A 56,987-nucleotide genomic window follows, 5' to 3' on the forward strand; every position below is an offset into this window, starting at 1 on the left:
ACACCCACGAGGCGCTGTTCGCGCGCGAGCGCGACCGCTTCCTCGCTTCGCTCGCCGACATGCCCGGGGGCGTGCCCGCCTCGAACCGCGTGCAGGACCGGTCGGCCGAGGCCGCCTCCGCCCCCACGCACGGCTTCCGCAACACCCCCGACTCCGACCCGGCGATCGAGGCCAACCGTGACTGGTCGCGGGCGATCGTCGCTCGCATGGAGGAGTCGACCCTCGGCGCGCAGACCATCGCCGACCACACGATCACCGACGAGGCCGCGCTGAACGCGCTGATCGAGGACGCCGCGACAGCCGCCGCGGGCTGGCGCGAGCTCGGAGCCGCCACGCGCGCCGAGATCCTGCACCGCGCGGGCGACGCCCTCGAGAAGCACCGCGCCGACCTGCTCGAGGTCATGGGCGCCGAGTGCGGCAAGGTCATCGAGCAGAGCGACCCCGAGGTGTCGGAGGCGATCGACTTCGCCCACTACTACGCCGAGCAGGCGCGCACGCTCGAGACCGTCGACGGCGCGACCTTCACCCCGGTCGGCGTCACCGTCGTCACCCCGCCGTGGAACTTCCCCGTCGCGATCCCCGCGGGCTCGACCCTCGCCGCCCTCGCCGCAGGCTCGGCCGTGGTCATCAAGCCCGCGGGCCTGGCCGAGCGCTCGGGCGCCGTCATGGTGGAGGCGCTGTGGGAGGCCGGCGTCCCGCGCGAGGTGCTGAAGCTCGTGCAGGTGTCGGAGAACGACCTCGGTCGCCAGCTGCTCACCCACCCCGCCGTCGAGCGCGTCGTGCTCACCGGGGCGTACGAGACGGCCGAGCTGTTCCGCTCCTTCCGCCCCGACCTGCCGCTGCTGGCCGAGACGAGCGGCAAGAACGCCGTGATCGTCACCCCGAGCGCCGACCTCGACCTCGCGGCGAAGGACGTCGCGATGTCGGCCTTCGGCCACGCCGGACAGAAGTGCTCCGCGGCATCCCTCGTCGTGCTCGTCGGATCTGTGGCGCGCTCGCGCCGCTTCCGCGACCAGCTCGTCGACGCCGTCACCTCCCTCGAGGTCGGCCTGCCGTGGGACGAGGCCTCCCGCATCGGACCCCTCATCGAGCCCGCGAACGGCAAGCTGCTGAAGGCCCTCACGAGCCTCGAGCCCGGCCAACGCTGGGTAGTCGAGCCGCGCAAGCTCGACGACGAGGGGTCGCTGTGGCGCCCCGGCATTCGTGAGGGGGTGCAGCCCGGCAGCGAGTTCCACCGCACCGAGTACTTCGGGCCCGTGCTCGGCATCATGACCGCCGAGACGCTCGACGAGGCGATCGAGATCGTCAACGCGATCGAATACGGCCTCACCTCGGGTCTGCACGCGCTGGACGAGGCCGAGATCCAGCAGTGGCTCTCGCGCATCGAGGCGGGCAACGTCTACGTCAACCGCGGCACCACCGGCGCGATCGTGCAGCGTCAGCCGTTCGGCGGATGGAAGAAGTCGGCCGTCGGCGCGGGCACCAAGGCCGGCGGACCGCACTACCTCTACGGGTTCGGAACGTGGGCGGATGCCGAGACCTCGGCGCCCCGCACGCCCGACGCCCTCGCCGCCCCGGCGCTGGCCGCCGTGCCCGCGGCCGACCGCGAGTGGGTGGCATCCGCCCTCTCGAGCGACGCCGCCGCCTGGGCCGAAGAGTTCTCGCTGGCCCGCGACGTGACCGGCCTGGAGTCGGAGCAGAACGTGCTGCGCTACGCCGCGGTGCCCGTGACCGTGCGCCTCGAAGACGCCTCGGAGGCCGCGCTGGTGCGCGTGGTCGCGGCGGGCGTCCGCGCCCGCTCGACGGTGACGGTCAGCTCGGCGCGCGAGCTCTCACCCGCCGTGCGCGCGTGGCTCGAGGGCGTGGGCGTTCGGGCCTCGGTCGAGGACGCCGCCGACTGGGGCCGCCGCGCCGCACGTCTGGCCCGCACCGGCGGCCGTATCCGTCTGCTCGGCGGATCGCCCGTGGTGGTGGCCGAGGCGACGAACGGCTCGCCGTCGGTGGCCGTGTACGCCGGCGAGGTCACCCGCGCCGGGCACGTCGAACTGCTGCCGTTCCTGCGCGAGCAGGCCGTGTCGATCACGGCGCACCGCTTCGGCACGCCGCGCCGTTACGAGGTGCCGCCGCTGGTCGGCTGACGACCTCGGCGGACGGGGCTGCACCTTCGGGGGCGGCCCCGTCCGTCGTTTCCGTGGCGGACCGGTGCCGGACTGCCGTCGTGCGGATGCCGCGGGCGACACGCCGGCCCAGGGCGCGGGGCCGCGGCGCGTCGGGGCTGGCGTCCGCACGACGGTCGTCCCCGACGGGTGGGGCCTTTTCGACTGGAGTCGTCGGGGACGTGTCGTCGTCCCCTGCACGGGACCGCCGTCGTGCGGATGCCGCGGGCGACACGCCGCCCCAGGGCGCGGGGCCGCGGCGTGTCGGGCCCCGCATCCGCAGGACGGCGGAGCCCGAGGGGCTCAGGCCGTGCCCGAGGCCGCGACGCGGCGCGCGGCCCGGCGGACCGACTCCGGCACCGGCGTGCCCGCCACCGTCTGCGGTGAGGTGACGGGGTCGCCGGCGACGACCCGCAGCGGCAGCATCCCGGCCCACACGGAGCGATCCTCGCCGTCGTCGTCGACCTCGACGAGCGAGCCCGCGTTGTCTTTCACGCTCGCCTCGGCCAGCGGGATGCGCAGCACCAGGGTCGCGGCGATCTCGCGCGCGGTCATGGGTCGCACGTCTTCGCTGCGCCCCGGCATGAGGTGTTCCGACAGGGTGAGCAGGGCCGCCTCCTTCTCTTCGGGAGGGACGACGGATGCCACGGCGTGCACCACCGCACAGCGATAGCGCATCGAGCTGTCGAACAGGGAGCGGGCGTACTTCAGGCCCATCAGGTGCGTGATCGTCAGGCTCACCGGGGCTCCCGCGGCGATGCGGCGGAAGAAGTCGCTGCCGGTCGAGCCGTGCACGAGGAGGTCGTCGCCGTCGCGACCGATGCCCACCGGAAGGGCGACCGGGCGGTCGTCGCGGACGATCGCGAGGGTGGCGTACAGGGCCGTGTCGACCACGTCGTACAGGGCCGCGCGGTCGGTGCGCTGGTGGTGGGCCCCACGGCGGACGCGCGTCAGGGTGGTGAGCGGGAGATCGGTCATGTCCCCATTGCAGAGCATCCGATGGCCCAGTGCGTAGTCCGGTTCTGCGCCGATTGAATGGACCAGTGACAGAATCGTCGCGTGATCGACGTCGGCAGCCTGGACCGTGGCGCCCCCGCGCCCCTGCACGAGCAGCTCGCCCACAGCCTGCGCGCGTCGATCCTCGCCGGTCGGGTGACCAGCGGCGAGGCGGTCCCCTCGACGCGGGCCCTCGCCGCCGACCTGGGGCTCGCTCGCGGCACGGTGGTCTCGGCCTACGAGATCCTCACGGGGGAGGGGTACCTGACGGCCCGGCCCGGCGGCGGCACCGTCGTCGCCGAGATCGTGCGTCCCTCGGAGCCGCGGTCTCTTCCGGCCGTCGCCGCCGCACCCGAGCCCGCCCCGGCCGTGATCGACCTGCGTCCGGGGCGGCCCGGGACGGCGGGAATCGTCGACGCCGCATGGCGCTCGGCGTGGCGGCGCGCGAGTGCGCTCGAGGTCGCCGCCGACGTGGCCGACGTGCTCGGCGAGCCCGCCCTGCGCCGTCAGATCGCCGCGCACCTCGGCCGCACGCGCGGGCTCGACGTCGCCCCCGACGATGTCATCGTGACGGCGGGGACGAGCGATGCGATGCTGCTCACCGTGCTCGCCCTCGAACCCCGCGGGGCGCGGCTGCGGATCGGCATCGAGAACCCCGGGTACCCCCGCGTGCGGCATCTACTCGGCCGCGTGGGCGTCGAGGCGGTGCCGATCGCGGTGCGACTCGGCGCGGGTCTCGACCTCGACGACATCGAGGCGCGCGACGACCTCGACGCGATGATCGTCACCCCGCACCACCACTACCCTCTCGGCAGTCGGCTGGATGCCGCGGCCCGGGCCCGTCTGCTCGCGTGGGCGGCCCGCACGGGAGCCGTCGTCGTCGAAGACGACTACGACAGCGAGTTCCCCCACGGCCGCGTGCCGCTGCCGCCCTTGCACCTGCTCGATCCCGCGAACGTGGTGCTGATCGGTTCGCTGTCGAAGGTGCTCACCCCGGCCCTGCGCTGCGGGTGGATCGTGGCGACCGGGGCGTGGCGCGAACACCTCGCGGCCGCGCGCGCCGACCTCGATCCGTCCGTCTCGCAGGTGCAGCAGCAGGCGCTGGCCCTGTACCTCGGCGACGGAGCCCTCGCTCGCCACACCGCCCGGCGCCGCCGCGACTACCGCCACCGGCGCCGGCTGATGCTCGAGGCGTTCGCCGGTGTCGAAGGCGTGACGCTCACGGCCACCGACGGGGGATTGCACGCCGTCGTCCTGCTGCCCGGCTCCGCGCGCGAGGCGGAAACCCGCGTGGTCGCAGCGCTCGCGGCCCGCGGCATCGTGGTGGCGCCCCTCGCGGGATACGCGGTGCCGGGAACCGAGACCGAGCTGCCGCCGGGCCTGGTGTTCGGGTACGCCGAGCCCTCGACTCCCGCTCTGATGAGGGCGGTCGAGACGATCATCGCGACCGCCCGTGCGGCGACGAGCTAGCCGCCGAGCATCTCCAGCGCCGCCATCGCCGCGTTCTGCCCGCCGATGCCGCTCACCGCGCCGCCGCGCTGGGCGCTCGACCCGCACATCAGCACCCGCGGGTGAGGGGTCGCGACACCCCACCGCTCGGCCGGCGTCGAGGCGGGCGCCTCGAGCCACGGCCACGACAGCGCCCCGTGGAAGATGTCGCCGCCGGCCATGTTCAGCGCGCGCTCGAGGTCGGTCGTCGTGCGCGCCTCGATGCACAGGCGCCCGTCGGGGGCACGGTGGATGCAGTCGCGCAGCGGCTCGGCCAGCACGGAGTCGAGCGAGGCCTGCGCCGCGGCCAGCAGGCGCGCTCCCGCGGCGACGGGGTCGGTGTCGTCGAGCAGGCGGTGCGGCACCTGCAGGCCGAACATCGTGAGCGTCTGCGCCCCCGACGCCTGCAGCTCCTCGCCGAGGATCGACGGGTCGGTCAGCGAGTGGCAGTAGATCTCGACGGGCAGCGGGTCGGGGACGAGACCTCCGGATGCCGCGGCGTAGGCGGCATCGAGCTGTGTCATGGTCTCGTTGACGTGGAACGTGCCCGAGAACGCCTCCTCCGGCGTCACCGATACGTCGCGCAGGCGCGGCAGGCGCGAGAGGAGCATATTCACCTTGACCTGCGCTCCCTCGGGCTCGTTGCCGCCGATCGTGGCGGAGCCACCGGCCGCGAGCAGGCCGTCGAGCACCGCGCGTCCGACCCCGCTGAGCACGAGGTCGCCGCGGAAGACCTCGGAGCGGTCGGTCATGGTGTGCACCTCGCCGTCGGGGCTGATCGAGACCACCTCGACGCCGGTGAAGATCTCGACACCGAATGAGCGGGCGGCGCGTTCGAGCTCGGCGGTCACGGCGCCCATGCCGCCGACGGGAACGTCCCAGTCGCCCGTCCCTCCGCCGATCACGTGGTAGAGGAAGCACCGGTTCTGCGCGAGCGAGGGGTCGTCCGATGTCGAGAAGGTGCCGATGAGGCCGTCGGTGAGGGCGATGCCGCGTACGAGGTCGCTCTGCAGCGACCGGCGCAGGAGGTCGCCGAGGGGGCGGCTCGTGAGGGCCTCCCACAGCTCGTCGTCGCCGAGACGCTCGCGCACCTCGTCGGCGGTGGGCAGGGGCTCGGTCATGGTCGGGAAGACCGCGCGGCCGAGGGGCGCCAGGCGCTCGCCGAAGGCCGAGAAGCGTTCGGCCTCGGCGGCACCGTCGTCGCCCAGCGCGCGCGTGAACGACGCGGCCGTGGCCTCGGCGTCGTGGGTGTCGACGAGGATCCCGCGCGAGGGGTCCGCCGGGTCGGGCGTGTACGACGAGTACCGCCGGCGCTTCAAGGTGATCTGCAGGCCGAGGTCGTCGATGATCTGCTGCGGCAGCAGGCTCACGAGGTACGAGTAGCGCGACAGGCGGGCGTCGACTCCGCGCCAGGGTCTCTCCGACACGGCGGCTCCGCCCACGGCATCCGCCCTCTCGATCACCGCCACGCGGCGCCCGGCGCGCGCGAGATAGGCCGCGGAGACCAGGGCGTTGTGCCCGCCCCCCACGATGACGACGTCGTACTGGCGAGAATCCGAGGCGGTCATGAGCCCACGCTAACGACGGCGAAGAAATCGGCCGAGGGGGTGGCGCAGTAGCGTGGATGCCATGACCTCTCCCGCGGATCTGCTCGAGCTCGCCACGCGTATCGCCCGGGAGGCCGGCGAACTGGCCCACCGTCGCCGCCGGGAGGGGGTGACGGTCGCCGCCACCAAATCGGCCGCCGCCGACATCGTCACCGCCGCCGACCGCGAGGTCGAGGCGTTCATCCGTGCGGAGCTCGCGCGCGAGCGGCCCGACGACGGGTTCTTCGGCGAGGAGTCGGGCGCCGAGAAGGGCACGAGCGGCATCACGTGGGTCGTCGACCCGATCGACGGCACCGTCAACTACGCCTACGGCATCCCCGCATGGGCGGTCAGCATCGCCGCGGTCGAGGGCACGGCCGAGACCGCGTCGTGGACGGCGCTCGCCGGGGCCGTCTTCAACCCGGTCACGGGGGAGCTCTTCACCGCGTCGCGCGGCGGGGGAGCGTGGCTCGGCGACCAGCGCCTGTCGGTCAGCGAGGTCGGACCCGCCGGTGGTCTCGTCGCGACCGGCTTCGGCTACGACCCCGAGACGCACGGACCCGCCCTGGCCCAGTTGTCGCGCGTCATGCCGATCGCGCGCGACGTGCGCCGCATCGGTGCGGCCTCGCTCGATCTGGCCTCGGTGGCCGCAGGGCGGGTCGACGCGTACTACGAGCGCGGCACCCACCCGTGGGACCACGCGGCGGGCGCCCTGCTGGTCGAAGAGGCCGGCGGCACGGTCGGCGGCGCGCCGGGCGGGCGTCCCGGCAACGGCATGGTCATCGCGGCAGGGCCCGGATTCTTCGGTCGCCTCGAGCCGCTGCTCGATTACGCGAGGTGAGTCGGGCACCTTTCATGGCATTCACAGACCCGTCGGGGTAGGGTGTTTACCAGTTCGTTATCTTCCGCAACCCGAACCTGCGGAGATGGTCAAGCCCCGAAGCCCGAAGCCGTCGCGCCTGCGACACGACACGAGAGCCCCTTCCGCGTTGCCGTCTGAAGCCTCCGAGACTGAGCCCGCCGTCACCCGACGGTCTCGTCGCCCCCTCCCCGCCAGCGCCCCCGATGCAGAACCCCGGCTCACTCGAGCCGAGATGCGTCGCCGGGCAGCGAGCGTCGCCACCCTCGACGCCCCGGCCTCCGCCGACCAGAAGGCGGCCGATCCGGCCCCCGTCGACGCCGAGTCCGCGAGCCAGCCCGCGATGGTCGAGGCCGTCGCCGCCGCCGTCGTCGAGACGGTGATCGCCGCCACGATCGAGCCGACCCTCCCCGCGTCCGACGCCCTCGTCGAGAAAGCGGATCCCGCCGATGCGCTCGAGGTCACCGTCGTCGAGGAGCACCGCTCCGATGACGTCGCCGTGATCCTGCAGAGCGCCGACAGCGACGCCGCGACCACGCCGGTCAGCCTCCCGACCTCGCCGATCACGCTCCCCGTCTCGCGCCGCTCGCGCCGTCGCCCCGTCGCCGACGCCGTGATCATCGACTCCGCCGTCGACGCTTCGGTCGCCGACTCCGAGCCCGTCGAGACTCCGGATGCCGCTGAGCCCGAGGTCGCGGCCTCCGTCTCGGCCCCCGCCGACGACGTCGCCGACGAATTCGCTTCGGCGGCCCGCCTGTTCGCCTTCACCGGCGAGACCCCCACCCAGCAGGCCGCGCCGGTCGCCCCGGCCGCCGAGCCGGTGTCGGAGGGCCTCCCCGCCGCTGCGGCTCCCCGCTCGCGCCGCACCGCCCGTCGCATCGCCGCGACCTCGTTCTCGGTCGGCGTCATGGGCGTCGTGGGTCTGCTCACCGTCGGCATGACCATGCCGGTCAGCGCTCTCGCGTCGGCGGCCGGCACCGACAATGTCGCCGCCCCCGAGGTCGCGACCACGCGTCTCGCCGTCGCCGGCGACGTCGCGGCATCCGGTGCGAACGACATCCAGGCCTACGTCGCGCCCGCCCAGGCGCAGTCGGCCGCGGTCGACCGTGCCGATGACGGATACTCCGCCACCACGTACACCAAGATGGCGCTCGACTCGGGCATCACGCGGCCCTCCGACTTCTACACCAACGACCCGACGGCGCCCATCCAGTGGCCCTTCGCCGTGGGTGTGTCGATCTCGTACGGCTTCGGCATGCGCGACGGCGGCTTCCACGAGGGCGCCGACTTCGTCCCCGGTGAAGGCTCGCCCGTGCAGGCCATCGCCGACGGCACCGTGCGCATCGCCACCGAGCAGGGCGGCGCCTTCGGCGTCACCGTGCTGATCGACCACGAGATCGACGGACAGCTCGTCTCGAGCCGCTACGGCCACATGCAGTACGGCTCGCTCCAGGTCACGCAGGGCGAGAAGGTGCACGTGGGCCAGTTCCTCGGCCGCACCGGCAACACCGGACGCTCGTTCGGTGCGCACACCCACGTCGAGATCCTGCAGAACGGCACCACGCCGATCGACCCGATCGCGTGGCTGCGTCAGCACGCCGGAGGGTGACCCTCGATTCGTGTGAGAGTGTCGCGATCTGATATTCTCTTCTAGTTGCCCGGAGCGATCCGGGTACGCCCCGATAGCTCAGTGGCAGAGCACTTCCATGGTAAGGAAGGGGTCGTCAGTTCAATCCTGACTCGGGGCTCAAGGCATCCACTTCTGAATACCGGATGCCGTGCGGCGGGGTAGCTCAGTTGGTGAGAGCGCACGACTCATAATCGTGAGGTCGCGGGTTCAAGCCCCGCTCCCGCTACGGATGAAGCCCCGGTCGCCCGGGGCTTTTTCATTGCCTCGGCGCGTGCTCGGGCGTCGGTCGCGGACACAACCGCGGGATGTTCGCCGGACACGCCGCCGCGGTCGCCGCGTGGCGGCGTGTCGTCGATGATCCCCGCGGTTGTGCGCGCGGTATGACGTGTGGCGGCGGCGAACGGTCGATGTTCCCCGCGGTCGTGTGCTCCCGCCCGGCCCGCGCGGCGCCGGGCCCGGCCTCAGGCCATCGTGTCGAGGATCCCGACCAGGTCGTCGAAGGTCGTGCGCGGGTTGAGGATCGCGAAGCGCGCGTTGACGCGGCCCGCGTGGCTCGACGGCGTGACGAACGCGTGCTGGTCGTCGAGCAGGCGGGCCGACCAGCGGTCGTAGTCGGGCTTGTCCCATCCCACGCGCTCGAAGACGACGACGCCGAGTTGCGGGCGTCGCACCAGCGCGACCTCGGGGCGGCGCTCGATCTCGTCGGCGATGCGTTCGGCGAGGTCGATGGCGGCCGTGATGGCTTCGCGGTACACGGCGGCGCCGTAGGTGGCGAGCGAGAACCAGAGGGGGAGTCCGCGCGCGCGGCGGGTCAGGTGCGCGGCGAAGTCGGACGGGCTCCAGTCGCTTGTCTCGGTGAGGGTGTCGAGGTACTCGGCGTGCTGCGTGTGCGCGCGGCGACCGAGCTCGGGGTCGCGGTAGATCAGGGCGCACGCGTCGAACGGCGCGAAGAGCCACTTGTGCGGGTCGACGACGAGGGAGTCGGCGTGCTCCACCCCGGCGAAGCGGTGCCGGGCGCGGGGCGACAGCATGCCCGTCAGGCCGTAAGCGCCGTCGACGTGCAGCCACGCGTCGGTCCCCTCGATGGCGAGGGCGATGTCGGCGATGTCGTCGACGATGCCGAAGTTGGTCGAGCCGGCCGTCGCGACGACGGCGAAGACGCTCTCGCCGTACTCGTCGAGGGCCGCGCGCACGGCATCGCCGCGCAGCACGCCGTCTTCGCCCACGGGCACGCCGACGACCTCGACGTCCATCACCCGCGCGGCCGAGGCGATCGAGGAGTGCGCCTCGACGCTGCAGACCACGCGCCACGCGTCGGGGCGCGGCGTGCCGGCATCCGCGAATCGATCCCGAGCGGCCTCGCGCGCTGCGACGAGCGCCGACAGGTTGCCGAGGGTGCCGCCCTGCACGAACACCCCGCCCGCTCCGGCGGGCAGGCCGAACTCGGCGGCGAGCCAGCGCAGCACCTCGTTCTCGGCGTGCACCGCGCCCGCACCCTCGAGCCACGATCCGCCGTACAGGGCGCTCGCCGACACGACGAGGTCGAACGCGGCCGCCGCCTTCGTCGGCGCGCTCGGGATGAACGACAGGTACCGCGGGTCGTCGGTCGTGATGCAGGCCGGCGCCAGCACGTGCTCGAACACCCCGAGGGCCTTGCGCGCGCCGATGCCGGCCTCGTCGATCGTGCGACCTGCCAAACGTGTGAGCTCGGCGGCGGGGAGGGGCTTGTCGAGAGGGGTGTCCTCCGACAGCAGGCGGGTGCGGGAGTAGTCAAGCACCATGTCGACGATCGCGCGCGTCTCGTCGGTGACCTCGTGCATGCGGCCGGGAGTGCTGTTGGTCATCGGGGTTCTCCGGGTGTGGGGGCGCCGATCGCATGATCGACAGAAGGAGCGTAGCGACCGCTGCGCGTGCCCGGCGATCGCGGACCGCGTCGGCGGCGGCGCCGCTTCGGGGAATGCTGCAGCGCGAGGATCCTTCCGATCGTCGAATCGTCCATGTCGGGTGGGCGATCGTCCTCTGATCACGCGCCTGGGCCCCAGTAGCGTGAGCGAGGAACATCCCGCCCGGTCGCGCGACCGGCGATCAATGGAGATAAGGAACGCGGATGACGAAGAAGACAGTTCGCATGAGCGCGACCGGGGTGGTCGGAGCGGCCATCGCCGTCCTGGCCCTGGCCGCCGTGACCGCCTGCAGCTCGGGCATGGAGACCGCGTCACCCGACTCGGGCGCCGCCGCCGGCCCGAAGGACGGCCCCCTCACGATCGCCTTCCTGCAGAAGCAGGGCGATCAGCAGTACTTCATCGACGAGGCGAACGGCGCCAAGGAGGCCGCGCAGGCGGCGGGGGACGTCACGATCAACGCCGTCGACCTCGGCACCGACTCGAACAAGGCCATCTCCGAGGTGGAGGCGGCGATCGCCCAGCAGGTGGACGGGATCATCATCGTCGTCCCCGACCAGCAGATCGGCCCCCAGGTCATCCAGCTGGCGAAGGACGCCGGCATTCCGATCATGGCGGCCGACGACACGATCGAAGACGCCGCGGGCAACGCTGCGCCGTTCTCGGGCTTCGACGGGACCTCGATGGGCGAGAAGGTCGGGGCCGAAGCCGCCCGGCTGTACGAGGAAGCCGGATGGACCGCGGCGAACACCCGCATCCTGTCGGCATACAAGCAGGACCTCACCGTCTGCCAGCAGCGCGTCGACGGCGCGAAGAGCGCCTTCACCGAGGCGATCTCCGACGGCCCCGAGGTGATCGACGTCGGCACCGACAACTCGGCGACCGACGCGCAGGACAAGGCCGGCGCCGTCATCACGGCGAACGCCGGAGTGACCAACTGGGTCGTGTGGGGCTGCAACGACGAGAGCGAGACGGGCGTCGTGACGGCCCTGCAGAACTCGGGCGTCGCCGCCGACAACATCATCGGCGTCGGCCTGGGCGCCTACCTGACCTGCAAGGACTGGAAAGCCGGTCAGCAGACGGGCAACAAGGCCGCGCTGTTCATCTCGGGCGTCGAGGTCGGCAAGGCCGCCGCGAACTCGATGATCGACCTGCTGCGCAACGGCACCGCCCTGCCGCCCCAGTCGATCGCCAACACCGAGATCGTCGACGCGAGCAACTGGGAAGCCAAGGGCGTCGTCTGCACCTGACCCGACGACGGATGGAGGCGGCGGAGCGCCGCCTCCATCACCGGTGCCACGACGACGTGAGAAGAGGACGACGGTGAGTCAGGAAAGCATCGCGCTGCGCGCGGCGGGGATCTCGAAGAACTTCGGCCCGGTCCATGCCCTCCGGGGAGTGGAAGTGGAGCTGCGGTCGGGAGAGGTCACCGCGCTCATGGGGGAGAACGGTGCGGGGAAGTCCACCCTGCTCAAGATCCTGAACGGCGACTACCGTCCCGACGGCGGCAGCCTCGAGATCGACGGGAGGCCCGTCGAGTTCTCCGACCCCTCGGACGCGCGACGAGCGGGCCTACGCGTCATCGCCCAGGAACCGGAGATCATCGCCGCGGTCTCCGTCGCCGAGAACATCTTCGTCGGCGACCTCGGGGGAGTCGGCTTCAACCGACGCGCCCTCATCGAGCGCACGCGTACGGAGCTGCGCCGCTGGGGGTTCGATCGGGCCCTGCGCGCCGACGCCCTCGGCTCCGACCTCTCGCCCGCGCAGAGGCAGCTCGTGGAGATCATGCGTGCGGTCGTCAGCCGCCCGCGCATCATCTGCTTCGACGAGCCCACCTCCTCACTCGGCGACGAGGAAGTGGCGCTGCTCTTCTCCCTCATCCGACAGCTCCAGGACGACGGCGTGGCGGTGGCGTACGTGTCCCATCGCATGGCCGAGATCTTTCAACTCGCCGACAGGATCACGGTGCTGCGCGACGGCGCCTTCGTCGGGACCAAGCGGGTCTCGGAGACCGATCACGACGACCTCGTGCGCATGATGGTGGGCCGCGACCTCGAGAAGTTCTTCCACCGCGACCGTGCCGCCCTGGGCGAGACGGTGCTCGAGCTCATCGGCGTCGGCAACGAGCACGTCACCGACGTCGATCTCACCGTGCGGGCCGGAGAGGTCGTCGGGGTCGCCGGCCTCGTCGGCGCCGGCCGCAGCGAGCTCATGAAGACCATCGCGGGCGACTACCCCGCGACCGCGGGCCGGATCGTCGTCTCGGGCGAGGTCCGTAGCATCCGCCAACCCTCCGACAGCATCCGCGCCGGCATCGGCTTCGCGCCCGAGGAGCGGAAGGCCGAGGCCCTGCTCCTGCAGAGGTCGGTGCGCGACAACGCGGCCCTGGTCGTGCTGAAGTCTCTCGCCCGCTGGATCTTCGTGCGCGGTCGTGCCGAACGCGCGCTCGCCCAGGAGTACATCCAGAGGCTGCGGATCCGCACCCCCTCCTCCGAGCAGCTGGTGGGCAACCTGTCGGGCGGCAACCAGCAGAAGGTCGTGCTCGCACGGTGGCTCGCGACGAAGCCCCGACTGCTTCTGCTCGACGAACCCACCCGCGGCATCGACGTCGGGGCGAAGTCGGAGATCTACGCGATCATCGACGAACTCGCCCACCAGGGTGTCGCCGTCATCGTCGTCTCGAGCGAGCTCCCCGAGATCCTCGGCGTCTCCGATCGCATCTACGTCATGGCCGACGGGCGCATCGCCGGCGAGCTGGACCGCGAAGACGCCACCGAGGAGCGCATCCTCGCGCTCGCGATGAACGACATCTCCGCATGACCTCCTCACCCCGAAGGGACCCCTCCGTGTCTACCGCCCCCCTCGCGCCGGCTCGCGCGGACGCACCCGAGACCCACACCGTCTCCCCGGCCAAGCGCTTCGTCGCGACGGTCGGCGTGCAGAACATCTCGCTGATCATCGCCATCGCGTTGGTCGTCGCCGTCATCGGCATCCAGAATCCGCTCTTCTTCACCATCGCGAACCTCCGCGTGATCGGGACGGCGGTCGCCATCGTGGGCCTGCTGGCGGTCGTGCAGACGATCGTGATCATCCTCGGCGCGCTCGACATCTCGGTCGGATCGATCGCGGGACTCACCTCGGTGACCTCGGCGATGCTGTTCACCGCCACGTCGTCCGCTCTGGTCGGGGTGGTCGGCGCGGTCGCCATCGGCGTGGTCTGCGGTCTCGTGAACGGCTGCATCATCGTGTTCGGCCGCGTGAACCCCGTGATCGCGACCCTCGCGACCCTCGCGGCGTTCAAGGGCGTCGCCCAGCTGATCTCGGACGGTCGCGCGCAGGGCTACACCGGGGCCGACCCGTTCTTCGTGTTCCTCGCCCGCGGAGCGGTGCTCGGCGTGCCGACGCTCATCTGGGTGCTGGTCATCGTCGCGGTCGTCGCCCACCTCGTGCTGCGGTACACGACCATCGGTCGCAACATCTACGCGGTGGGCGGCAACAACATCGCCGCCCGCCTCGCTGGCATCAACATCAACCGGTACATCATCGGGGTCTACATGGTGACCGGCGCCGTCGCGGCCATCGCCGGCGTGCTCATCACCGCCCGAACCGGCTCGGGTCAGCCGATCTCCGGCTCCGAGGGGCTCGAGCTGCAGGCGATCACGGCCGCCGCCCTCGGCGGTGCCGCGCTCAAGGGCGGCAAGGGCGCGACCGCCGGAACGATCCTCGCGGTGATCCTGCTCGGCGTGCTCACCAACGGCATGACGCTGCTGGGCGTGAACACGTTCTGGCAGAACGTCGCGCAGGGCACGCTGCTCGTGATCGCCGTGGTCATCCAGCAGCTCCGCTCCGGCGAGCGTCGCATCGGGATCCCCGGCTGACGCCGACGGATGCCGAGTCCCGATCTATCCCTTGTGCTGCGAACGATAGGTGGAGGGGTTGACGCCGTGCATGCGCCGGAAATGACGCGAGAAGTACAGCGGGTCCGCGTACCCCACCGCCACCGCCACGTCGGCGATGGGCATCGTCGTGGTGTCGAGCAGGGTCCGGGCCCGGCTCATGCGCAGCGATGTGTGGAAGGCACCCGGTCCGCCGCCGGTGGCCTGGTGGAACAGCGCGCTCAGATGCGAGGGGGAGACGCCCACGATGGCGGCCAGCTCCGGCACCGAGATGGCACCTTCCACGCGGGCCTCGAGGTAGCGCATGGCGCGCTCCAGGGGCGAGCCGGTCGCGGGGAGCCGGCTGTCGGCGGCGAGTCGCGTCAGCAGGTGCCAGGCGATTCCGGATGCCGCGAGCAGGTGGATCGGCGAGGGCCGCTGCTCCATCGTCTCGACGAGCTCGTCGAACAGCGCGGCGATGCGGTCCACCGACTTCAGCACCACGACCGGCTGTTGCGCGCGGAGCACCGAACCGATCAGATCGGCCACGTCGGCACCGCGGACGTGCATCCACCAGATCGTCCACGGATCCGTGTCGGACGCCGCGTAGTGGTGGCTGACGTAGGGCGGGATGATCGCGCACCCGGAGGCGTCGAGGGCGAAGCTCTGGCCGTCCACGGTCACCGTGCCGCTGCCCGCGACGCAGAGGATCACGATCGTCTCCGACGTGCCGTGCGCCCGCCGGCGGCGATGGCGCCGCGCGCGGGGGAAGTAGCCCGCGTCGGTGACGAGGAGCTGCCGCGTCCCGGCGCGACCGATGGCCTCTTCGACGAGGGGACGCGGCACCACGCACAAGCGCTGGTTCGCGAAACCCTCCATCAGTCCCGAGACGTCGTCGCCCTCCGGCGCAAGGGCGATCGGCCCCGACTCACTCATGTGGAACACCCTATTGCTCGCCGAGGAGGCGTCCGATGACCATGCACCCCGAGACCTCCACCGCGCCCGGGCCGGCCGAGATCGAGCTCCCCGACGCCCCGAGCGCCCTGCGCGACGAGCTGGCCGAGGGGCGGGCGATCGCGTGGGACGAGCCGCTCACCATCCGCACGTACGACGCCCACGAGCCCAGTGAGTACCCGATGTTCCTCGACCATCGCGTGTACCAGGGCTCTAGCGGCAAGGTCTATCCGCTGCCGTTCATCGAGCGGGTGTCGGACGAGCCGCGGGCGCGGCAGTGGCAGGCCGTGCATCTGGAGAACGAGTACCTCCGTCTCGTGGTCCTCCCCGAGCTCGGCGGTCGCATCCACGTGGCCTACGACAAGACCACCGACTACGACTTCTTCTATCGCAACAACGTCATCAAGCCCGCCCTCGTCGGCCTCGCCGGCCCGTGGGTCAGCGGCGGTGTCGAGTTCAACTGGCCGCAGCACCATCGACCGGCGACCCACCTGCCCGTCGAGACGTCGATCGAGCACGGTGACGACGGCTCGGTCATCGTATGGTGCGCTGACCACGACCCCTTCACGCGCATGGCCGCGCAGCACGGCGTGCGGATCCGCCCCGGCAGCACGGTCGTGGAGGTCGCGGTGCGCCTGCACAACCGCACGAGCGAGCGTCAGACCTTCCTCTGGTGGGCGAACGTCGCCGCTCGGGTCAACGACGACTACCAGTCGTTCTTCCCCGAGGACGTGCGCTACGTCGCCGATCACGCGCGTCGTGCTCTGACGGCGTTCCCCCGCGCGGACCGGCCCTACTACGGTGTCGACTACGCCGCGCTCGCCGCGGCCGCGCCCGAGGCGGTCCCGGCGGCCGACCGCATCGACTTCTACCGGAACATCCCCGTGCCGACCTCGTACATGATCGTCGACTCGGAGGACGACTTCTTCGGCGGGTACGACCACGGCGCGGGGGCGGGCTTCGTCCACTGGGCGGAGCGCCGCATCTCACCCGGAAAGAAGCAGTGGACGTGGGGAGACGCTCCCTTCGGCCACGCCTGGGATGCGCAGTTGACCGACGAAGACGGTCCGTATGTGGAGTTGATGGCGGGCGTCTACACCGACAATCAACCGGATTTCAGCTGGCTCCTGCCGGGCGAGACGAAGACGTTCTCGCAGTACTGGTATCCGATCCCCGCCCTGGGACCCGCCCATCAGGCGACCCCCGACGCCGCGGTGCACGTCGACCGCGCCGAGGGGGTGCGAGCGGTCTTCGCCGTGACGTCGCCGCAGCCGGCGGCGGTGATGCGCATCGTCGTGAACGGCCGTGTCGTGGCGGAGCGGCGGGCGGATCTGCATCCGGGAACCGTCGAGGAGATCGTGTGGGAGGGGCCCGCCGAGGGAGCGCTCGAGGTCGAGCTGCGCTCGGCGGACGGGGTGAGCCTCGTGCGGTGGACGCCCTCGATGGTCGACGACGCCGAACCGTGGGTGGCCGACGAACCCCCGCTCCCCGCGCAGATCGACACCGTGGAGGAGCTGTACCTCACGGGTCTGCACCTGAGCCAGTTCCGGCATCCGACGCGCTCTCCGCTCCCGTACTGGGAGGCGGCCCTCGACCGCGATCCCGGCGACGTGCGCGTCAACCTGGCGCTGGGCGACGCGCGATACCGCTCGGGCGAGTACGCCGAGGCGCTCCGGCACGTCGAGACCGCCGTGAGTCGGCTCACGCGTCGCAACGCGAACCCGACGGATGCCGAGGCCTTCTACCTCGGGGGGCTGATCCTGCAGCGACTGGGGCGGCCCATCGACGCGGAGCGCGCCTTCGGAAAAGCCGGATGGGACGGCACGTGGGCGGCGGCCGCCGGCTTCGAGCTGGGGTCGTCGCTCGCGCGCCGGGGTCGTACCCGGGCGGCCCTGCGGGTTCTCGATTCGCTCGACGGGGTCGCAGCGTACGACAGCCGTCGAGAGGTACTGCGGGCCGTGCTCCTGCGCCGCGCGGAGCGGGCGACCGAGGCCGACCTCGTCCTGCGCGAGGTGCTCGCGGTCGAGCCCCTGAACCCCACCGCGCGGCACCTCTCGGGCGCGCCCGGTACGGACGACCCCGGTCTGCTGCTCGACACCGCCCTCGACCTCCTCCATCTGGGCGAGGTGGACGACGCTCTCGGAGTCCTCGCCCGGGTCGTGGCCCTCCCGGTCTGCCCGGCGGGGAACGTCATCCCCCTCGCGCACTATCTCGCCGCGGCCGCTCTCCACGAGCGGGGCGAGACCGATGCGGCCGCCGCGGCGCGATCGGCGGCCCGCCGCAGTGATCTGACGTGGGCGTTCCCGCACGGACTCGCCGCGTTCGACGCCCTCGGCGCCGCGATCGCGGCGGACGACTCCGACGCTGTCGCCCGCTTCCTTCTCGGCAACTTGCTCTACGGTCAAGGACGGCGCGAGGACGCCTTGGCGCGGTGGCGCGAGGCGATCGAGCGGGGCCTTCGCGACGTGGTGCTGCTGCGCAACGCCGCGATCGCGGAGTTCACCGTCGCCCGCGACGACGACGCGGCGTGGAACCTCTACGAGGAGGCGACGCGGACCGCCCCCGACGACGCGCGGCTGCTCTTCGAACGCGATCAGCTGGCGGCCAAGCTGGGGCACTCGACGGCCGATCGTCTCGCCGTGCTCGACGAACGGCGCGAGGTCGTGCTGACCCGCGACGACCTCACCATCGAATACGTCACGCTGCTGACCTCCGAGGGACGTGCGGGGGAGGCACGCGGCATCCTGCTCGGTCGGGCCTTCCACCCGTGGGAAGGGGGCGAGGGGCGCGCGCTGGCCGCGTGGGACCAGACCAACGCCGCGCTCGGTCTCGCGCCCGCCGACCCGCCGCCGTCTCTGGGCGAGGCGCGCCCGCGCTACGTCGCTCCCGCCGCCGTCCGCGACGACGGGGTCACCGACTACTTCGCGACGAGCCTGCCCGAGCTGCTGCTGTTCCACCGCGAGGACGAGAGGGGATGATCGACGACGTCGTTCTGACGGCGGGGCACTACGAGGCCGTCGTCACCCCGTTCGGCGCCGCGCTGCGCTCCGCGCGACGTCGGGGTCGCAACCTCATCGCCGAGCGGCCGCCGGGGTTCGACCCGTCGATGAGGGGAGCGGTGCTCGCGCCGTGGCCGAACCGGACGGCGGACGGTCGTTACGAGTTCGACGGACGGACGCACGAGCTGGGGATCACCGAACCGACGACCCGGACGGCCGTGCACGGCCTCGTGACGCGAACGCTGTTCGACGTCGCCGCGCGGACCGATCGATCCGCCGTGCTGAGCACGGTGATCGATCGACCCTCGGGCTACCCCTGGCGGGTGCGACTGGAGGTCTCGATCGTCGTGTCCGAGGAGGGCGTCGAGCAACGGATCACCGCGACGAACGAGTCGGAGGAGCGCGCCCCCGTCGGGCTCGGAGCGCACCCCTCCCTGGTCGCAGGTCCTGCGGTGCCGTCGGCGATCGACCGGTGGGTCCTCACGGTCCCCGCCGACGAGGTGATGATGGTGTCGGACGACAGGATGCTGCCCATCGGTCGGGTGCCGGTCGAGGGAACGCCGTTCGACCTCCGCCGCGCTCAGCCGATCGGGGCGCGCGTCGTCAACAACGCCCTGACCGCGCTGCGACAGGACGACGAGGGGCTCGTCCGGGTCTCTCTCGTCGATCCGGCCGACGGGACGGGCGTCGAGCTGCGGGTCGACGGCAGCTCGCCCTGGCTGCAGGTCTACACCGCCGACCACGGACCCGCGGGGGAGTACCGGCACGCGGTGGCCGTCGAACCGTCGACCTGTCCACCCGACGCCCTCCGCTCCGGGGTGGATCTGCGCCTGCTCGAGCCCGGTCAGTCGACGTCGCTGTGGTGGGAGCTTCGCGCTCTCTGAGCTCCGAAGCCCTCCCCCTTCGCTCGCGGGCATAGGCTCAGCGCATGTCGATCGCCGCGGGTCACGGCGGCGGGTCCCACCCCGCCCCGATCTTCGGCGACCACTCCTACCGGTCCGAGCTCTATCAGTGACGCGGGTGTCGTTCTTCGCCACCCCTCACTGATCGGATCGCCATGACCACCCGTACCTACCCCACCCCTCCCGCGCCCGGCCTCGAATGGGCCGACGCGCACATGCCCCTCACCCGCGAGGCCGTCCGCGAGCTCGCGCCGGTGTTCGACGGCCTGCGCATCGCGATGTGCCTGCACATCGAGCCGAAGACGGCGGTGCTCGTGCGCCTGCTCGTCGAGGCCGGAGCACAGGTCTCGCTCACCGGTTCTCCCGGGACCACCCGCGAAGACACCGTCGCCGACCTGCGGGATCGCGGTGTCACCGTGCACGCCGCCCGCGACGACGACGCCCCGCGCGTCGCCGCGGTGCTCGCGAGCGACCCGCACCTCATCCTCGACAACGGCGGCGACCTGTTCCGCGGCGTGCTCGACGGTCACCCCGCCAAGCACCTGCGCGGCGGGACCGAAGAGACGACGACCGGCGGCATCGTCCTGCGCCGTCGCGAGCACGAGGTGCGGCATCCGATCCTCGTCATCAACGACAGTCCGCTGAAGCTCTTGGTCGAGAACCGCTTCGGCGTCGGCCAGTCGGTGGTGCAGGCGTTCATGAGCGCGACGAACCTCATGATCCCCGGCTCGCGGGCGACGGTCATCGGGTTCGGTCCGTGCGGGCGGGGGACCGCGCACACCCTGCGCCAGCTGGGTGCCGTCGCGACGGTGGTCGACACGGATCCCTACCGCGCCCTCGAGGCGTCGCTCGAGGGGTTCATCGTCGCCGGGCTCGACGAGGCGCTCGCGCAGGCCCGGTTCGTCTTCCTCGCCACCGGGGCACCCGGGGTGCTCGGGGCCGCGCAGATCGCGCACCTCCCGCACGGCCTCATCATCGCCGGGGTCGGTCATCACCCGTGGGAGATGGATCTGGCCGCGCTCGGCCGGCCCGTCGCCACCGAGGGATTCCACGCGACCTACGCCCTGCCCGGCGACCGCGCGGTGCACGTGATCGCCGACACCAACATGGTCAACCTCGTCGCGGGGCTCGGCAATCCGATCGAGGCGATGGACCTCGGGCTGACGCTGCAGGCGCGCTCGTTGGCCGCCGTCGCGCGGGGCGAGGTCGCCACCGGGGTGCACCCCGTTCCGGATGCCGTGGACCGAGGGATCGCCGAGGCCTTCCTGCGTCTGCGCACGGCGAACTGAGTCGCGGCGCCTCGTGACGGCATCCGCCCCCGCTCCCGACCCGCGTCGATGGCGTGCGCTCTCGGTCATGCTGATGGGGCAGTTCGCCGCCCTGCTCGACGTCAGCGTGACCAACGTCGCCCTGCCGTCGATCGGGCGCTCGACCGGGGCGGATGCCAGCGAACTCCAGTGGATCGTGACGGGGTACGTGCTCGCGTTCGCGCTCGTGCCGGTGATCGGCGGACGACTGGGTGACGGGTGGGGGCGGCGGCGCATCTTCACGATCGCCGTGCTCGGGTTCGTGATCGCGAGCGCCGCGGTCGGTCTCGCACCGAACGCGGGCCTGCTGATCGCGGCGCGGGTGGTGCAGGGGCTGTTCGGCGGCATGATGGGGCCGCAGGTCTCGGGCTTCATCCAGAACGCGTTCCCGGCGTGGGAGCGGGGCCGGGCCTTCGGGCGCCTGGGACTCACGGTCGGCGCGGGCACCGCCCTCGGCCCGGTGATCGCGGGGCTGCTGATCTCGGCGGGCGGAACGGAGATCGGCTGGCGCCTGGTGTTCTTCATCAACGTGCCGGTCGGTGTCGCCGCGGTGCTGCTCGCCCGACGGTGGGTTCCCGCCGACGAGCCCGTGGCCGCGGCATCCGGTCAGCGCGTCGACGTGCTCGGGGCGGTGCTGCTGGGCGCCGGCGTGCTGTGTCTGCTGTTCCCGATCGTCGAGACCGGTCAGGGCGGGGGCCCGCTCATGCTGCTCCTGCTGATTCCGGCGGCGGTCTTCCTGTTCGGGCTCGTGCGGCACGAGGCGCGTCTGGCGAGGGCGGATGCCGGGCCCCTTCTCGACCTGCGCCTGTTCCGCGTGCGCTCGTTCGTCACGGGCGTCGTGTTCGCGATCGTCTTCTTCTGCAGCAACACCGGCATCCCCCTCGTGCTCGCGCTGTACTACCAGGACGGACTCGGCTTCACCGCGCTGCAGTCGGGCCTCGGCGTCACGGCGTACGCGATCGGATCGGTGGTCGGCGCACCCGTCGCCGGTCGATTCGTCTCGCGGGTGGGGCGCCCGCTGCTCGTGGGCGCGGTCGCGGTCTTCACGACCGTCACGGTGATCCTCGGCGTGCTGGTGCAGACGGCGGCCGACGCGACCGATCCGGTCACCGTGATCCTGCGCCTGTGCGTGCCGCTGTTCGTGCTCGGCGTCGCGGGCGGCGCGATCGTCACGCCCAACCAGACGCTGACCCTCGCCGACGTCGACCCCCGACGCGGCGGGGTCGCCGGGGGCGTCGTGCAGACCGCGCAGCGCGTGGGATCGTCGATCGGCCAGACCGTGCTGGGCACGAGCTTCGTGCTCGCCGTCGGGACCGCGGCCCGTGCGGGCGGTTCGGGTACTCCGGCACCGGATGCCGTTCCCTTCGCCGACGCGCTCACCCTCGCCCTCTCGGTGTCGGTGGTGTTCTCGGGGGCGGCGATGCTGCTCAGCGCGATCGAGGTGCGGCGCCACCGCGAGCGGTAGGCGGCCGGTAGCGCTTCGCCGCGCTCGGGCGGAACGCTCTCGTGCGCGTCAGGGGTGGGTTCCGAGGTGATTCCCCTGTTTCGCCGCGTTGCCGGGCGGTGAAGCGGCTCCCGCCGCGTCTCGGTGGTGGCGTCCGCGGGAGTGCAGCGGGCCCCGGACGGCGTCGGGTCGGACCCTACCCTGACGGGGCGTACCGACCGATCGGTGCGATGCGCCACCCGAATCCCGCACTCGACCCGCATCGGAGCCTCATGCGATCACTCGCGTCCTCGCGCGCACGCTGGTCCGCCCTCTCGGCGACCGTCCTGACGTCCGCGCTCGTCCTCAGCCTCGCCCCCGCGGCATCAGCCGCCCCGCCCGGAGGCGTTCTCGCCTCCGGCGACGACTGGTCCATCACCTCCGCACCGGGCGGTTACCTGGTCAGCTACGAACTCGACGAGCCGCTCCCCATCGTGAGCGACGCGCCGACCCTTCTCGTCGACGGCGAGACGATCGGTCTCGCGACCGAGTCGGCCGACGGGCTCACCCTGTCGGTGTCCACCTCCGACTCCCGCGTCGTCTCCGCGCACGACGTCGAGAAGGGCTGGGCCTCCGGCGGAGGAGACAAGGCGGCGGAGGACCCGACCGCGAAGATCTCCTCCCGCACCGACGACGAGCAGGCCGCCCCGCGGGCGACGACGTTCTCCGGGGCGGACGACCCCGCCGACCCGGGGCCGAACTCCGTGACCGAGGTGGAGTACGACTTCGGCGACCGCGCCATCGCGCTGCAGGGCATCGGCGGCATCCGGGGCGAGATGACCGGCAAGATGTACCTCACCGACGCCCCGGGTGAGCGCCCCACCGTGATCCTGCTGCACGGCCGCCACGCCTGGTGCGCGACCGGAACGGCGAACACCCTGCGCTGGCCGTGCGACCCCAGCCAGGTGAACGTGCGGTCGTACCAGGGCTACGAGGGGACCGGGCGCGCCCTGGCCTCGCACGGCTACAACGTCGTGTCGATCGCCGCGAACGCGATCAACGCCAACGACAACCCGTTCGCCCTCGACTTCGGCGCGCGCGCACGCGGGCAGCTCGTGCTCGACACCCTCGACATGCTCGCGGCCGTCGACGCCGGTCGACCCGTCTCGTACGACGACGTGAGCTGGCCCGACGCGCAGGGGTCGTCGACCACCGTGACGCGCACGCTCGATCAGGCGCTCGCCTACGCCACGACCCGCACGGACGCACCGGCGACCGCGGCGGCGGGGGTGACGGCCGCGAGCCTCGCCGGCCGCTTCGACCTGGACGACGTCGGGATCATGGGGCACTCCCGAGGCGGTGAGGGCGTGACCGCGGCGGTCACCCTGAACGCGGCGCGGACCCAGCCGTTCGGCATCACCGCCGTTCTGCCCCTGGCGCCCGTCGACTTCGGCCGTATGACCGTGCCCGACGTTCCGATGAGCGTGGTGCTGCCGTACTGCGACGGCGACGTGGTCAATCAACAGGGCCAGCACTTCGTCGACGACTCGCGTCACGCCTTCGGCGACGACGTGCTGCGGTCGGCGGTGTGGGTGATGGGGGCGAACCACAACTTCTTCAACTCCGTCTGGACGCCCGGGAAGTACCCCTACGCGACCGGCGACGACTGGAGCACGAAAGACCTCACCTCGAGCTGCTCGACGACCGACTCCACCCGACTCACCGCCGCCGATCAGTACCAGGTGGGCGTGTCGTACATGACGGGCTTCTTCCGCATGACGATGGGGCACGAGAAGCAGTTCCAGTCGCTGTTCGACGGGTCGACCACGCCGTCGACGCCGCGTACCGCCTTCGCGGACGTGCGCGTCATGGCGGCGCAGCCCGGGTCGGCGACGAGTCTGGTGACCGACTTCGCCTCGCCGAGCACCCTAATGCGCACCACCGGTGCGGCCTCCGCCCAGGTGTGTGCGAACGCCGAGACGTCGTCGTCGATCCCGCCGGCCATGCCGTACTGCACCACCCGCGACATCGGGTCGGCTCGCGTGCCGCACTGGACGCCGGCGCGGTTCGGGTTGAACGTCGAGGCCACGCCCGTCACGCGGTTCGTGTGGAGCGGCGGGACCGATCCGGCGACCCCGAGCACCGGGGAACTGCGGGTGTCGCTGCCGCCGGGCCCGCGCGACGTGTCGAAGCGGTCGCAGCTCACGGTGAAGATGGCCCCCGACCGCACGGTTACCTCGGGCACCGATGTCGTGGTCAGCGTCGTCGACGGTTCCGGCCGCGTCTTCAGCCGCGCCGTGTCGGACATTAACCCACTCGCCGTCAACCGCATGCCGGGCGGGTCTCAAGCCGTGCTGAACAAGTTCGTGCTGCAGCAGGTGACGATCCCGCTCTCCGACCTGGGGGTCGACCTCACCGACGTCCGCGAGGTGCGCTTCTCGGCCGCGGTCGGCGCCGACGGCACCGGGGCGGGTGGGCTCTACCTCTCCGACCTCGCTTTCGACACCCCGACCAGCATCGCCGCGGACGTCCGCAAGCGGACCACGGTGGGCGTCGGGTCGACGATCGTGGAGGAGACGGACGGTCCGAGTACCGCGCAGGTGGCGGTGGCGCTGAATCACGCCGACTCGGCGACGGTGACCGCGTGGTTCAGCGTGCTGGGCAACGGTGTCGTGTCGTCGGCCTCGCAAAAGGTCGTCTTCGCCCCAGGGGAGATCTGCAAAACCGTGACCGTCCCCATCGTCGGCAACGACACCGCGTCGGCCACCCCCACCTCGTCGTTCGTCATCAGTGCGACGAACTCGACGGATGCCGTGATGGGGGCGGACGCGTTCGGACGGCTCTCCGTGCGGGAGGACGACGGCGTGACGGGTGACAGCCCCGAGCTCGCCCCGGTCGGAGTGCAGGGGGATGCCTGCGCGGAGCTCGCGGCCGCGCTCACCCCGGGCCGGCTCTCCGCGTCTGAGACGGAGGTCGCCCCGGGCGGCTCCGTCACCCTCACCGGGTCGGGTTTCCGCGCCGGTGAGACCGTCCGCTTCACCCTCGCGGGCGAGGAGATCGCCTCGGTCGTCGCGGACGCCAGCGGAACGGCGACGGTCGAGGTCGAGATCCCGGCGGACGCCGCGCGGGGTGTGCGGGCCGCCGAGGCGGAGGGCGAAGGCTCGGGTCGGCTGCTGGACGTCGACATCGCGGTGCTGACTCCCACCTCGACCACCGTCACGCTCGACGGCGGTTCGACGCTCACCGCGGGCGGCGCGTTACGCTTCACGGCGACCGTCGACGGCGCGAGCGAGGGCACGGTGCACCTGGTGGTCGTGCCGGCCGCGACCGATTTCGACCAGACGGAGCGCGTCCTCGCCTCGGCCACGCTCGTCGACGGCAGCGCTCAGCTGGACGTTCCGGACGGATTGCCGGCCGGGACGTACGTCGTGAAGGCGGTGTTCGACCGCACCGACACCGCGTCGGCGTCGGCTTCCGAGCCGCTGTCGTTCACGGTGGCCGACGCGCCCGGATCCGGCGACGCCGGCGGCTCGCCCTCGTCGGGTGCCCCCGCGAGCACGGGCGGCGGGGCGAGCGGAAACCCTGCGCCCGCCGCGCAGCCGACCGGCGACCAGCTCGCGCGCACGGGTACCGCAGAGGTCTGGGCGTTGCTCGTGGCGGGTGCGGGTCTGCTCGGTGCCGGGGCGCTCGCCGTGGTGATCCGTCGCCGTCGTCAGGGCGTCGATCCGGTCGCTCGGAAGATCTGACGACGATGCCGGTCCGCCCGGTCGAGCTCGCCCTGCCGGCGTCTCGACCGGGCGGACGTGCGTTATCTCAAAATCAGGAGACATGGATACGCCCTCGCCGTCGTCGCTCGACGGTGTCATCCTCATCGGAACCCGGTTGCCTGCTGCACACCGCCGAACTCGCCGTGTGGGGCACCGGCGCCGCCGGGCCGCACGTCGTCGCCGTGGTGCAGGCGCCCCTCCCGCTCCCGGTGCGCATACATCACCGGCTGCAGCGGTGGGCGTTCTCGCTGCTGCAGCGCTTCGCGTGCGAGCGCGGAGCGGATGTCGACGTGACGGTGCTCGTCGTCGCCGCCGACACCCCGGCCGAGCTCGTGCGACGGCGCGTGGGCGAACTCGTGCGACGACCGGTCGGGGTCAACCAGGCGTCGGTGCTGTACGAGCACGAAGTGCGCGAGCGGACGATCGCTCAGGCGGCGACGGCCGACTTCATCTGAGCGGCGACCCGCACCGGCCCGGGATGCGTCAGACCGGGGTGGTCTCGGGCCAGTGCACCGCCACGTCGAGGCGGCGTCGTTCGCCGGCGTCGGCGCCGGTGGCGAGCAGATCGACGAGCGCGGCCATCGCCTCGCGGCCCAGCTCGTCGCCGTCCACGTCGATCGCCGGCACCTCGTCGGCCCCGATGGCCTCGGCGACCAGGCGCTCGGCACTCACGACGATCTCGCCGGGTGACGAGACTCCCCGCGCCCTCAGCGCGAAGACGAGTCCCAGCCCGATCGACGTCGCATAGGGCACCACGGCGGTCGCACCCGAGGTCACCACCGCATCGGCCGCACCGACCCCGGCCGCGAAGGTCGCGGGGAAGGGTCCCAGTCGGGTCAGTGCGACGCGGTCGCCGACCGCCCGGTCGATCGCCGCGCTCCGCTGCGCATCCTGCCACGATCCCTCCGGACCGCCCAGGTAGGCGATCGCCCGGTGCCCGTCGTCCGCGAAGCGCGCGGCGAGGTCGGCGAAGGCGCGCGCGGTGTCGGCGACGAGCGAGGTCATTCCCGCGACCTCCCTGTCGACGAGCACTGTCGGGCCGAAGGCGCCCACCTCCCGCACGACAACGTCGGGCGCGCGCGGGGCGACCAGGATGCATCCGTCGACCTGACGCATGAGGCGCCCCAGGTCCACGATGTCGTCGGCGTCGTCGAGCGGGTGCACCGCGACGGTGAGCTGCAGGTCGGATGCGCGAGCGCGGGCCTGCGCCCCGGCGATGATGGGCGTGAAGAAGGCGTTGTCGAGGGTCGGCACGACGAGGGCGACGATGCCGCTGTCGCCACGGGCGAGGTGACTGGCCGCGCGATTCGGAACGAACCCGAGCTGCACCGCGGCGGCGCGAACGCGCGCGACCGTCTCGGGGGCGACGAGATCGGGGCGCCCGAGCGCCCGGGATGCCGTCGACTTGGCCACACCGGCCAGAGCGGCGACGTCGGCGAGCGTCGTCACGGATTCCCCTTCCGCTGACGCGAGCCTCGCGCACAGTCCGATCATCCTACTGAGCCGTGACAACCGGTTGCGTTGGCGGCGGGACGGCGTTTTACACGCTGTTTACACGAGGGGTCGCATTTCGGCTCACGAGCGCCCTACGGTGGTAACAACCGGTTGCGCAACCGGTTGCAAACCCCCTCACGAACGGAGTCCGCCCGTGCTGTCACGCCGTACCGGACTGCTCGCCCTGCCGGGGCTGGCGCTGCTGCTGGTGGGGTTCCTCGTCCCCTCGGTGGCGATGCTCTTCGCACCTCCCGGAGTCAGCGCGCTCGACATCTTCGAGCGCCTCGGCCGCATGCTGACCGACCCCTACGACCTCGCGATCATCGGACGCACCGTCGGCCTCGGGCTCATCGTCACGATCGTCTGCATCGTGCTCGGCTTCCCGATCGCGTACCTGCTGGCCCGCTCGACCTCCCGCTGGGCGGGCGTGCTGCTCGCCCTCGCGATCTTCCCGCTGCTGCTCAGCAACGTCGTGCGCACCTTCGGTTGGCTCGTGCTGCTGGGCTCGAACGGCGCGGTCGGACAACTGCTCGTCGGGCTCGGGCTCGTCGAGAAGGCGCCCCAGCTGCTCTACACGGAGCTGGCGATCGTGCTCGGCCTCACGCAGCTCTTCCTCCCGCTCGCGGTGATCTCGTGCTACTCCGCCGTCGCCCAGGTCGACCCGGGCCTCGACGACGCCGCCCGCGGACTCGGCGCCGGTCGCACCCGCACCTTCTGGGGAATCGTCGTGCCGCTGTCGGCTCCCGGCATGGTGGTGGCGGCGACTCTGGTCTTCGCCGGGAGCGTCACCGCCTACACGACGCCGTACCTTCTGGGCGGGTCGAGCCAGCGCATGCTGTCGACGCAGCTCTACTCGTACTCGAGCGTCAGCATCGACTGGGCCGCCGCCAGCGCGACCGCGATCATCATGACCGTCCTGGTCTTCGCGGTGTCGGGGCTGTCGGCCGTCGTCGGACGACGGGGGGCCACCTCGTGAAGACCTCGCGTCCCGTCGCGGCCTCGCTCGCCGTCGCCGGCTACATCGTGATGATCGTTCCGATCCTCTTCGTGGTCGCCACCGCGTTCACCGCCGGTCGCTCGCTGAAGTTCCCGCCCGAGGGTTTCTCGCTGCGCTGGTTCGAAGCCGCCTTCTCGTACGACCCGTTCCTGTCGGCCCTGGTGTCGAGCCTCGAGCTCGCCCTGCTCGCAACGCTGCTCGCACTGGTGATCGGCGTGCCGGTGACCCTGGCGATCCATCGCGGCCGTCTTCCCGGCAAGGGCATCGTCGAGGGGTTGTTCCTGTCGCCGCTGATCGTGCCCGAGCTGGTCGTCGGCCTGGCGCTCTACCAGCAGCTGATCATCGGTCTGCGTCTCGACAACTTCCCCGTGCTGCTGATCGGTCACACGGTGCTGATGCTCCCGTACGCGGTGCGCGTGACGGGTGCCTCGCTCGCGCTCGCCGACCCCGGTGTCGAAGAAGCCGCCCGCGGCCTCGGCGCCTCGCCGGTGCGCACCTTCTTCACCGTGACCCTGCCGCTGCTGCGCCCCGGCATCTTCTCCGCCGGGCTGCTGAGCTTCGTCACCTCGTTCAACAACGTGCCGCTGTCGCTGCTGCTCCAGAGCCGCGACTTCCGCACGCTCCCGGTCACGATGCTCGACTACGTGCAGCAGAGCTACGACCCCATGGTCGCGGCGACCAGCACCATCATCCTCGCGGGCACGGTCGTCGTGGCCGTCATCGCCGAACGCACGGTCGGCTTCGCCCGCATCTTCGGAGGGATCAACCGATGACCACTGCAGCAGAATTCGTCGGGGTCACCCAGCGCTTCGGCGACTTCACCGCCGTCGACGACATCGACCTCGCCATCCCCATGGGCAAGCTCACGACGCTGCTCGGCCCGAGCGGGTGCGGCAAGACCACGTCGCTGCGCATGCTCGCCGGCTACACGCAGCCCACCTCCGGGCGCATCATGATCGCGGGAACGGATGCCACGCGCCTGCCTCCCGAGAAGCGCGGCCTCGGCATGGTGTTCCAGTCGTACGCGCTGTTCCCGCACATGAGCGTGGCCGAGAACGTCGGCTACGGCCTGAAGCTGCGCAAGGTCGCCCCGACCGAACGCAAACGCCGGGTCGCCGAGGCCCTCGACCTCGTGGGGCTCGGGCACCTCGCCGCGAGCCGGCCCAAGAAGCTCTCGGGCGGGCAGCAGCAGCGTGTCGCCCTCGCCCGCGCGATCGCCATCCGCCCGACCCTGCTGCTGCTCGATGAGCCCCTGTCGAACCTCGACGCCCGCCTGCGCGTGCAGATGCGCGCCGAGATCCGTCGCATCCAGGCCGAGACCGGCCTCACCGTCGTGCTCGTCACCCACGATCAGGACGAAGCCCTCGAGATGTCCGACCGCATGGTGCTCATGCGCGCCGGCCGCATCATGCAGGAGGGTGCTCCCTCCGAGGTGTTCGGCGCTCCGGCCAACCGGTTCGTCGCCGAGTTCCTGGGCTACGAGAACTTCGTGACGGATGCCGACGGGTCGCTCACCACCGTGAGGCCCGAGCACCTGACACTCGGTGCGTCGGCGGCATCCGGACTCTCGATCGACGGCGTCGTCACCGACGTGGCGTACCGCGGCGTCGACCGCCTCGTCACCGTCGAGACCGTCGACCGCGCCGGAGAGACGGTCCGCCTCGTCGCCGACGTCCGCGACGAAGACGTCACGGCCCGCCCGGGCCAGAGCGTCACCGTGTCGGCACCCGCCGCGCGACTCATCCGGCTCGCGGCCTGACCCGCGCGCTTCCCCTGCCTGCTCCACCCGCCCCGCCCCACCGCACACGTCGGCCGGCCCCGCCCGCCGTTCGAGAGGACACCGCATGAACCGCACCCCCCGCCGCATCCTCGCGGCCTCGTCCGTCTTCGTCGCCACCGCGCTCATCGCCACGGGATGCTCCGGCTCCTCCGGCGGCGGCGATGCCGCGGCGAGCGACACCATCGTCGTCAGCACCTTCCCGTTCGGCGTCGAGGAGTTCCAGAAGGCCGTCATCGACCCCTTCACTGAGAAGACCGGGATCAAGGTCGAGGTCGAGACCGGCAGCAACGCCGACCGTCTGTCGCAGCTGCAGCTGGCCGCTGGGGATCCCGGCATCGACGTGATGCTGATCTCCGACACCTTCGCGGCATCCGGACAGGAGAAAGACCTGTTCCAGTCGTTCGACGAGTCGAACGTGCCCAACCTGGCGAACATCGCCGACTTCGCCGTCGAGGAGGGCTTCGACGGCCCCGCGTACAGCTACCAGCTGAACGGCACCATCTACAACACCGGCGAGGTCACCGCGGCGCAGGCCGCCGACTGGTCGCTCTACGCCGACCCCGCCCTCAGCGGTCGCCTGGCGTTTCCCGACATCTCGGTCACCGCCGGTCAGCTCGCCGTCTCGGGCGTCGCCGACGCGTTCGGCAGCGGCCCGTTCGACATCGACACGGCCTACTCGACCATCGGCGGCTGGGCCCCCGGCATCCTGCAGTTCTACTCGTCGTCGACCGAGGTGACCAACCTGCTCACGCAGGGCGAGATCGTCGCCGCCGACGCGCTGAGCGGGTTCGCGACCACGCTGATCGCCTCGGGTGAGCCGGTCGCGTGGACGGCGCCGACCGAGGGTCGCTACATGGCGACCAACCGCGCCATGATCCCCGCGGGTGCGCCGAACGTCGAGGGCGCCTACGCCTTCGTCGACTACCTGCTCTCCACCGAGGCCCAGAGCCAGTCGGCCAAGATCGTCGGCGACCTGCCCGTCGCCCTCGACGCCGAGATCCCCGCCGAGATCACCGCCGTCGTCGGCGACATCGCCGCCGACCCGGTCGCCGCCGGCTACTCGACGCTCGACCCGGCGGAGATCCTCCCCAACCGCGGTCAGTGGGTCGAACGTTTCGCCCGTGAGGTCACCTCGCGCTGACCCCCCGACCGGTCGTCCGTGCCCCACGCCGGGCGACCGCCCGCCCGGCCACCGAGATCCCCCCGCTCGGTGGCCGGGTCCCCTCCGCTCCACCACGCACGAACGGCTCCACCATGTCCGCACAGCCCCTGCCCGCCGCGTACCTCCACCGCCTGCCCAAGGCCGATCTGCACTGCCACCTCATCGGCACGGTGCGCCCCGCGACGTTCGCCGAGCTGGCGCGACGGGAGTCGCTCGCCCTGCCGGCCGACCCCGAGCGCATCTTCGCCGACATCAACTCGCTGCCGCCGGATCCCGCCCTGTACCGGCACACCCGCATCCCGGTGCCTCAGGAGCGCGGCGCCGATGAGCCCGCCGTGTCGTACTCGCTGTTCCAGGTGTCGAACTGGGTGGTCGAGGTGCTGCGCGACGCCGACGATCTGACCCGCATCGTCTACGAGGCCTTCGAAGACGCCCACCGCCTCAGCGGTACCCGTCACCTCGAGCTCTTCTTCGACGCGCTCCCGCCGCATCTCGCCTCGCTCGGCTACTCGGGCGCGGTCGAGGCCTACGCCGAGGGAATCCGCCGTGCCGAGCGCGACTTCGGTATGACGGGGCTCATGATCCAGGGCATCGACCGCAGCCGTAGCGGCGACGAAGCCCTCGAGGTCGTGCGCCGCGTCGTCGACAACCCGCACCCCTACGTCGCCGGCATCGGCCTCGACAACCTCGAGACCGCAGGTCCCCCCGAGCGCTTCGTCGACGCGTACCGGCTCGCGGGCGAGGCGGGCCTCGGCCGCACGGCCCACTCGTCGGAGCACGCCCCCACCGCCGTCAACACGATCACGTGTCTCGACGAGCTCGGCTGCGACCGCATCGACCACGGCTACTACGTGCTCGAAGACGACGAGGTCGTCGCGCGGCTACGCGATCAGCAGGTCGCCTTCACCGTCGCCTCCACCACCTCGCGCCGGTCGTGGCGTCCGTGGCGACGCGCCTCGATCTCAGCGATGCTCGACGCGGGCCTCAACGTCATCCCGTGCTCCGACGACCCCGGCATGTTCCCCACCACGTTGGCATCCGAGTACCGCATCGTCTCGGAGCAGATCGGAGCCACCGCCGACCAGGTGCGCCGCATGGCCGTCTCCTCGTTCGAGGCGTCGTGGCTTCCCGCCGCGGAGCGCGCCCGTACGGTCGCCGCGGCCGAAGCGGAGATCGCGGCGCTCGACGCCGAGTTCGACCTGGTGGTGCCGGCGTCGGGACGCTGACGCCGCGGGGGTCGGGGCCTCAGCTCTCGTCGGCCCAGCGGTCGCGGTAGCCGCGATCGTCGTCGGGCCGCGCGGCATCCGGTGCCGCCCAGTCGACCTGGAAGCCGCACTCGCGGCACTCGTCGGCGGTGACCTGCTCGTCGAGCAGCGGATGCATCGTCACCCCGCACGCCGGGCAGATCGGCTGCCGGTCGTCGGCGTACGGGTCGCGCAAGGTCATGGCGGGTGCAACCGCGCGCTGTCGTGTCGTGTTCCCCGCCGCTAGCGTCGGAGCATGCACGTCGCCCGCCTCGGTCTCGGCCTCGCCGCCGTCGGCCGCCCCGCCTACATCACCACGGCCCGCGACGAGGATCTCGGCGATCCGGCCTCGCGCTCGATCGAGGCGTTGCGCGACCGTGCGCACGCGCTGCTCGACGAGGCGTGGGCTCTCGGCATCCGCTACGTCGACGCGGCCCGCTCGTACGGGCGCGCGGAGGAGTTCCTCGGGTCGTGGCTCGCACGGCATCCGGAGCGTCGCGCCGCGCTGACGATCGGTTCGAAGTGGGGCTACGCCTACGTCGGTGAATGGCGGATGGATGCCGCGGTGCACGAGCGCAAAGAGCACTCGGTCGCCATGTTCGACCGGCAGTGGCCCGAGACGCTGGCGGCGCTGGGCTCGGCTCCGGACTTCTCCCTCATCCACTCGGTGACCCCCGACAGTCCCGCGCTGTCGGATGCCGTCCTGCTCGACCGGCTGCGCGCCCTGCGCGACCGCGGCGTCCGCGTCGGCCTGTCGACGAGCGGGCCGCATCAGGGCGAGGTGATCCACGCCGCCCTCGCGGTCGATGAGCACCCCTTCTCGGTGGTGCAGTCGACGTGGAACCTGCTCGAGACCTCGGTCGCGCCGGCCCTGCAGACGGCCCACGGCGACGGCTGGACAGTGGTGGTGAAAGAGGCTCTCGCCAACGGCGAGCTCGCGCACGCCGAGTCGGGCAGCCGCCTCGACCGCCTGGCATCCGGACTCTCGCCCGACGTGTTCGCCCTCGGCGCCGCACGAGCGCAGCCCTGGGCCGACATCGTGCTCAGCGGAGCGACGACGGCCGCGCACCTGCGCCGCGGGGTGCAGGCGGGCCCCGTCGCGGCCCCGGACGAGCTCGCGACCGATCCCGACGACTACTGGCGCCGGCGGTCGGAGCGCCCCTGGCGGTGAGCTGCGCTCAGGGCACGCAGTTCAGCGTCGCGACGGTGCCCGAGACGTTCGCCCACGAGGTCGCGATCGCCGTGGCCAGCACCGCGCCCGACGACGAACGCGCCTGGACGTAACCGGAGGATCGCGCGTCGGCGATCGAGCGCACGGTGATGCCGGGGGAGTAGGTGCCGCACGTCGAGAACGACACGCGCGTGCCCGAGAGGCTCGATCCGCTGAAGGCGCAGACGTTGCCGTCGGCGCAGCTTCCGACCGCGCGCTCGGTGCCGGAGGGGACGTCCATGGTCATGCCCAGCTCGGGCCATTCGGCGTGATGGGAGTCGATGACGACGCCGCCCGGGATCTCGCGGAGGGCCGCGGCGATGTCGGGGTGCAGCTGGTCGGTGCTGGTCATTCGGTGTCCGCCTTCCTGTCGAGGACATCCCAGAGGGTGTAATCGGTGATGGATCCCGCGGGGAGCTTCAGGGTGTCGCTGTCGGCGAGGAGCGCGGATTCGAACCCGACGATGCGCCCCGTGTCGGCCGAGAGCAACAGAGTCGACTCCGACGTGGTCAGCCCCGACGGCACCGCGGCGAGACCGACGACCGGGCGGCCGAGGCGGTCGAAGGCCGTTCCGACCACGCGGAGTCCGGGGGCCTGGCCGACGACCTCGAGCAGGGCTGCCTGCTGCGGACCGGTGAGCGTCCACTCGCCGAGCAGGGCGCGTGCCCCGAGCATCGCATCGCCCGCCGTCAACTGATCGCCGGCGCCCGTCGAGGTGAGCACCAGTGCCCGCATCGCGTCGACCGTCGGCTCGGGTGGGGTGGGGGAGAGGGGCGCGAACTGGTTCTGCACGAACGTCAGGTCGCCCACGACGGTGCCCGGCGTCGGTTCTCCGGCCGGGACCGTGTCTCCCGCCGCGTTCGTCGCCTCGGCGGCGGTCGTCACGACCGAACCGGACAGGTCGGCGTTCCACCGGACGTCGACCCACTCGCGGCGGAACACCGTCGCTTCGGCCTCGTCGGGCGACCCGCTGAAGTACCAGCCGAGAGAGAGCGAGCGGCGCTCGGGCTCGGCGGGTCCGGTGCCGTCGGTCAGGCGTTGCCGCGCCTGCGCGATCACCTGCGAGGCGTCGTCGGAGATCACGGTGAACGCCAGAGGTTGGGGAGTGAGGGCGGATGCCGGCGAACTCGGCATCCACAGGACTCCGGTCACGATCGCCAGCACGAGGACGACGACCGCGGCGGCGGAGCCCCACGTCACGAAGGCCGGTCGGCGGCGCGTGTTCTGCGCGGATGCGGCGAAGGCACGGGCTCGACGTTCGGCGTCGAGCGGGATCGGGGCGTCGAGGGGGGTGCGCGCCGGATCGAGGCGCTGCAGGGCGCGGGTCAGATCATCGTCGGTCATCGAACACCTCCTCCGCCGAGACGGTGGTCCCCTCGAGCAAGGGCCGGAGTTTCGCCCGCACGCGGTTCAACCGGGTCCAGACGGTCCCCGCGCTGGCGCCGACGACGATCCCCACCTCGGCCGCCGAGAGCTCCTCCCAGTACGTGAGCCAGAGGATCTCCCGCTCGCGTTCGGAGAGCTCGCGGATCGCGTCGACCAGACGTCCGATCATCTCGCCCTCCGACGAGCTCGAGAGAGTGCGCACCTGGTCTTCGATGTGCGTCCACAGTGCCCCCTCCCTGTCTCGTCGTCGGTACTCGTTCGCGATGAGGTTGCGTGCCGTGCGGTACAGCCACGGCAATCCGAACGGCTCTCGCGGATCCCGCTTGCGCCACGCGATCTCGAAGCACTCCATCGTGAGGTCGTCGGCGGCCTCGCGATCCGACACGCGTCGCTCGATGAACCGTCTGACCGCGTTGTAGTGCTCACGGAAGAGCGCCACGAAGCCCGCGTCGTCCGTCACCGCCGTCTTTCCTCGTGCTCGTACCCGGGCTGTGTCGCCAGGGCGGTGAACCTTACGGCGGAGCCGCGGAAAAAACTTTTCGACCCCGGTGTAAGGAATGCGGCGGGGGTGACACAGCACTGGTGGGGGTGGGTGCCGTCTCCGGCTTCGAGAGGGCACCCGCATGCCCGTCGTCCGATGTTCGGGTCTGACGACGACGGGCGAGGGGTTGCGCCGCATGGGGGTGGCGCAACCCCTCGGATACCCGTCATGCGTTCCAGGATGTCAGAGTCGCGATGCCTTGCCCGGCGTCGACTGCGCCGTCCGGCTAGGGCTTCGCGTCCGGGTCGACGAGCAGGTTCGTGATGCGGGCCGTCGCGATCGGCCTGCCGTCGTCGTCGGTGACGTGGACGTCGTACGTCGCGAGACGTCGACCTCGGTGCGCCGCCGTGGCGACGGCGTGGATCCGCCCGTCACCTGCCCCGCGGTGGTGCGTGATGTTGAGGTCGACCCCGACGCAGACCTTGTCGTAGCCCGACGCGTGGATCATGGCCGCCCACGAGCCGACTGCCTCGGCGAGGGCGGCGGTCGCCCCGCCGTGCAGGCGCCCGAGCGACTGCGTGTTGCCCTCCACCGGCATCGAGGCCGCGACCCGGTCGGCCGACTGCTCGGTGACGGTGATGCCGAGACGCTCGTCGAGGGCTCCGGGGACGATGCTCCACACCGGCATGACTGCTCCTTCCGCCACGCTCGTGCGCAGCCGACTCGTGCGCTCTTGTCGAGCGCGTCCGGCTCTGACACTATTACTGAACGCTCGGTCGGTAACAGATCCGATCGAGATCCACCGCCCTGCCCACAGAACGACGGAGTTCTCATGGCCACCACCCACGCCCCGGCATCCACCCGTGCCACCGCAGGTATCTCGCGAGAGGAACGGCGCGTGCTCGCCGGCACCCTCGTGGGCACCTCGATCGAGTGGTACGACTTCTTCATCTACGCCCAGGCGGCGGGGCTCGTGCTCGCGCCGCTGTTCCTCGCCCCTCTCGCCCAGACCGATCCGGCCATCGCCCAGGTGCTGTCGTTCGCGACGATCGGCATCTCGTTCCTCTTCCGCCCGCTCGGTGCCGTCGTGGCCGGATGGCTCGGCGACCGCCTCGGCCGCAAGAAGATGCTCGTACTCACGCTCATCATGATGGGCGTCTCGACGGCCCTCATCGGCGTGCTCCCGACCTACGCCGCGATCGGCGTGGCCGCCCCCATCCTGCTCATTCTCCTGCGCGTGCTGCAGGGCTTCTCGGCCGGTGGCGAGTGGGGCGGTGCGGCCCTGCTCTCGGTCGAGCACGCCCCGGTCAACCGCCGCGGCTACTTCGGCGCGTACCCGCAGATCGGGGTGCCGGTCGGCATGATCCTCGCCACCGCGACGCTGTGGATCCTCACCTCGTCGATGTCGGCCGAGGCCTTCCTCGCGTGGGGCTGGCGCGTGCCGTTCCTCTTCTCGATCGTGCTCATCGTCGTCGGATACGTCATCCGCCGCGCGGTGGAGGAGAGCCCCGTATTCGAAGACCTCGTGCGCCGCCGCAAGGAGTCGTCGGCCCCTCTCGGTCAGCTGTTCCGCAAGAACTGGCGCCAGGTCGCCCTGACGGCGTTCGTCTTCATCGGCAACAACGCCGCGGGCTACCTGCTCATCGCGTTCTTCGCGACGTACTCCGTCACGGCGTTGGGCATGGATCGCCCCACCGTGCTGCTGGCCACGACCCTGGCATCCTTCGGCTGGCTCGGCTTCACCCTGTGGGGCGGCCGACTCTCGGACCGTCTCGGACGCGTGCGCACCTTCCAGCTCGGCTACCTGCTGCTGGCCGTGTGGGCCGTGCCGATGTGGTTCCTCATCGACACCGCGAACATCGTCTGGTACTTCGTGGCGCTGTTCGTGATGACGCTCGGCCTCGGCCTGTCGTACGGACCGCAGGCCGCGCTGTACGCCGAGATGTTCCCCGCGAACGTGCGGTACTCGGGCGTCTCGATCGGCTACGCGCTCGGCGCGATCATGGGCGGAGCCTTCGCCCCGATGATCGCCGAGGCCCTGCTGCGCTCGACCGGCGCCTCGTGGACGATCGGCGTGTACATCGCGATCGCCGCGCTCATCTCGCTCGGCGCCGTCTCGCTCATCACGGAGCCGAAGGGCGTCGATCTGCGGGCGTGATCCCGGATGCCGAGGAGGGGCCCCTGCGCACGGCGCGGGGCCCCTTCGTGGTGTCGTGGGAGCACGCGCGAGGCGAGGGCGCCGGGTCAGGCGGTGCGCAGGCCGTCGAGGGCGATGCGCACGATGTCGGCCCCGAGGCGGTCGCCGTCGACGCTGCCCCCGGGGCGGTACCACTCGACGACCGAGTTGATCATGCCGAACAGCAGGCGGGCGGCGACGGCGGCGTCGACGTCGTCGCGCACGCTGCCCTCGGCCTGGGCTTCGGCGACGAGTCCGGTGACGCGGTGATCGAAGACGCGCCGCCGCTCGAGCGCGGCCTGCTCCACGGCGCTGTTGCCGCGCACCCGCAGCAGAAGCGTGACGGCGGGCAGCTGCGCCACCAGCACGTCGGTCGCGCCGGTGAGCACGTGACGCAGGCGGTCGGATGCCGCACCCTCGCGCGCGCCGGGCTCGTCGAGCACGGCTTCGAGGCCGCCCAGGGCCGCCTCGAGCGCGACCGCGAGCAGCTCCTCCTTCGAGGAGAAGTGGTGGTATAGCGCCGACTTGGTCAGTCCGAGACGCTTGGCGAGGTCGGCCACGCTCGTGGCGTCGTAGCCCTGCTCGTTGAACAACTGCACGGCGACGGCCAGCAGGCCCTCGCGGTCGTATCCGGGCCGCCCGCGGCGCGCGGGGGCGCCCGAGGTCGTGGCGGAATCGGCGAAGCTCACGATGTCAGTGTGTCACTCCAGCAGGGCGGGGGAGTCCGCGCGCAGCAGCGCACGCGCCGCGTTGCCGATGACCGCGCTGTAGGTCGGATACGCGAAGCGCACCCCCGCAAGGGTCGCCACGTCGATCCCCGCGGCCATCGCCGTGGTCACCGACTGGATGACCTCGACCGCGTTCTCGCCCACCGCGTGGGCGCCGAGCACGAGCTCGCGGCGGCGGTCGGCGATGAGCATGAGGAAGCCGTTCTCGCGGTCGTCGATCACGGCCCGGTCGAGGTCGGCGAAGCGCACGGTCGCGACCACGCACGAGGGGTCGCGGTCGCGCGCCTGCTCTTCGGTGAGGCCCACGCCCGCGTAGTCGGGGTCGGTGAATCCACCCGCGGGGAGCAGGTGGTGCGGCGTTCGCCTGTTAGCCCCGAGCACCGCGTTCTCGGCCGCCGCCTCGCCCTCGAACTGCGCGGCCTGCACGAGCATGTCGCGTCCGTTGGCGTCGCCGACGGCGAGGATGTGCGGGACCATCGTGCGGAAGTACCGGTCGACGGGGATCGCCGAGCGCACGACCTCGACCCCGGCGTTCTCGAGACCGAGGTCGTCGACATCGGCGGGCCAGCCGGTGGCCATGATCACCACGTCGACCTCGGTCGTGCGGGTGCCACCGCCCGCCCTCCATGCGAGCGTGACGGCTCCGTCGGAGGACTGCTCGAGGCTTTCGACCGTGTCGATGCCGGTGTGCACGTCGACACCGTTCGCGCGGAACGACGACGCGATGACCTCGGAGATGCGGGCGTCGGATGCCATGAGCACACGCGGCGCGACGTCGAGCAGGGTGACCTCCGACCCGAACGAACGGAACACCGTCACCAGCTGCGCTCCGGTGTTGCCGGCGCCGATGACGGCGACGCGGCGGGGGAGTGCGGTGAGCGAGAGCACGTCTTCGGGGACGGTCGCCAGATCGGCGCCCGGGATCGGCAGACGCCGCGAGTGACCGCCGACGCACACCAGGATCGACTCCGCGCGGATCCGGCGTCCGCTGTCGAGGACCAGGGTGTGATCGTCCGCGAAGCGCGCGCGACCCTCGTGCACCAGGTCGACGCCGGCTGCGGCGAAACGCTCGGCCTCGCGCTTGATGGAGCGCACGGCATCCACCCGCTCGTGGACGCGATTCACGACGGCGGCCCAATCGATGCGCGGTTCGTTCACGACGATGCCGTAGTCGTCGGCGGAGCGCGTCTCGCGCATCAGGCGCGCGGCCTTGGCGAGCACGCGCGTCGGGACGCAGCCGGTGTTGACGCACGTGCCGCCGACGCGTCCGGCCTCGAGCACCACCACCGAGGCGCCGAGCTCGGCGGCGCGCAGGGCCGCGGCGGTGCCCGCGGGCCCGGCCCCGATCACGGCGATGTCGTAGGTGTCGGCGTCGTGGTTCACGGTGATCCTCCGGGCGGGTCGAGGACCCCAGTCAATCGCTCGGGGGCGACGGGGCGCTCGGGCTTGCGCCCGTGGCCGGAATCCTCGTCAGAGAACGTCGTCAGAACCCCTCGTACAGCTCGGTCGCGGTGAGGCCCTTTCCACCCAGTGCGTGCACGCCCGGTGCGGGACTCACCTCGAAGGTCTCTCCGTCGTAGCGCAGCTCGGCGGTGTAGTCGCCGCGGGTGTCGAGCTTGAGCTCGAACCGGCCCGTGTCGATGAGGCGGAGGGTCACCACCGCTCCGCTGCGCGCGAGGAAACTGACTTCCTTCTCTTGGGCGGTGGGCAGCGGGATGACGGGTTCGTCGGAGGCGTTCTCGCTCATCGTTCGTCCCGCCACGAGTGCTGCGGGTCATAGCCGAGCAGTCGGCGGGCCTTGTCGATCGACAGCAGCGTGCGGGTGTCGTCGAGGTCGCCGCGCGTCTCGACGGCGGGGAACACCTCGGCCACGAGGTCGGCGTTCGACCGGGTCATGACGGTGTCGGCCGCCGCGATGATGAACGTGTCGAACCCGACCGGCGCGGTCTCGAGCGCACGCTCGATCGCCTGGGCGCCGTCGCGGGCGTCGATGTAGCCCCACAGGTTCCACTTGCGCGTGCGGGCGTCGTCGTCGAACGGGAATTCGGCGTAGTCCTCGGGCACCATGACGTTCGAGAAGCGCAGCGCCGTGATCGAGAGATCGGGGTGCCAGCGCACCAGCTCGACCGCCATGCGCTCTTCGAGCGTCTTGACCAGCGAGTACACCGACTCGGGGCGCGGCGGATACTCCTCGTCGACGGGGATGTAGGGCGGCGGGACATCGAAGGGCAGACCGAGCACCGTCTCGCTCGAGGCGTAGACGACCTTGCGGATGCCGAGTCGCACGGCCGCCCAGAACACGTTGAAGGTGCTCGTCATGTTGTTGTGGAAGGTCGCGACGTCGGAGCGGATGCCGGGGGCCGGGATCGCCCCGAGGTGCACGAGCGCGTCGAAACCGTCGTGCTGGTCGTTCACGCCGGCGAGGGCGTCGATCACCTGGCCGTAGTCGGTGAGCTCGACCTGGACGAAGCCGGGGCCGCGCTCGCCGCGGACGTCGAGGCCGATGACGTCGTGACCGGCCGCGCGCAGTTCGCGGGCGACGACGGTGCCGAGCTTGCCGGATGAACCGGTGAGGGCGATGCGCATGGGAGTCCTCCGGGGATGTTGGGGTGGCGACGACGATAGCGGCGCCCTTCGACATCGACCCGCGGGTTGACGGGCGGCCCCGGCGCCCCTGCCACGCGGCGACGCGTTCGTCAAGATGTCGCACCCCTTTCGGCTCGGGGTGTTTCGCTATGCCCACGGCCCGATCCCGAAACCGCACCGACAGGAACCGCAATGCCCTCTCTGTCCTCCGCCACCGATGCGTTCCTCGCATCGCGCGCGGCCGATGGCGACCACCTCGCCTTCGGCGTGCTGGTGCGAAGGCACGCTCCTTTTCTGGTGGCTTTCGCCACGCGCTTGACCGGCTCGCGCGCCGACGCCGACGACTGCGTGCAGGAGGCCCTGATCACGGCGTGGCGGCGTCTGCCCGATCTCACCGAACCCGAGAAGGTGCGAAGCTGGCTCACGACGATCGTGTCGCGCAAAGCGACCGATCGTCTGCGCTCCCGGAAGATCTCGGAGGAGATCGAAGAGGAGATGGTGTCCGGCCGCGACGATCCGGAGCGCTCGGTCGTGACGTCGTCGCAGATGGATGCGTTGAAGAGGGTGCTGGCCGAGCTTCCCGAAGACCTCCGCGTGGTGTGGGTGCTGCGCGAGGTCGGCGGCCACAGCTACGACGAGATCGCCGTCGAGGTCGGAGAATCCGCGGCGACCGTGCGCGGTCGACTGGCTCGGGCCCGCAAGACCGTGTTGGAACGAATGCAGGAGTGGAGGTGACCCGGATGAGCGAGCACGACGACGACATCGGGGGGTCGGGCTACTCCCTCGAAGACCTCTCCGCGTATCTCGACCGCGGACGCACCCCCCGCATCCCCGCGATCGAGCGCAATGCCGAGTGCCAGGCGATCCTGGCGTCGATGGAGCGCATGGGACGACTGTCGCGCGAGATCGTCGACGAACAGGCGAGCGAACCGATCGCCGAGTCCTGGTACGACAGCATCATGCGCGAGGTCATGCGCGAATTCCGAGCCGGCCGCGACATCCCCCTGGCGCGCACCGACGACGGAACCGAACTGGTCGTGACGGAGGGTGCGCTCTACGAGCTCATCCGCACGGTCGGCGACCGCATCGAGGGAGTGCTGGTCGGACGCGTGCGCCTCGACCAGCCCGAGCCCGATGCTCCGCTGGATGTCACCGTCACGGTGAGCGTGCGGTTCGGTCGCGCGATGACCGACGCCGTCGACGAGATGCGCGACGGCATCCGTTCGGCCATCGACAGGCAGGGCGACCTGCGGGTCGGACGGGTGGACGTCACCGTGGGCGACGTGCACATCGACGAGGGGGAAGAGTGATGACGGGCATCAACGCAGCGGAACTCGCTCCGCGCATCGACCTGGCGGTGACGGCGGTGCAGGGCGTGCGCGAGTGCTATTCGGCGCGCCCCGTCGTTGCTCGAGCCTTCGAGCACGTCACCGACGTCGAGGGGTCGCTCGCCGCGGTCGACGAGGCCGGTGGGGTTCGGGCCATCACCGTCTGCATCGGGGTGTCGCTCGACGACGACGCGGCGGAGGTCGCGGCGTCGGTGGCTGCCGCGGCTCGCGCCGCCGGGGGAGACGACGTGCCCGCGTCGGTGCGCGTGCGCGTGTCGCGACTGGTCGCTCCCGCCTCCTGACCGGATCCGGGCCCGACCGGGGCGCGGCGGCTTACGCTGGGATCACCGTCCCCTCGTCCCCGGAGGCCGCATGTCCACGCCGCCCGTCATCGCCGTCACCGGTTCCACCGGCTCCGTCGGAGGGCGGGTCGCGCGCGACCTCGCCGCCCGCGGCATCCGTCAGCGTCTGATCGTGCGCGACGCGACGCGCGCTCCCGACCTGCCCGACGCCGAGGTGCGCGTCGCCCGTTACTCCGATGCGGATGCCGCGCGCGCGGCCCTCGAGGGGGTCGAGACGCTCCTCATGGTGTCGGCGTCGGAGACGGCCGACCGCGTAGAGCACCACCGCACGTTCGTCGAGGCCGCGGCCTCAGCAGGGGTGCGCTCGATCGTCTACACCTCGTTCCTCGCGGCGGCGCCCGACGCGGTGTTCACGCTCGGGCGCGACCACGCCGCCACGGAGGAGATCATCCGGGCGTCGGGCATGTCGTGGACGTTCCTGCGCGACAACTTCTACATGGACATGATGGAGCTCTTCGCCGGCGACGACGGCGTGATCCGCGGCCCCGCCGGCGAGGGACGCTGCTCGCTCGTCTCGCGCTCCGACGTCGCCGCGACCGCGGTGTCGGTGCTCCTCGACCCGGCCGCCCACGCCGACACCGCCTACGACCTCACCGGGCCCGAGGCGCTGACCCTGGCCGAGGTGGCCGAGAAGATCTCGGCCGTCCGCGGCAATCCCGTGCGCTTCCACGACGAGACCGTCGACGAGGCCTATGCCTCGCGCGCGGGCTACGGCGCCCCGCGCTGGCAGGTCGACGCGTGGGTCAGCACCTACACCGCGATCGCGAGCGGAGACCTCGCGGCGGTGTCGTCCGACGTCGCGACGGTGACGGGGCGGCCGGCGCAGAGTTTCGACGAGTTTCTCGGCGCCGTGTCATGAACCGCCGGCTCGGGTATGCTGACCGCGTGCTGACCTGTCGCTGTTGTCGCTGAACGCTCTCGCGTTCTCTTTCGACGACCCCGTCAGCCGCGCCGTTCCGGCGCACCGATCCCACAGGACTCCACCGTGCGTTACGCCCAGAGCGTCGCCGACCTCGTCGGCAACACCCCCCTCGTCCGCCTCTCTCGCGTCACCGACGGCATCGCCGCCACGGTGCTCGCGAAGATCGAGTACTTCAACCCCGGCGGCTCCGCCAAAGACCGCATCGCCGCGAACATCGTCGATGCCGCGGAGCGCGACGGCCTGCTGCAGCCGGGCGGCGTGATCGTCGAGCCCACCAGCGGTAACACCGGCGTCGGTCTCGCCCTGATCGCGCAGCAGCGCGGGTACCGGTGCGTCTTCGTTGTGCCCGACAAGGTCGCCGAAGACAAGCGCGCGGTGCTGCGGGCCTACGGCGCGGAGGTCGTGGTGACCCCCACGAACGTCGAGCCCCACGACCCGAACTCGTACTACAGCGTCTCCGACCGCCTGGTGCGCGAGATCCCCGGGGCCTTCAAACCCAACCAGTACGCCAACCCGAACGGACCGCGCAGCCACTACGAGACCACCGGTCCCGAGATCTGGCGCGACACCGAGGGCCGGCTCACGCATTTCATCGCCGGCGTCGGCACGGGCGGCACGATCACCGGCACCGGCCGATACCTGCGCGAGGTCGCCGGCTCGGCGGTGCGCATCGTCGGGGTCGACCCCGAGGGCTCGATCTACTCGGGCGACGACATCCACGGCTACGACGTCGAGGGCGTCGGCGAGGACTTCTGGCCGGCGGCGTTCGACCCGACCCTCGTCGACGGCTACGAGCGCGTCTCCGACGCGGAGTCGTTCGCGATGACCCGCCGTCTCGCTCGCGAGGAGGGGCTGCTCGTCGGCGGCTCCAGCGGCATGGCCGTCGTCGGTGCGCTGCGCGTCGCGCGGGAGCTGCCGGCGGATGCCGTGGTCGTCGTGGTCCTGCCCGATCACGGCCGCGGCTACCTCAGCAAGATCTTCGACGACGACTGGATGACCGCGCGCGGCTACGACGTGTCCGCCGCGGCATCCGTCCTTCCCACCCCCACCCAGGAGCACTCCGCATGAGCACCCACGACGCCGCCCGCGGTTTCGACAGCCTCGCCGTCCACGCAGGCCAAGCGCCCGATGAGGCCACCGGCGCGGTCATCCCGCCGATCCACGTCTCGACGACCTACGCCCAGGACGGCATCGGGGGCCTGCGCGGCGGGTACGAGTACGGCCGCAGCGGCAACCCGACCCGAACGGCTCTCGAGACGCAGATCGCCGCCCTCGAGGGCGGTGCGCGCGCCCTCTCGTTCGCGTCCGGCCTCGCCGGCGAAGACGCGCTGCTGCGCGCCGCCCTCGTGCCCGGCGACGAGGTGCTGCTCGGCAACGACGTGTACGGCGGCACCTATCGCCTGCTGGCGCGGGTGCTCGGTCCGTGGGGCGTGAAGCTGCGCGTGGTCGACATGAGCGATCTGGATGCCGTGGCGTCCGCCATCGAAGAGCGCGCGCCGCGCATGGTCTGGGTCGAGACGCCGAGCAACCCCATGCTGCGCATCACCGACATCGCCGGCCTCGCCGCCCTCGGCCACGCCGCGGGCGCCCTCGTCGTGGTGGACAACACCTTCGCCTCGCCGGCTCTGCAGCGGCCGCTGTCGCTCGGCGCCGACGTCGTCGTGCACTCGGCGACGAAGTACCTGGGCGGCCACAGCGACGTCGTGGGCGGCGCGCTGGCGTTCGCCGACGCCGACCTCGCCGAGAAGGTGAAGTTCCTGCAGTTCGCCGCGGGTGCGGTGTCGGGACCGTTCGACGCCTACCTGACCACGCGCGGCATCAAGACCCTCGCCGTGCGCATGCAGCGGCACAGCTCCAACGCGCAGGCGGTGGCCGAGCACCTGCTCGCCCATGACCGCGTCGCGAAGGTGTACTACCCGGGCCTGCCCTCGCACCCCGGTCATGAGCTGGCCGCGCGGCAGATGAGCGGGTTCGGCGGCATCGTGTCGCTCGAGCTGGCCGACGGTGCGGCGGCCCGCCGCTTCGCGGAGTCGACCCGCCTGTTCACCCTCGCCGAGTCGCTGGGAGGTGTGGAGTCGCTCGTGAATTATCCGGATGCCATGACCCACGCCTCCGTCCGCGGCACGGAGCTCGCGGTGCCCGAGACGATCGTGCGCCTGTCGGTCGGCATCGAGTCGGTCGACGACCTGGTCGCCGACGTGGATCAGGCCCTCGCGGCTCTCTGACGCCCCGGGTCTTGAAATGACGAACCCGGCCTCCCGCAGAAGCGGGGGCCGGGTTCGTTCGTCTGCGCGAGGGACGCGGGTCAGCGCTGGGCGCGGGCCAGGTTCTGCTCGAGCTCGTCGCGGTTCTGGCGCACCACGTAGGCGGGCTGGTCGCGCTCGACGCGCCAGCTCTCGCTCAGCGGTCCGACGTTGACGGTGTCGAAGCCGAACTCGTCGTAGATGCGCGTCACCAGGGCGACGGCTTCGTCGGAGTCGCTCGAGGTCGCCAGGGCCCGACGGTTCTCCGTGCCGGCGGGGGAGCCGTCGGTCGTGATGTCGGCGGCCGGGATGTGGTTGAAGGCCTTCACCACGGTCGATTCGGGCAGGTGCTCCTGAAGCATCTGCGACGTGGTGGTCTTCTTGTCGTCGAGCTCGGCGATGTGGCCGTCGCGCTCGAAGTAGTAGTTGTTCGTGTCGAGCACCGTCTTGCCCACGAGCGGGGCGACGGGAACGGCGTCGATCGCCTTCAGCGGCACCGTCACCACGACGATGTCTCCGGCCTCCGCGGCCTCCTGCGCCGTGGCGGCGCGGGCGCGCTCACCCACCGAGGCGACGAGGTCGCTCAGCGTCTCGGGGCCCCGTGAGTTGGCGATGACCACGTCGTAACCGAGACCCGTGAAGCCCTTCGCCAGGGCCGAACCGATGTTGCCTGCTCCGATGATTCCTACAGTCGTCATGCAGGGGTGAACCGCGGCATCCGATGACGCATTCCCGGGAGCGGTACCAAACCTTCAGCAACTTAAATAACTAGCAGTCCTAGATACTTTAGTCAATGGGTCGTGACCCGGATGCCGGGGGTCATATCGTCATTCCTGTCGCACCCTCGCGCGAGTGGTCGCAGTCCGGTGTTCGGGTCACCGTCCTGCTTGACCTGTGAGGGCGACGGCCCCCGGTGGACGCGGCTTCGGACCACCGGGGGCCGCTTTCTTTTCCGGGAGAGTCACCGCGTCCGCGCTGCGCCCGGACGGTGGAAGACTTGTCGGCGTGACCTTCGAGACCCGCCCCACGCGCTCCGCCCGCCTGTATCTCGTCTGCATCGGCGTCGGCCTCCTCGCCGGTCTCATGTCCGGACTGTTCGGCGTGGGTGGCGGCACGGTCATCGTGCCCCTGCTCGTGCTGCTGCTCGGCTTCGATCAGCGTCTCGGGGCCGGAACCTCCCTCGCCGCGATCGTCCCCACGGCATCCGTCGGTGTCATCACCTACGCCATCGACGGGCACGTCGCGTGGCTCCCCGCGCTGATCCTGGCCGCCTTCGCCGTCGTCGGCGCGCAGATCGGCACGTGGCTGCTGCCCAAGCTGTCGCAGACCGCCCTGCGCTGGGCGTTCGTGGCCTTCCTCGTCGTGGTGATGGTGAGTCTGTTCTTCGTGATCCCCTCGCGCGACGCGGAACTCGAGCTCACCTGGATCACCGGACCGGGCCTCGCGCTGCTGGGTGTCATCACCGGGACCCTGGCGGGCCTGCTCGGCGTCGGCGGCGGCATCATCGTCGTCCCCGCCCTGCTGCTGCTGTTCGGCACGAGCGACCTCATCGCCAAGGGCACGTCGCTGCTCATGATGATCCCCACGGCGATCTCGGGCACGGTCGGCAACCTGCGCCGCTCCAACGTCGACGTGCGCGCAGCCCTGTTCATCGGGGTCGCGGCGTGCCTCACCACCCCGGTGGGAGCCCTCATCGCGAAGTTCGTCGACCCGTTCGTGGGCAACGTGCTGTTCGCGATCTTCCTCGTCTTCATCGCCTCGCAGATGGCGGTCAAGGCCGTGCGCGGGCGCCACCAGCGCTGACCCCCCCCGCGGCGGCGCGACCCCGCTCGATAGACTGAGCGGGTGCCCGTGAACCCCGAACTCGTCGGTCGTGCCTTCGCGCCGACCGTCCCCTACCTGGTCGGCCGAGAGAAGGTGCGCGAGTTCGCCCGCGCCGTCTTCGCCGACGCGCCGCAGCACACCGACCCCGAGGCCGCGCGCGCCTTGGGATACGCCGATGTGGTGGCCCCGCCGACCTTCGCGATGGTCGTGCAAGACCTCACGCTGCAGCAGCTGCTCGGCGACCCCGACTCCGGAATCGAGCTGTCGCGCCTCGTGCACGCCGAGCAGCGGTTCCGCTACACGCGGCCCATCGTCGCAGGCGACGAGCTCGTCGCGACGCTCTCGGTCACCGGCATCCGCACCATGGGCGGCAACGCGATGATCACGAGCGAGGCCGAGATCGTGGATGCCGACGGCGCCCACGTCGTCACGACGACGAGCGTCCTGCTCGCAGGGGAGGCCGGCGCATGAGCCCGTTCACCGTCGGCGAGGTCGTCGCCGAACGCTCCGTCCACCTCACCCGTGAGTCGCTCGTGCGGTACGCCGGCGCCTCGGGCGACTTCAACCCCATCCACTACCGCGACGACGTCGCCGCGGCCGTCGGGCTCCCGGGCGTCCTCGCACACGGAATGCTCACGATGGGCATCGCCGTCGGCACGCTGGCCGAAGCCCTGGGCGACAGCGGACGCATCGTCGAGTACGGCGTGCGCTTCACCCGCCCGGTGGTCGTCGACCCCGAGACCGGGGCCGACCTGCACGTCAGCGCGAAGGTCGGAGCCGTCGACGACGAGACCGCCCGCATCGACCTGACCGTCACGTTCGCCGAGACCACGGTCCTCGGCAAGGCGCAGGTGCGGGTGCGGCTCGGTTGATGCCCGACGTCGAATCCGTTCCGCTCGCGCAGCTCACCACGCTGCGCACCGGTGGTGCGCCCGCGCGCCTGATCGAGGCGCGATCGGCCGACGAACTCGTCGCGACCCTGCGCGAGGTCTGGGCCGAGGGCGAGCCGTGGTTCGTGCTCGGCGGCGGCTCGAACCTGTTCGTCGGCGACGAGCCGTTCGAGGGCACCGTCGTGCGCATCCGCACCTCGGGCATCGAAGAACTGCCGGGCTCGCACCAGGGCACGGTGCGGCTGCGCGTGCAGGCCGGGCACGACTGGGACGCCCTGGTCGCTGAAACGGTGGCGCGCGGGTTCGCCGGCATCGAGGCGATGTCGGGCATCCCCGGCACCGTCGGCGCCGCCCCCGTGCAGAACGTCGGAGCCTACGGCCAGGAAATCGTGCAGACCCTCGTCGAGGTCGAGCTGCTGGATGCCACCACGGGCGAGGTCTCGACCGTCTCGGCATCCGATCTCGGACTCGGCTTCCGCACCTCGGTGCTCAAGCACCACTACGGGTCGGAGCCCGAGCGGCCCGGGGTGATCGTGTCGGTGACGCTCGAGCTCGAGCGCGTCGGTGCCGAGGAGCGACCGATCGCGGGCGACCAGCTGCGCGGAGCGCTCGGTCTCGAACCGGGCCAGGCGGTGTCGCTGCGGTGGATCCGCGAGCACGTGCTCGCCACCCGCGCCCGCAAGGGCATGGTGCTCGACGCCGAAGACCCCGACACCTGGAGCGCGGGCTCGTTCTTCCAGAACGCGATCGTCTCGGAGGCCTTCGCCCGCACCCTCCCGGCCGAGTGCCCGAAGTGGCCTCTGACGCCGGTGCTCGATCCGGTGACGGTCATTCCGCTCGCCGCGTTCGACGGCATCCTGCCCCCGCCCCCCGTGGTGTCGCGGCAGGTCAAGGTGAGCGCGGCCTGGCTCATCGAGAACGCCGGTCTGTCGCGCGGCTTCCGTTTCCCGCGCTCTCGCGCCGGGCTCTCGACCAAGCACACGCTCGCCCTGACCAACCGCGGAGAGGCGACCGCGGCCGAGATCGCCGAGCTCGCGCGCTTCGTGCAGAGTCGCGTGCAGGCCGAGTTCGGCCTGCTGCTGCAGCCCGAGCCGGTGCTGGTCAACGTCGAGCTCTAGCCCCGCCCGTTCCGGCATCCGCGTGCCGTCCTGCGGATGCGGGCGTCGACACGCCGGTCGTGGGTGCCGTGGGTCGGCGTGCCGGCCGTGGCGTCCGCACGACGGTCGCGGGCGCTCGCGCGCGAGTCGCGGTGCCGTCCTGCGGATGCGGGCGTCGACACGCCGGTCGTGAGTGCCATGGAACGGCGTGTCGGCCGTGTCGTCCGCAGGACGGTCGCGGGCGCTCGCGCACGGTCCGCGGTGCCGTCCTGCGGATGCGGGCGTCGACACGCCGGTCGAGGATGCCGTGGGTCGGCGTGTCGGCCGTGGCGTCCGCAGGACGGTCGCGGGCGACCCGCCGGGAACGACCGCGGGGCGGCCACCGGAATCCCGGCGACCGCCCCGACGGACGTGGAAGATCAGGCGAACAGGCGCTGGAGGCGCTGGATGCCCTCGAGCAGCTGGTCGTCGCCCAGAGCGTACGACAGGCGCAGGTATCCGCTCGGGCCGAAGGCCTCGCCGGGCACGACGGCGACCTCGGCCTGCTCGAGGATGAAGTCGGCGAGCTCGAGCGAGGTGGTGGGCGTGACGCCGCCCCAGGTGCGGTTCAGCAGGCCCTGCACGTCGGGGTAGACGTAGAACGCGCCCAGCGGGTTGGGCACCTCGACACCGTCGATCTTCGACAGCTCCGACACGATCAGCTGACGACGGCGGTCGAAGGCGAGGCGGAACTGCTCCGCCTCGTCCTGGGGTCCGTTGAGCGCTGCGGCGGCGGCGAGCTGCGCGACGTTGTTGACGTTGCTCGACAAGTGCGACTGCAGGTTGCCGGCGAGCTTCATGGCATCCGCCGGTCCCACCATCCAGCCCACGCGCCATCCGGTCATGGCGTAGGTCTTGGCCACGCCGTTGACGAGGATGGTCTGCCCCGCGAGCTCGGGCACGGCCTCGACGATCGAGACGGCCTTGACGCCCTCGTAGGTGAGGTTCTGGTAGATCTCGTCGGTGATCACCCAGATGCCGTGCTCGAGGGCCCAGCGACCGATCTCGGCGGTCTCTTCGGGCGAGTAGACCGAGCCGGTGGGGTTCGAGGGCGAGACGAACACGAGCACCGTGGTCTTGTCGGTGCGCGCGGCCTCGAGCTGGGCGACGGTGACCTTGTAGTCCTGGTCGGCCCCGGCGAACACCTCGACGGGCGTGCCGTCGGCCAGGGCGATGGCTTCGGGGTAGGTGGTCCAGTACGGGGCGGGCAGCAGCACCTCGTCGCCGGGGTTCACCACCGTCTGGAACGCCTGGTACACCGACTGCTTGCCGCCGTTGGTCACGATGACCTGCGAGGGCGCGACCTCGAGGCCCGAGTCGCGGAGGGTCTTGGCGGCGATCGCCTCGCGCAGCACGGGGAGGCCGGCGGCGGGGGTGTAGCGGTAGTTCTTCGGGTCGTGCAGCGCCTTCGCTGCGGCATCCACGATGAACGAAGGGGTGGCGAAGTCGGGCTCGCCGGCCGCGTAGGAGATGACCGGTCGGCCGGCGGCCTGGAGGGCCTTGGCCTTGGCGTCGACCTTGAGGGTCGCGGACTCGGCGATGGCGGACAGCTTGCGGGAGAGCGGGGCGCGGGAAGTCACGGTTCCGAGCCTACTGTTCGCGCCCGCCCGAGCCGAGGGCCGTGACGACTCCGAAACACGGCTCCACTAGCGTGGCCGGGTGACCGCCGCTCCCGCCTCTCCCGTGCGCTCCCGCCGCGGGGGATTGGCAACGCTCCTCCGCCTCGGTATCGCCACCCTCATCACCGGAGTCGCCACGGGCCTCGCGGTGCTGCTGCTGGTGTGGATCGTGCACAGCCTCGAGCACCTCGTGTGGGGGCACGAAGAGGGTCCGTTCCTCGATGGTCTGGCGTACCCGTCGGTGTGGTGGCTGCCCATCGTCACCGTCGGCGGGGCCGGTGTGGTCGCCGCCGTCGGGTGGTACCTGCTGCGCCGCTTCGGCCGCACGCTCGCCACGGTCGAGCAGGGGGTCGACGGGGCCCGGATGCCGTGGTGGGAGACCCTCGTCGACACGGTGCTGCAAGTGGGGTCGGTCGCGATGGGCGCCTCGATCGGCAAGGAGGTCGCGCCGCGCGAGCTGTCGGCGATGGCCGGATCGAAGATCGTATGGTGGTTCGGCCTCGACCCCCGGTGGCGCCGCATCCTGATCGCGTCAGCCGCAGGTGCGGGTCTCGCCGCGGTCTACAACGTCCCCCTGGCCGGTGCGCTCTTCGCCGTCGAGATCCTCCTCGCGCAGTTCAGCGTGGGAGCGGCCGTGGTCGCCCTGACCGTCAGCGCCGTCGCGACGCTCGTCGCACGCCCTCTCGTCGGCGACGGCTCGCTGTACACGGTGGGATCGCTCGAGGTGAACGCCTCGCTGATCGTCGCGGCAGTGCTCATCGGACCCCTCATGGGATGGGGTGCCACGAGCTTCGCGACGATCACGAAGAAGCTGTCGCGCTTCCGTCCCCAGGGGTGGAAGCTGCTGGTCGTCCTGCCCCTGACCTTCACCGCGGTCGGCGCGCTCGGCGCCGCGTTCCCGCTCATCCTCGGCAACGGTCGGGCTCTCGCCACCGCCGGCTTCGACCTGTCGCAGCCGGCCCTGCTGCTCATCGCGCTCGCCGTGCTGAAGTACGTCGCGACGACCGCGTCGCTCGGCTCGGGGGCGATCGGTGGCACGCTGCAGCCGTCGGTCGCGATCGGTGCCGCGCTCGGTGCGGCCGCTGCGGCCGGCTGGGCGTTCGTGTGGCCCGGTGCCGACGGCACGGCGCTCGCGATCGTCGCGGCATCCGCGTTCCTCGCCTCGAACATGCGCGCCCCCTTCACGGCGATCGCGCTCATCATCGAGTTCACGAACACCGGGTTCACGCTGCTGCTGCCGATCTTCCTCGCCGTGGCCGGGTCGCTCGTGGCCTCCAAGCTCACCTCGCGCGAGAGCCTGCGCCCGTTCGCGCCGATCGACCCCGCACGACCGTAGCGTCGCCGGCCCCTAGGCTCGACAGGTGATCGAGTGGATCTTGGCCGAGTGGATGCAGATCCTGGGGTTCGCGACGGGTGCCGTGTGCGTGGTGCTGGCCGCGCGGCGCAACGTGTGGACCTATCCGATCGGCATCGCCAACAACGTCGTCTTTCTCGCGGTGTTCGTCCCCGCGGGCCTCTACGCCTCGGCCGCGCTGCAACTGGTCTACCTCGTGCTGGGCGTGCACGGGTGGATCCGGTGGACGCGCGGCGTCGAGCACGACCGTGGATACGTGGCCCGCACACCGCGCCGAGCGGTGCCCTGGTTGATCGCCGTGGCGATCGTCGGCACCGCCGTGCTGACGTGGGTGCTGGCGACGTTCACCGACTCCCAGGTGGCGGTGGCGGATGCCGCGACCACCTCGGCCAGCCTCGTCGCCCAGTACATGCTCAATCGCAAGTGGATCGAGAACTGGGGCGTGTGGATCGCGGTCGACGTCGCGTTCGTCGGCCTGTCGATCGCGACCGGCCTGTGGATCATCGCCGCGCTCTACGCCCTGTTCATCGTGCTGTGCATCGGCGGGTGGCGGGGGTGGACCCGGGTCATGCGCGAGAGCCCCACCGCCGCGCCCGCGGACGCGCGTGTCTGAGCGGCGGTTCCGCCACGGCGTGGTGGTCGGCAAGTTCTACCCCTTCCACGCCGGGCACGCTCATCTGATCCGCTCCGCGGCGCGGGCCTGCGACCGCGTCACGGTCCAGGTGATCGCGGCATCCGTCGAGAACATCCCGCTCGAGCGGAGGGTCGCGTGGATCCGCGAGGGGCACCCGAGCGTGCGCGTGGTCGACCTCGTCGACGACACCCCCGTCGACTTCGCCTCCGAGACCGCGTGGGACGCGCACACCGCGACCATCGCGGGCCTGCTCGACGAGCCCGCCGACGTGGTGTTCACCTCCGACGACTACGGCGCAGAGCTCGCGCGGCGCCTGGGTGCCGAGTGGGTGCAGGTCGACCCCGGTCGCGTGATCAACCCCGTCTCGGGCACGGCGATCCGCGCGGATCTCGCCGCGCACTGGTCGGAACTGTCGCCCGTCACACGGGCCGACCTCGCCGCGCGCGTCGTCGTGCTGGGTGCCGAGTCGACGGGGTCGACCACCCTCGCCGAGGCGCTCGCCGCGGAGCTCGGCACGCTGTGGGTGCCGGAGTACGGACGCGAGCTGAGCGAGACGCGCGAGGGCGGGCTCGACGCCCCCTGGCGCAGCGACGAGTTCGACCTCGTCGTCGATCGGCAGATCGCCTGGGAGGACGAGGCGCTGCGGCGGGTCCCCACCCCGGTGCTCGTGTGCGACACCGACGTGCTGGCGACGGCCCTCTGGCACGAGCGGTACGTCGGGTTCGTCGCCGATCGCCTGCATGCCCGGGCCGCCGCCCATCCGCCGGTGCTGTACGTGTTGACCGGCGATGAGATCCCTTTCGTGCAGGACGGCATGCGCGACGGCGAGCACATCCGCGCCGACATGCAGGAGCGCTTCCGCGAGGTGCTCGCCGCGCAGTCCGTGCCCTGGCTCGAGGTGCGCGGGTCGGTCGCCGAACGACTCGCTCAGGCGTTGCCCGCCGTGCGCGACGCCGTGGCGCGGGCGACGTCGTTCGCCCCGCCGATGGAGGGGCGGTCGCTCGCCGAGCAAGAGGAGCTGCGGCGACGGGCCGGACGTTAGGCTGGCGCGATGGCCGACCGCTGGCACAAGCTCTCCGAGTCACCCACGACGTCCAATGCCGCCGACGGGGTCGCCCCGCTCGCCGCGGCCGACCTGTTCCGCGAGGCACCCGCCCCGGCCGCGCCCCCGCTCGATGAAAAGCTGCGGCAGACGTACTACTGGATCGTCAACCGCGCGGTCATCTCGCCCTACTACGACGTGGAGTTCTCATCGGGGCGCCCGCTCACGTTCGAGCTGGGCGACGCCGGCGCCGAGCTGACGCTGCCGAACGAGCCGTCGTACTCCTCGAACGTGCTGCTGCCGCTGCTGAGCTTCGCGGTCGGCGGCAAGTGCCTGCTGATCGGCGGGCCGGGCCGCGGCAAGACCACGGTGGCGGTGCTCATGGGAGTGCTCGCCGGCTCGACGCCCGAGGAGGTGCGGCGCGGCGTGCAGCAGGGGCAGCCGCAGCTGTCGATCAGCGACCTCGTCGGCATCCCTCTGCCGCGGGATCTGATGAACGCGTCGAGCCTGGCCGAGATCGGCATCGCGTGGCGCGAGTGGCTGACGCGGCCCGTCAAGATCGTCGACGAGTACAACCGCATCCCCACGAAGACCCAGTCGGCCCTGCTGACGATGGTGGCCGAGGGCTACGTCGAGAGCCACGATCAGATGCGTCGCACGGCCCCGGCCTCGGGCGTGGAGAGCTGGTTCTTCACCGCCAACGACGACGCGGGCGGGGGCACCTTCCCCGTCATCCAGGCGCTGCGCGACCGCATGGACGTCACCGTGCCCGCGGCGGGCTTCAACAGCCGCTTCTTGGATGAGCTCGTCGCGCGGGTCGAAGCGGGCGAGAAGCCCGAGGAGCACGTGCCCGCCGAGCTCGTGTTCGCCCCCGACGAGCAGTCGTCGATGCGCGCGGCGATCCGTGCCGTGCCGGTGCCGGCCGAGGTGCGCCGGAGGCTGGAGTTCTTCCTCGGCCACTTCGAATTCGTGCAGGGCGGTGGGCGCCGGTTCGAGTACCGCACGAAGGACACGGTGACCACGGCGGGTGGCCGGGTCGCCGAGGCGATCGAGGCGAACTCCGGGGCCGACCTCATGACCGACCTGGGCGCGCAGACCCTCAACGGCCTGTCGGTCCGGGCGCTGCAGACCCTCATCGTCTACGCCAAGGCCGTCGCCTGGTTCCGCGGCCGCGACGCCGTGTCGGTCGCCGACGTGGGCGCGATGCTGCCGTTCGTGCTGCGCGGCAAGCTGCTGCCCAACCCCACGCATCCGCGCTTCGACGTGGGCGCCGAGCGCGAGCTGAGCACCGACGTGATGAGCTGGCTGGCCGACCTGTTCGCCGAGTCGTGCCGGCAGTTCGACGCCCTCGGTCGCGGGACCGACGATCCCGTCGGCGAGCTGCTCGCGCAGCTCGAGGCGGGCCTCGACGGCGTCGGGACGGTGGAGGCCGGTCGCCGCCTCACCCAGATCGAGGCGCGCCTGCGCACGGTCGCGGGCACCGGCAAGCTCTACGGGCGCGACTTCGACGACCTCATGGCGCTCAAGTACCTGCACCAGCGCTACACCGCCTACCTGCGCTGGCTCGAGGGGCGCTCGTGATCCGACGCCCCGGCCACCTCGCCGATCACACCCCGCCGGTGGGTACTCCGGTGCCGGTCGAGGGGCTCGACCTGGCGCTGGCGGGGCGCAACGTCGCGGCGGCGGGCGGCTCGGCCGAGAGGTACGCGGTGTCGTTCGCCGCGGGACGCGCGGCCGCCGAGGGCATCGACCCCGTCGCCCTCGCGGGCATCGCGGGCTGGCGGGCCGGTGCGCTCGGCCTGCGCGACGACGCCCTGCGCAGCATCGACGCGGCGCGGTCGTCGGGTGCCGGGGCGGCCGCGGCGGCCGCCCTGGGGATGGATGCCGCTGACCTCGGCGCCTTCGTCGACCGGCAGCGCGCTGACCGGTACTGGTGGCCGGGCCGCCGCGAGGCCAACGGCTACGTCTGCGCGGTCGGGGGTTTCCGCGGCCTCGGCGGGGCGTGGACGGCGCCGCCGGCCGACGGTCGACCGCTCGACGCCGACGGCGCGTTCGCCGTGCGCACCGGGGAGCGGTGGTGGCGCATCGACGCCGACGTGTGGGGGTCGCGCCTGAGCCCGCTCGACGACGAGCCCGAGCCGGGCGCCGCGGGCGCGGCATCCGTCCTCACCTTCGCCGACTCGTACCTGGCGTGGATCCACGTCGCGGCGCCCGCGTGAGCACGACGACCGCGCCGGTCGGCGGCGACCTGGCGGCGTGGGAGGCGGCGCAGCGGCTGTGGGGCGTGCGGCTGCACGATGCGCGCATGGCTCCCGGCGCGGGCGAGGGGCAGGGCGCTCCCGCGTGGTTCACCTTTCCGCCGGTGGTCACGGTCGACCCGGTCATGGTCGCGCGGCTCGGGGGAGCCGACGAGATGGAGAGCGTGTTCGCGCACGAGCTCGGGCACCACGTGCTCGCCCCCAGCACGCGCCTGGACGCGCTGAAGATCCGCCATCAGATGGCCCGGGCCCTGCAGGCCGCGGGTGCTCCCGCCCTGCGCGACGCGG

Annotated in this window: 52 protein-coding genes and 2 tRNA genes (2 of these 54 only partly in view); 38 read left to right on the plus strand and 16 right to left on the minus strand. The window is 71.7% G+C overall.

Annotation, left to right across the window (positions count from 1 at the left end):
• On the plus strand, window positions 1-2,138 hold the 3' portion of the coding sequence (locus FS769_RS08895; protein ID WP_144832589.1) for a bifunctional proline dehydrogenase/L-glutamate gamma-semialdehyde dehydrogenase. 1,318 nt of this gene lie to the left of the window's left edge; 2,138 of the gene's 3,456 nt are visible here — the last part of the coding sequence; the start codon falls outside the window, past its left edge; the stop codon is at window positions 2,136-2,138.
• A 321-nt stretch (window positions 2,139-2,459) separates the two neighbouring features.
• Here FS769_RS08895 and FS769_RS08900 read toward each other — a convergent pair whose 3' ends face one another.
• Entirely contained in the window at window positions 2,460-3,134 is a 675-nt protein-coding gene (locus tag FS769_RS08900; protein WP_144832592.1) for a pyridoxamine 5'-phosphate oxidase family protein, read from the minus strand.
• An 81-nt stretch (window positions 3,135-3,215) separates the two neighbouring features.
• Between FS769_RS08900 and FS769_RS08905 the strand changes: the two genes are divergently transcribed.
• Window positions 3,216-4,622, plus strand: a complete 1,407-nt coding sequence (locus FS769_RS08905) for a PLP-dependent aminotransferase family protein (RefSeq protein ID WP_144832595.1) — start codon at window positions 3,216-3,218, stop codon at window positions 4,620-4,622.
• On the opposite strand, the gene FS769_RS08910 is transcribed toward FS769_RS08905, so the two are convergent.
• Entirely contained in the window at window positions 4,619-6,208 is a 1,590-nt protein-coding gene (locus FS769_RS08910) for an NAD(P)/FAD-dependent oxidoreductase (RefSeq protein WP_144832598.1), read from the minus strand. The genes FS769_RS08905 and FS769_RS08910 overlap by 4 nt on opposite strands.
• A 61-nt stretch (window positions 6,209-6,269) precedes the next feature.
• Between FS769_RS08910 and FS769_RS08915 the strand changes: the two genes are divergently transcribed.
• The 4 genes from FS769_RS08915 to FS769_RS08930 all read left to right on the plus strand — a co-directional run bounded on the left by FS769_RS08915 (window position 6,270) and on the right by FS769_RS08930 (window position 8,941).
• Window positions 6,270-7,067: an inositol monophosphatase family protein gene (locus FS769_RS08915; RefSeq protein ID WP_144832600.1), complete on the plus strand. Its 798-nt coding sequence runs from the start codon at window positions 6,270-6,272 to the stop codon at window positions 7,065-7,067.
• Between the two features lie 253 nt (window positions 7,068-7,320).
• The gene (locus FS769_RS08920; protein ID WP_144832603.1) at window positions 7,321-8,694 is read left to right on the plus strand and encodes a M23 family metallopeptidase; all 1,374 of its coding nucleotides are present in this window, start codon (window positions 7,321-7,323) and stop codon (window positions 8,692-8,694) included.
• A gap of 67 nt (window positions 8,695-8,761) precedes the next feature.
• A tRNA-Thr gene (locus FS769_RS08925) sits at window positions 8,762-8,833 on the plus strand.
• Window positions 8,834-8,867: 34 nt separating this feature from the next.
• Window positions 8,868-8,941, plus strand: a tRNA-Met gene (locus FS769_RS08930).
• Between the two features lie 235 nt (window positions 8,942-9,176).
• Here FS769_RS08930 and FS769_RS08935 read toward each other — a convergent pair.
• Window positions 9,177-10,559, minus strand: a complete 1,383-nt coding sequence (locus FS769_RS08935; RefSeq protein ID WP_144832606.1) for an aminotransferase class V-fold PLP-dependent enzyme — start codon at window positions 10,557-10,559, stop codon at window positions 9,177-9,179.
• 263 nt (window positions 10,560-10,822) lie between these two features.
• Between FS769_RS08935 and FS769_RS08940 the strand changes: the two genes are divergently transcribed.
• The 3 genes from FS769_RS08940 (at window position 10,823) to FS769_RS08950 (ending at window position 14,494) form a co-directional block, all read left to right on the plus strand.
• Window positions 10,823-11,866: a substrate-binding domain-containing protein gene (locus FS769_RS08940; RefSeq protein ID WP_222123917.1), complete on the plus strand. Its 1,044-nt coding sequence runs from the start codon at window positions 10,823-10,825 to the stop codon at window positions 11,864-11,866.
• Window positions 11,867-11,939: 73 nt separating this feature from the next.
• The gene (locus tag FS769_RS08945; protein ID WP_144832609.1) at window positions 11,940-13,436 is read left to right on the plus strand and encodes a sugar ABC transporter ATP-binding protein; all 1,497 of its coding nucleotides are present in this window, start codon (window positions 11,940-11,942) and stop codon (window positions 13,434-13,436) included.
• A gap of 26 nt (window positions 13,437-13,462) precedes the next feature.
• The gene (locus FS769_RS08950; RefSeq protein ID WP_222123918.1) at window positions 13,463-14,494 is read left to right on the plus strand and encodes an ABC transporter permease; all 1,032 of its coding nucleotides are present in this window, start codon (window positions 13,463-13,465) and stop codon (window positions 14,492-14,494) included.
• Window positions 14,495-14,518: 24 nt separating this feature from the next.
• Here the strand turns inward: FS769_RS08950 and FS769_RS08955 are convergent, their stop codons facing one another.
• A complete protein-coding gene (locus FS769_RS08955) occupies window positions 14,519-15,427 on the minus strand; it encodes an AraC family transcriptional regulator (RefSeq protein ID WP_230705053.1) in 909 nt (302 codons plus the stop codon).
• A 35-nt stretch (window positions 15,428-15,462) separates the two neighbouring features.
• Between FS769_RS08955 and FS769_RS08960 the strand changes: the two genes are divergently transcribed.
• The 6 genes from FS769_RS08960 to FS769_RS08985 all read left to right on the plus strand — a co-directional run bounded on the left by FS769_RS08960 (window position 15,463) and on the right by FS769_RS08985 (window position 26,298).
• Window positions 15,463-18,423: a DUF5107 domain-containing protein gene (locus FS769_RS08960; protein WP_144832615.1), complete on the plus strand. Its 2,961-nt coding sequence runs from the start codon at window positions 15,463-15,465 to the stop codon at window positions 18,421-18,423.
• Window positions 18,420-19,328, plus strand: coding sequence for an aldose 1-epimerase family protein (locus tag FS769_RS08965; protein WP_144832618.1), 909 nt, complete (start codon window positions 18,420-18,422; stop codon window positions 19,326-19,328). The genes FS769_RS08960 and FS769_RS08965 overlap by 4 nt, the downstream gene beginning before the upstream one ends.
• A gap of 173 nt (window positions 19,329-19,501) precedes the next feature.
• Window positions 19,502-20,635, plus strand: a complete 1,134-nt coding sequence (locus tag FS769_RS08970; protein WP_144832620.1) for an adenosylhomocysteinase — start codon at window positions 19,502-19,504, stop codon at window positions 20,633-20,635.
• A 13-nt stretch (window positions 20,636-20,648) separates the two neighbouring features.
• Window positions 20,649-22,118: an MFS transporter gene (locus FS769_RS08975; protein WP_186325490.1), complete on the plus strand. Its 1,470-nt coding sequence runs from the start codon at window positions 20,649-20,651 to the stop codon at window positions 22,116-22,118.
• Between the two features lie 251 nt (window positions 22,119-22,369).
• The gene (locus tag FS769_RS08980; RefSeq protein ID WP_144832625.1) at window positions 22,370-25,822 is read left to right on the plus strand and encodes an LPXTG cell wall anchor domain-containing protein; all 3,453 of its coding nucleotides are present in this window, start codon (window positions 22,370-22,372) and stop codon (window positions 25,820-25,822) included.
• A 113-nt stretch (window positions 25,823-25,935) separates the two neighbouring features.
• On the plus strand, window positions 25,936-26,298 hold the full coding sequence (locus tag FS769_RS08985) for a hypothetical protein (protein WP_144832627.1): 363 nt from the start codon (window positions 25,936-25,938) through the stop codon (window positions 26,296-26,298).
• Between the two features lie 28 nt (window positions 26,299-26,326).
• On the opposite strand, the gene FS769_RS08990 is transcribed toward FS769_RS08985, so the two are convergent.
• Window positions 26,327-27,292 carry a LacI family DNA-binding transcriptional regulator gene (locus tag FS769_RS08990; RefSeq protein ID WP_144832632.1) on the minus strand — a complete coding sequence of 322 codons (966 nt, stop codon included), beginning with the start codon at window positions 27,290-27,292 and terminating at the stop codon, window positions 26,327-26,329.
• 199 nt (window positions 27,293-27,491) lie between these two features.
• Between FS769_RS08990 and FS769_RS08995 the strand changes: the two genes are divergently transcribed.
• The 5 genes from FS769_RS08995 to FS769_RS09015 all read left to right on the plus strand — a co-directional run bounded on the left by FS769_RS08995 (window position 27,492) and on the right by FS769_RS09015 (window position 32,502).
• Window positions 27,492-28,313, plus strand: a complete 822-nt coding sequence (locus FS769_RS08995; protein WP_144832636.1) for an ABC transporter permease — start codon at window positions 27,492-27,494, stop codon at window positions 28,311-28,313.
• On the plus strand, window positions 28,310-29,107 hold the full coding sequence (locus FS769_RS09000; RefSeq protein WP_144832639.1) for an ABC transporter permease: 798 nt from the start codon (window positions 28,310-28,312) through the stop codon (window positions 29,105-29,107). The genes FS769_RS08995 and FS769_RS09000 overlap by 4 nt, the downstream gene beginning before the upstream one ends.
• Window positions 29,104-30,093: an ABC transporter ATP-binding protein gene (locus FS769_RS09005; RefSeq protein ID WP_144832642.1), complete on the plus strand. Its 990-nt coding sequence runs from the start codon at window positions 29,104-29,106 to the stop codon at window positions 30,091-30,093. The genes FS769_RS09000 and FS769_RS09005 overlap by 4 nt, the downstream gene beginning before the upstream one ends.
• Before the next feature lie 85 nt (window positions 30,094-30,178).
• The gene (locus FS769_RS09010; RefSeq protein ID WP_144832645.1) at window positions 30,179-31,255 is read left to right on the plus strand and encodes a PotD/PotF family extracellular solute-binding protein; all 1,077 of its coding nucleotides are present in this window, start codon (window positions 30,179-30,181) and stop codon (window positions 31,253-31,255) included.
• A 113-nt stretch (window positions 31,256-31,368) separates the two neighbouring features.
• The gene (locus tag FS769_RS09015; protein ID WP_260979726.1) at window positions 31,369-32,502 is read left to right on the plus strand and encodes a hypothetical protein; all 1,134 of its coding nucleotides are present in this window, start codon (window positions 31,369-31,371) and stop codon (window positions 32,500-32,502) included.
• A gap of 19 nt (window positions 32,503-32,521) precedes the next feature.
• Here the strand turns inward: FS769_RS09015 and FS769_RS09020 are convergent, their stop codons facing one another.
• Entirely contained in the window at window positions 32,522-32,722 is a 201-nt protein-coding gene (locus FS769_RS09020) for a zf-TFIIB domain-containing protein (protein WP_144832648.1), read from the minus strand.
• Window positions 32,723-32,776: 54 nt separating this feature from the next.
• On the opposite strand from FS769_RS09020, the gene FS769_RS09025 reads away from it, so the two are divergent.
• Complete coding sequence (locus FS769_RS09025; RefSeq protein WP_144832651.1) at window positions 32,777-33,691, plus strand: aldo/keto reductase; 915 nt, start codon at window positions 32,777-32,779, stop codon at window positions 33,689-33,691.
• A 7-nt stretch (window positions 33,692-33,698) separates the two neighbouring features.
• Here the strand turns inward: FS769_RS09025 and FS769_RS09030 are convergent, their stop codons facing one another.
• The 4 genes from FS769_RS09030 to FS769_RS09045 form a co-directional block, all read right to left on the minus strand.
• Entirely contained in the window at window positions 33,699-34,082 is a 384-nt protein-coding gene (locus tag FS769_RS09030) for a hypothetical protein (protein WP_144832654.1), read from the minus strand.
• Window positions 34,079-35,074 (minus strand): hypothetical protein, encoded by a 996-nt coding sequence (locus FS769_RS09035; protein ID WP_144832657.1) that lies wholly within the window; start codon window positions 35,072-35,074, stop codon window positions 34,079-34,081. Before FS769_RS09035 ends, FS769_RS09030 begins: the two co-directional genes overlap by 4 nt.
• Window positions 35,061-35,576, minus strand: a complete 516-nt coding sequence (locus FS769_RS09040; protein ID WP_186325491.1) for an RNA polymerase sigma factor — start codon at window positions 35,574-35,576, stop codon at window positions 35,061-35,063. Before FS769_RS09040 ends, FS769_RS09035 begins: the two co-directional genes overlap by 14 nt.
• 307 nt (window positions 35,577-35,883) lie before the next feature.
• Window positions 35,884-36,285, minus strand: coding sequence for a PaaI family thioesterase (locus FS769_RS09045; RefSeq protein ID WP_144832664.1), 402 nt, complete (start codon window positions 36,283-36,285; stop codon window positions 35,884-35,886).
• A gap of 144 nt (window positions 36,286-36,429) precedes the next feature.
• On the opposite strand from FS769_RS09045, the gene FS769_RS09050 reads away from it, so the two are divergent.
• Window positions 36,430-37,755, plus strand: coding sequence for an MFS transporter (locus FS769_RS09050; protein ID WP_144832667.1), 1,326 nt, complete (start codon window positions 36,430-36,432; stop codon window positions 37,753-37,755).
• An 86-nt stretch (window positions 37,756-37,841) separates the two neighbouring features.
• On the opposite strand, the gene FS769_RS09055 is transcribed toward FS769_RS09050, so the two are convergent.
• The 4 genes from FS769_RS09055 to FS769_RS09070 all read right to left on the minus strand — a co-directional run bounded on the left by FS769_RS09055 (window position 37,842) and on the right by FS769_RS09070 (window position 41,087).
• Window positions 37,842-38,462, minus strand: a complete 621-nt coding sequence (locus FS769_RS09055; RefSeq protein ID WP_144832670.1) for a TetR/AcrR family transcriptional regulator — start codon at window positions 38,460-38,462, stop codon at window positions 37,842-37,844.
• A 12-nt stretch (window positions 38,463-38,474) separates the two neighbouring features.
• Complete coding sequence (locus tag FS769_RS09060; RefSeq protein WP_260979727.1) at window positions 38,475-39,884, minus strand: NAD(P)/FAD-dependent oxidoreductase; 1,410 nt, start codon at window positions 39,882-39,884, stop codon at window positions 38,475-38,477.
• Window positions 39,885-39,984: 100 nt separating this feature from the next.
• Window positions 39,985-40,248, minus strand: a complete 264-nt coding sequence (locus tag FS769_RS09065; protein ID WP_144832676.1) for a hypothetical protein — start codon at window positions 40,246-40,248, stop codon at window positions 39,985-39,987.
• A complete protein-coding gene (locus FS769_RS09070) occupies window positions 40,245-41,087 on the minus strand; it encodes an NAD(P)-dependent oxidoreductase (protein ID WP_144832679.1) in 843 nt (280 codons plus the stop codon). Before FS769_RS09070 ends, FS769_RS09065 begins: the two co-directional genes overlap by 4 nt.
• Before the next feature lie 192 nt (window positions 41,088-41,279).
• Between FS769_RS09070 and FS769_RS09075 the strand changes: the two genes are divergently transcribed.
• The 6 genes from FS769_RS09075 (at window position 41,280) to FS769_RS09100 (ending at window position 45,924) form a co-directional block, all read left to right on the plus strand.
• On the plus strand, window positions 41,280-41,822 hold the full coding sequence (locus FS769_RS09075) for an RNA polymerase sigma factor (RefSeq protein WP_144832682.1): 543 nt from the start codon (window positions 41,280-41,282) through the stop codon (window positions 41,820-41,822).
• A gap of 5 nt (window positions 41,823-41,827) precedes the next feature.
• Window positions 41,828-42,397, plus strand: coding sequence for an Asp23/Gls24 family envelope stress response protein (locus FS769_RS09080; protein ID WP_144832685.1), 570 nt, complete (start codon window positions 41,828-41,830; stop codon window positions 42,395-42,397).
• Complete coding sequence (locus tag FS769_RS09085) at window positions 42,397-42,717, plus strand: hypothetical protein (RefSeq protein WP_144832687.1); 321 nt, start codon at window positions 42,397-42,399, stop codon at window positions 42,715-42,717. Before FS769_RS09080 ends, FS769_RS09085 begins: the two co-directional genes overlap by 1 nt.
• Window positions 42,718-42,787: 70 nt before the next feature.
• Window positions 42,788-43,636 (plus strand): SDR family oxidoreductase, encoded by an 849-nt coding sequence (locus tag FS769_RS09090; protein ID WP_144832689.1) that lies wholly within the window; start codon window positions 42,788-42,790, stop codon window positions 43,634-43,636.
• A gap of 126 nt (window positions 43,637-43,762) precedes the next feature.
• Window positions 43,763-44,767 (plus strand): pyridoxal-phosphate dependent enzyme, encoded by a 1,005-nt coding sequence (locus tag FS769_RS09095; RefSeq protein ID WP_144832691.1) that lies wholly within the window; start codon window positions 43,763-43,765, stop codon window positions 44,765-44,767.
• Entirely contained in the window at window positions 44,764-45,924 is a 1,161-nt protein-coding gene (locus FS769_RS09100) for a cystathionine gamma-synthase (RefSeq protein WP_144832693.1), read from the plus strand. Before FS769_RS09095 ends, FS769_RS09100 begins: the two co-directional genes overlap by 4 nt.
• A gap of 80 nt (window positions 45,925-46,004) precedes the next feature.
• Here the strand turns inward: FS769_RS09100 and FS769_RS09105 are convergent, their stop codons facing one another.
• Window positions 46,005-46,640 (minus strand): NADPH-dependent F420 reductase, encoded by a 636-nt coding sequence (locus FS769_RS09105; protein WP_144832695.1) that lies wholly within the window; start codon window positions 46,638-46,640, stop codon window positions 46,005-46,007.
• A gap of 307 nt (window positions 46,641-46,947) precedes the next feature.
• On the opposite strand from FS769_RS09105, the gene FS769_RS09110 reads away from it, so the two are divergent.
• From FS769_RS09110 to FS769_RS09125, 4 genes are read left to right on the plus strand one after another with little or no spacing between them, the layout of a single operon-like run.
• Complete coding sequence (locus FS769_RS09110; RefSeq protein ID WP_144832697.1) at window positions 46,948-47,745, plus strand: sulfite exporter TauE/SafE family protein; 798 nt, start codon at window positions 46,948-46,950, stop codon at window positions 47,743-47,745.
• A 42-nt stretch (window positions 47,746-47,787) separates the two neighbouring features.
• Window positions 47,788-48,237, plus strand: a complete 450-nt coding sequence (locus tag FS769_RS09115; RefSeq protein WP_144832699.1) for a MaoC family dehydratase N-terminal domain-containing protein — start codon at window positions 47,788-47,790, stop codon at window positions 48,235-48,237.
• Window positions 48,234-48,638, plus strand: a complete 405-nt coding sequence (locus FS769_RS09120) for a MaoC/PaaZ C-terminal domain-containing protein (protein ID WP_144832701.1) — start codon at window positions 48,234-48,236, stop codon at window positions 48,636-48,638. The genes FS769_RS09115 and FS769_RS09120 overlap by 4 nt, the downstream gene beginning before the upstream one ends.
• Window positions 48,638-49,774: a UDP-N-acetylmuramate dehydrogenase gene (locus FS769_RS09125; RefSeq protein ID WP_144832702.1), complete on the plus strand. Its 1,137-nt coding sequence runs from the start codon at window positions 48,638-48,640 to the stop codon at window positions 49,772-49,774. The genes FS769_RS09120 and FS769_RS09125 overlap by 1 nt, the downstream gene beginning before the upstream one ends.
• A 398-nt stretch (window positions 49,775-50,172) precedes the next feature.
• Here the strand turns inward: FS769_RS09125 and FS769_RS09130 are convergent, their stop codons facing one another.
• Window positions 50,173-51,372: a pyridoxal phosphate-dependent aminotransferase gene (locus tag FS769_RS09130; protein ID WP_144832704.1), complete on the minus strand. Its 1,200-nt coding sequence runs from the start codon at window positions 51,370-51,372 to the stop codon at window positions 50,173-50,175.
• A gap of 79 nt (window positions 51,373-51,451) precedes the next feature.
• Between FS769_RS09130 and FS769_RS09135 the strand changes: the two genes are divergently transcribed.
• The 6 genes in view from FS769_RS09135 to FS769_RS09160 are tightly spaced (at most 25 nt apart) and all read left to right on the plus strand, a layout consistent with a single transcriptional unit that may run on beyond the window.
• A complete protein-coding gene (locus tag FS769_RS09135; protein WP_144832705.1) occupies window positions 51,452-52,747 on the plus strand; it encodes a chloride channel protein in 1,296 nt (431 codons plus the stop codon).
• A gap of 25 nt (window positions 52,748-52,772) precedes the next feature.
• On the plus strand, window positions 52,773-53,378 hold the full coding sequence (pnuC, locus tag FS769_RS09140; protein ID WP_144832707.1) for a nicotinamide riboside transporter PnuC: 606 nt from the start codon (window positions 52,773-52,775) through the stop codon (window positions 53,376-53,378).
• On the plus strand, window positions 53,371-54,441 hold the full coding sequence (locus FS769_RS09145; protein ID WP_144832709.1) for an AAA family ATPase: 1,071 nt from the start codon (window positions 53,371-53,373) through the stop codon (window positions 54,439-54,441). Before pnuC ends, FS769_RS09145 begins: the two co-directional genes overlap by 8 nt.
• A gap of 9 nt (window positions 54,442-54,450) precedes the next feature.
• Window positions 54,451-56,022 (plus strand): MoxR family ATPase, encoded by a 1,572-nt coding sequence (locus tag FS769_RS09150; protein ID WP_144832710.1) that lies wholly within the window; start codon window positions 54,451-54,453, stop codon window positions 56,020-56,022.
• Window positions 56,019-56,660, plus strand: coding sequence for a potassium transporter Kef (locus FS769_RS09155; RefSeq protein ID WP_144832712.1), 642 nt, complete (start codon window positions 56,019-56,021; stop codon window positions 56,658-56,660). The genes FS769_RS09150 and FS769_RS09155 overlap by 4 nt, the downstream gene beginning before the upstream one ends.
• Window positions 56,657-56,987, plus strand: the 5' portion of a protein-coding gene (locus FS769_RS09160) for a VWA domain-containing protein (protein WP_144832713.1). It continues 1,487 nt past the right edge of the window; 331 of the gene's 1,818 nt are visible here — the first part of the coding sequence; its start codon is at window positions 56,657-56,659; its stop codon lies off the right edge, out of view. Before FS769_RS09155 ends, FS769_RS09160 begins: the two co-directional genes overlap by 4 nt.

It is taken from the genome of Microbacterium sp. BH-3-3-3 (assembly GCF_007679045.1).
In the GTDB taxonomy this organism is placed as follows: Bacteria; Actinomycetota; Actinomycetes; order Actinomycetales; family Microbacteriaceae; genus Microbacterium; species Microbacterium algihabitans.

Bases quoted from the DNA above. Each gene is read 5' to 3' on its own strand.
- FS769_RS08900 (WP_144832592.1), bottom strand. From the start codon at position 3,134: ATGACCGATCTCCCGCTCACCACCCTGACGCGCGTCCGCCGTGGGGCC.
- FS769_RS08910 (WP_144832598.1), bottom strand. From the start codon at position 6,208: ATGACCGCCTCGGATTCTCGCCAGTACGACGTCGTCATCGTGGGGGGC.
- FS769_RS08915 (WP_144832600.1), top strand. From the start codon at position 6,270: ATGACCTCTCCCGCGGATCTGCTCGAGCTCGCCACGCGTATCGCCCGG.
- FS769_RS08920 (WP_144832603.1), top strand. From the start codon at position 7,321: ATGCGTCGCCGGGCAGCGAGCGTCGCCACCCTCGACGCCCCGGCCTCC.
- FS769_RS08935 (WP_144832606.1), bottom strand. From the start codon at position 10,559: ATGACCAACAGCACTCCCGGCCGCATGCACGAGGTCACCGACGAGACG.
- FS769_RS08940 (WP_222123917.1), top strand. From the start codon at position 10,823: ATGACGAAGAAGACAGTTCGCATGAGCGCGACCGGGGTGGTCGGAGCG.
- FS769_RS08955 (WP_230705053.1), bottom strand. From the start codon at position 15,427: ATGAGTGAGTCGGGGCCGATCGCCCTTGCGCCGGAGGGCGACGACGTC.
- FS769_RS08960 (WP_144832615.1), top strand. From the start codon at position 15,463: ATGACCATGCACCCCGAGACCTCCACCGCGCCCGGGCCGGCCGAGATC.
- FS769_RS08965 (WP_144832618.1), top strand. From the start codon at position 18,420: ATGATCGACGACGTCGTTCTGACGGCGGGGCACTACGAGGCCGTCGTC.
- FS769_RS08970 (WP_144832620.1), top strand. From the start codon at position 19,502: ATGACCACCCGTACCTACCCCACCCCTCCCGCGCCCGGCCTCGAATGG.
- FS769_RS08980 (WP_144832625.1), top strand. From the start codon at position 22,370: ATGCGATCACTCGCGTCCTCGCGCGCACGCTGGTCCGCCCTCTCGGCG.
- FS769_RS09005 (WP_144832642.1), top strand. From the start codon at position 29,104: ATGACCACTGCAGCAGAATTCGTCGGGGTCACCCAGCGCTTCGGCGAC.
- FS769_RS09010 (WP_144832645.1), top strand. From the start codon at position 30,179: ATGAACCGCACCCCCCGCCGCATCCTCGCGGCCTCGTCCGTCTTCGTC.
- FS769_RS09015 (WP_260979726.1), top strand. From the start codon at position 31,369: ATGTCCGCACAGCCCCTGCCCGCCGCGTACCTCCACCGCCTGCCCAAG.
- FS769_RS09020 (WP_144832648.1), bottom strand. From the start codon at position 32,722: ATGACCTTGCGCGACCCGTACGCCGACGACCGGCAGCCGATCTGCCCG.
- FS769_RS09025 (WP_144832651.1), top strand. From the start codon at position 32,777: ATGCACGTCGCCCGCCTCGGTCTCGGCCTCGCCGCCGTCGGCCGCCCC.
- FS769_RS09030 (WP_144832654.1), bottom strand. From the start codon at position 34,082: ATGACCAGCACCGACCAGCTGCACCCCGACATCGCCGCGGCCCTCCGC.
- FS769_RS09035 (WP_144832657.1), bottom strand. From the start codon at position 35,074: ATGACCGACGATGATCTGACCCGCGCCCTGCAGCGCCTCGATCCGGCG.
- FS769_RS09045 (WP_144832664.1), bottom strand. From the start codon at position 36,285: ATGCCGGTGTGGAGCATCGTCCCCGGAGCCCTCGACGAGCGTCTCGGC.
- FS769_RS09050 (WP_144832667.1), top strand. From the start codon at position 36,430: ATGGCCACCACCCACGCCCCGGCATCCACCCGTGCCACCGCAGGTATC.
- FS769_RS09065 (WP_144832676.1), bottom strand. From the start codon at position 40,248: ATGAGCGAGAACGCCTCCGACGAACCCGTCATCCCGCTGCCCACCGCC.
- FS769_RS09070 (WP_144832679.1), bottom strand. From the start codon at position 41,087: ATGCGCATCGCCCTCACCGGTTCATCCGGCAAGCTCGGCACCGTCGTC.
- FS769_RS09075 (WP_144832682.1), top strand. From the start codon at position 41,280: ATGCCCTCTCTGTCCTCCGCCACCGATGCGTTCCTCGCATCGCGCGCG.
- FS769_RS09080 (WP_144832685.1), top strand. From the start codon at position 41,828: ATGAGCGAGCACGACGACGACATCGGGGGGTCGGGCTACTCCCTCGAA.
- FS769_RS09085 (WP_144832687.1), top strand. From the start codon at position 42,397: ATGACGGGCATCAACGCAGCGGAACTCGCTCCGCGCATCGACCTGGCG.
- FS769_RS09090 (WP_144832689.1), top strand. From the start codon at position 42,788: ATGTCCACGCCGCCCGTCATCGCCGTCACCGGTTCCACCGGCTCCGTC.
- FS769_RS09100 (WP_144832693.1), top strand. From the start codon at position 44,764: ATGAGCACCCACGACGCCGCCCGCGGTTTCGACAGCCTCGCCGTCCAC.
- FS769_RS09105 (WP_144832695.1), bottom strand. From the start codon at position 46,640: ATGACGACTGTAGGAATCATCGGAGCAGGCAACATCGGTTCGGCCCTG.
- FS769_RS09120 (WP_144832701.1), top strand. From the start codon at position 48,234: ATGAGCCCGTTCACCGTCGGCGAGGTCGTCGCCGAACGCTCCGTCCAC.
- FS769_RS09125 (WP_144832702.1), top strand. From the start codon at position 48,638: ATGCCCGACGTCGAATCCGTTCCGCTCGCGCAGCTCACCACGCTGCGC.
- FS769_RS09150 (WP_144832710.1), top strand. From the start codon at position 54,451: ATGGCCGACCGCTGGCACAAGCTCTCCGAGTCACCCACGACGTCCAAT.